The sequence below is a fragment of the Arcanobacterium pluranimalium genome (assembly GCF_016907845.1).
GTDB lineage: Bacteria > Actinomycetota > Actinomycetes > Actinomycetales > Actinomycetaceae > Arcanobacterium_A > Arcanobacterium_A pluranimalium.
In genome coordinates this window covers 346,029-403,699 of the sequence record NZ_JAFBCS010000001.1, presented here as the reverse complement: position 1 = coordinate 403,699, position 57,671 = coordinate 346,029, and the positions used below count along the sequence as shown (strand labels likewise).

Annotated in this window: 47 protein-coding genes (2 of these 47 cut by a window edge); 21 read left to right on the top strand and 26 right to left on the bottom strand. The window is 50.8% G+C overall.

What is annotated here, in order from left to right:
• Positions 1-373, top strand: the end of a protein-coding gene (gdhA, locus tag JOD55_RS01655; protein ID WP_204398080.1) for an NADP-specific glutamate dehydrogenase. The gene continues 965 nt to the left of window position 1, outside the view; the window shows 373 of its 1,338 coding nt (coding positions 966-1,338); its start codon lies off the left edge, out of view; the stop codon is at positions 371-373.
• Positions 374-471: 98 nt separating this feature from the next.
• On the opposite strand, the gene JOD55_RS01650 is transcribed toward gdhA, so the two are convergent.
• The 5 genes from JOD55_RS01650 to JOD55_RS01630 all read right to left on the bottom strand — a co-directional run bounded on the left by JOD55_RS01650 (position 472) and on the right by JOD55_RS01630 (position 5,277).
• The gene (locus JOD55_RS01650) at positions 472-1,632 is read right to left on the bottom strand and encodes an LL-diaminopimelate aminotransferase (protein WP_204398078.1); all 1,161 of its coding nucleotides are present in this window, start codon (positions 1,630-1,632) and stop codon (positions 472-474) included.
• A 9-nt stretch (positions 1,633-1,641) separates the two neighbouring features.
• A complete protein-coding gene (gene dapF, locus JOD55_RS01645) occupies positions 1,642-2,571 on the bottom strand; it encodes a diaminopimelate epimerase (protein WP_204398076.1) in 930 nt (309 codons plus the stop codon).
• Between the two features lie 90 nt (positions 2,572-2,661).
• Positions 2,662-3,810: a methyltransferase domain-containing protein gene (locus JOD55_RS01640; RefSeq protein ID WP_204398074.1), complete on the bottom strand. Its 1,149-nt coding sequence runs from the start codon at positions 3,808-3,810 to the stop codon at positions 2,662-2,664.
• Positions 3,811-3,823: 13 nt separating this feature from the next.
• A complete protein-coding gene (locus tag JOD55_RS01635; RefSeq protein ID WP_204398073.1) occupies positions 3,824-4,468 on the bottom strand; it encodes an HAD-IA family hydrolase in 645 nt (214 codons plus the stop codon).
• Positions 4,469-4,593: 125 nt separating this feature from the next.
• Positions 4,594-5,277 carry a TetR/AcrR family transcriptional regulator gene (locus tag JOD55_RS01630; RefSeq protein ID WP_204398072.1) on the bottom strand — a complete coding sequence of 228 codons (684 nt, stop codon included), beginning with the start codon at positions 5,275-5,277 and terminating at the stop codon, positions 4,594-4,596.
• Between the two features lie 261 nt (positions 5,278-5,538).
• Between JOD55_RS01630 and JOD55_RS01625 the strand changes: the two genes are divergently transcribed.
• On the top strand, positions 5,539-6,867 hold the full coding sequence (locus JOD55_RS01625) for a DUF1444 domain-containing protein (protein ID WP_204398071.1): 1,329 nt from the start codon (positions 5,539-5,541) through the stop codon (positions 6,865-6,867).
• On the opposite strand, the gene JOD55_RS01620 is transcribed toward JOD55_RS01625, so the two are convergent.
• From JOD55_RS01620 to JOD55_RS01600, 5 genes are all read right to left on the bottom strand, one after another.
• Positions 6,864-8,123 (bottom strand): dicarboxylate/amino acid:cation symporter, encoded by a 1,260-nt coding sequence (locus JOD55_RS01620; protein WP_204398070.1) that lies wholly within the window; start codon positions 8,121-8,123, stop codon positions 6,864-6,866. The genes JOD55_RS01625 and JOD55_RS01620 overlap by 4 nt on opposite strands.
• Before the next feature lie 193 nt (positions 8,124-8,316).
• On the bottom strand, positions 8,317-9,546 hold the full coding sequence (tgt, locus tag JOD55_RS01615; protein ID WP_204398069.1) for a tRNA guanosine(34) transglycosylase Tgt: 1,230 nt from the start codon (positions 9,544-9,546) through the stop codon (positions 8,317-8,319).
• 35 nt (positions 9,547-9,581) lie between these two features.
• On the bottom strand, positions 9,582-10,196 hold the full coding sequence (locus tag JOD55_RS01610; protein WP_204399670.1) for a queuosine precursor transporter: 615 nt from the start codon (positions 10,194-10,196) through the stop codon (positions 9,582-9,584).
• A 106-nt stretch (positions 10,197-10,302) separates the two neighbouring features.
• Entirely contained in the window at positions 10,303-10,449 is a 147-nt protein-coding gene (locus JOD55_RS01605; protein ID WP_204398068.1) for a hypothetical protein, read from the bottom strand.
• Positions 10,450-10,680: 231 nt separating this feature from the next.
• Complete coding sequence (locus JOD55_RS01600; protein WP_204398066.1) at positions 10,681-11,514, bottom strand: DUF4261 domain-containing protein; 834 nt, start codon at positions 11,512-11,514, stop codon at positions 10,681-10,683.
• Positions 11,515-11,587: 73 nt separating this feature from the next.
• Between JOD55_RS01600 and JOD55_RS01595 the strand changes: the two genes are divergently transcribed.
• The gene (locus tag JOD55_RS01595) at positions 11,588-12,487 is read left to right on the top strand and encodes a DUF4862 family protein (RefSeq protein ID WP_204398064.1); all 900 of its coding nucleotides are present in this window, start codon (positions 11,588-11,590) and stop codon (positions 12,485-12,487) included.
• Between the two features lie 98 nt (positions 12,488-12,585).
• Here the strand turns inward: JOD55_RS01595 and JOD55_RS01590 are convergent, their stop codons facing one another.
• Together JOD55_RS01590 and JOD55_RS01585 are read right to left on the bottom strand one after the other, a co-directional pair.
• A complete protein-coding gene (locus JOD55_RS01590) occupies positions 12,586-14,367 on the bottom strand; it encodes a BCCT family transporter (RefSeq protein ID WP_204398062.1) in 1,782 nt (593 codons plus the stop codon).
• Between the two features lie 600 nt (positions 14,368-14,967).
• Complete coding sequence (locus JOD55_RS01585) at positions 14,968-15,645, bottom strand: CYTH domain-containing protein (protein ID WP_204398060.1); 678 nt, start codon at positions 15,643-15,645, stop codon at positions 14,968-14,970.
• 34 nt (positions 15,646-15,679) lie between these two features.
• Here JOD55_RS01585 and ilvA point away from each other — a divergent pair, with 34 nt between their 5' ends.
• Genes ilvA through JOD55_RS01565 form a run of 4 tightly spaced genes read left to right on the top strand, consistent with a single transcriptional unit; the run spans position 15,680 to position 19,987 of the window.
• Positions 15,680-16,984 carry a threonine ammonia-lyase IlvA gene (gene ilvA / locus JOD55_RS01580; RefSeq protein ID WP_204398058.1) on the top strand — a complete coding sequence of 435 codons (1,305 nt, stop codon included), beginning with the start codon at positions 15,680-15,682 and terminating at the stop codon, positions 16,982-16,984.
• Positions 16,985-17,031: 47 nt separating this feature from the next.
• On the top strand, positions 17,032-17,940 hold the full coding sequence (locus JOD55_RS01575; protein WP_204398050.1) for a DsbA family protein: 909 nt from the start codon (positions 17,032-17,034) through the stop codon (positions 17,938-17,940).
• 4 nt (positions 17,941-17,944) lie between these two features.
• Positions 17,945-18,541 carry a 1-acyl-sn-glycerol-3-phosphate acyltransferase gene (locus JOD55_RS01570; protein WP_204398042.1) on the top strand — a complete coding sequence of 199 codons (597 nt, stop codon included), beginning with the start codon at positions 17,945-17,947 and terminating at the stop codon, positions 18,539-18,541.
• Between the two features lie 57 nt (positions 18,542-18,598).
• Positions 18,599-19,987, top strand: coding sequence for an alpha/beta fold hydrolase (locus JOD55_RS01565; protein ID WP_239538932.1), 1,389 nt, complete (start codon positions 18,599-18,601; stop codon positions 19,985-19,987).
• A 25-nt stretch (positions 19,988-20,012) separates the two neighbouring features.
• Here the strand turns inward: JOD55_RS01565 and JOD55_RS01560 are convergent, their stop codons facing one another.
• A complete protein-coding gene (locus tag JOD55_RS01560; RefSeq protein WP_204398035.1) occupies positions 20,013-20,711 on the bottom strand; it encodes a methylated-DNA--[protein]-cysteine S-methyltransferase in 699 nt (232 codons plus the stop codon).
• A gap of 39 nt (positions 20,712-20,750) precedes the next feature.
• On the opposite strand from JOD55_RS01560, the gene JOD55_RS01555 reads away from it, so the two are divergent.
• Genes JOD55_RS01555 through JOD55_RS01545 form a run of 3 tightly spaced genes read left to right on the top strand, consistent with a single transcriptional unit; the run spans position 20,751 to position 23,116 of the window.
• Positions 20,751-21,599, top strand: a complete 849-nt coding sequence (locus JOD55_RS01555) for an aldo/keto reductase (RefSeq protein ID WP_204398033.1) — start codon at positions 20,751-20,753, stop codon at positions 21,597-21,599.
• Positions 21,600-21,617: 18 nt separating this feature from the next.
• The gene (thiD, locus tag JOD55_RS01550) at positions 21,618-22,418 is read left to right on the top strand and encodes a bifunctional hydroxymethylpyrimidine kinase/phosphomethylpyrimidine kinase (RefSeq protein ID WP_204398031.1); all 801 of its coding nucleotides are present in this window, start codon (positions 21,618-21,620) and stop codon (positions 22,416-22,418) included.
• On the top strand, positions 22,418-23,116 hold the full coding sequence (locus JOD55_RS01545; RefSeq protein WP_204398028.1) for an HD domain-containing protein: 699 nt from the start codon (positions 22,418-22,420) through the stop codon (positions 23,114-23,116). The genes thiD and JOD55_RS01545 overlap by 1 nt, the downstream gene beginning before the upstream one ends.
• 254 nt (positions 23,117-23,370) lie before the next feature.
• On the opposite strand, the gene dnaB is transcribed toward JOD55_RS01545, so the two are convergent.
• Positions 23,371-24,720 (bottom strand): replicative DNA helicase, encoded by a 1,350-nt coding sequence (dnaB, locus tag JOD55_RS01540; RefSeq protein ID WP_204398027.1) that lies wholly within the window; start codon positions 24,718-24,720, stop codon positions 23,371-23,373.
• 693 nt (positions 24,721-25,413) lie between these two features.
• Here dnaB and JOD55_RS01535 point away from each other — a divergent pair.
• The 4 genes from JOD55_RS01535 to JOD55_RS01520 all read left to right on the top strand — a co-directional run bounded on the left by JOD55_RS01535 (position 25,414) and on the right by JOD55_RS01520 (position 30,715).
• Positions 25,414-25,899 carry a hypothetical protein gene (locus JOD55_RS01535; protein WP_204398026.1) on the top strand — a complete coding sequence of 162 codons (486 nt, stop codon included), beginning with the start codon at positions 25,414-25,416 and terminating at the stop codon, positions 25,897-25,899.
• Positions 25,900-25,953: 54 nt separating this feature from the next.
• Positions 25,954-27,276 (top strand): MATE family efflux transporter, encoded by a 1,323-nt coding sequence (locus JOD55_RS01530; RefSeq protein WP_204398025.1) that lies wholly within the window; start codon positions 25,954-25,956, stop codon positions 27,274-27,276.
• A gap of 145 nt (positions 27,277-27,421) precedes the next feature.
• Positions 27,422-28,897 carry a DHA2 family efflux MFS transporter permease subunit gene (locus JOD55_RS01525; RefSeq protein ID WP_204398024.1) on the top strand — a complete coding sequence of 492 codons (1,476 nt, stop codon included), beginning with the start codon at positions 27,422-27,424 and terminating at the stop codon, positions 28,895-28,897.
• A gap of 72 nt (positions 28,898-28,969) precedes the next feature.
• A complete protein-coding gene (locus tag JOD55_RS01520) occupies positions 28,970-30,715 on the top strand; it encodes an FAD-dependent oxidoreductase (protein ID WP_204398023.1) in 1,746 nt (581 codons plus the stop codon).
• A 138-nt stretch (positions 30,716-30,853) separates the two neighbouring features.
• On the opposite strand, the gene rplI is transcribed toward JOD55_RS01520, so the two are convergent.
• The 8 genes from rplI to JOD55_RS01480 form a co-directional block, all read right to left on the bottom strand.
• On the bottom strand, positions 30,854-31,300 hold the full coding sequence (gene rplI, locus JOD55_RS01515; RefSeq protein WP_204398022.1) for a 50S ribosomal protein L9: 447 nt from the start codon (positions 31,298-31,300) through the stop codon (positions 30,854-30,856).
• An 18-nt stretch (positions 31,301-31,318) separates the two neighbouring features.
• The gene (gene rpsR / locus JOD55_RS01510; protein WP_131281646.1) at positions 31,319-31,555 is read right to left on the bottom strand and encodes a 30S ribosomal protein S18; all 237 of its coding nucleotides are present in this window, start codon (positions 31,553-31,555) and stop codon (positions 31,319-31,321) included.
• 164 nt (positions 31,556-31,719) lie between these two features.
• The gene (locus JOD55_RS01505; protein ID WP_204398020.1) at positions 31,720-32,235 is read right to left on the bottom strand and encodes a single-stranded DNA-binding protein; all 516 of its coding nucleotides are present in this window, start codon (positions 32,233-32,235) and stop codon (positions 31,720-31,722) included.
• Between the two features lie 27 nt (positions 32,236-32,262).
• A complete protein-coding gene (gene rpsF, locus JOD55_RS01500) occupies positions 32,263-32,565 on the bottom strand; it encodes a 30S ribosomal protein S6 (RefSeq protein ID WP_131281865.1) in 303 nt (100 codons plus the stop codon).
• A 205-nt stretch (positions 32,566-32,770) separates the two neighbouring features.
• Positions 32,771-34,963 carry a transglycosylase domain-containing protein gene (locus tag JOD55_RS01495; RefSeq protein ID WP_204398019.1) on the bottom strand — a complete coding sequence of 731 codons (2,193 nt, stop codon included), beginning with the start codon at positions 34,961-34,963 and terminating at the stop codon, positions 32,771-32,773.
• Between the two features lie 15 nt (positions 34,964-34,978).
• Complete coding sequence (locus JOD55_RS01490) at positions 34,979-36,511, bottom strand: AI-2E family transporter (protein ID WP_204398018.1); 1,533 nt, start codon at positions 36,509-36,511, stop codon at positions 34,979-34,981.
• An 89-nt stretch (positions 36,512-36,600) separates the two neighbouring features.
• Complete coding sequence (locus tag JOD55_RS01485; RefSeq protein WP_204398017.1) at positions 36,601-37,956, bottom strand: MFS transporter; 1,356 nt, start codon at positions 37,954-37,956, stop codon at positions 36,601-36,603.
• A gap of 104 nt (positions 37,957-38,060) precedes the next feature.
• Positions 38,061-39,479 carry a CCA tRNA nucleotidyltransferase gene (locus JOD55_RS01480; RefSeq protein ID WP_204399668.1) on the bottom strand — a complete coding sequence of 473 codons (1,419 nt, stop codon included), beginning with the start codon at positions 39,477-39,479 and terminating at the stop codon, positions 38,061-38,063.
• Between the two features lie 193 nt (positions 39,480-39,672).
• Here JOD55_RS01480 and JOD55_RS01475 point away from each other — a divergent pair, with 193 nt between their 5' ends.
• The 4 genes from JOD55_RS01475 (at position 39,673) to trxB (ending at position 45,948) form a co-directional block, all read left to right on the top strand.
• Positions 39,673-40,167 (top strand): NUDIX hydrolase, encoded by a 495-nt coding sequence (locus tag JOD55_RS01475; RefSeq protein WP_204399667.1) that lies wholly within the window; start codon positions 39,673-39,675, stop codon positions 40,165-40,167.
• Complete coding sequence (locus JOD55_RS01470; RefSeq protein ID WP_204398016.1) at positions 40,164-42,491, top strand: DUF6049 family protein; 2,328 nt, start codon at positions 40,164-40,166, stop codon at positions 42,489-42,491. Before JOD55_RS01475 ends, JOD55_RS01470 begins: the two co-directional genes overlap by 4 nt.
• A 110-nt stretch (positions 42,492-42,601) precedes the next feature.
• Entirely contained in the window at positions 42,602-44,899 is a 2,298-nt protein-coding gene (locus JOD55_RS01465) for a protein kinase family protein (protein WP_204398015.1), read from the top strand.
• A 119-nt stretch (positions 44,900-45,018) separates the two neighbouring features.
• A complete protein-coding gene (gene trxB / locus JOD55_RS01460) occupies positions 45,019-45,948 on the top strand; it encodes a thioredoxin-disulfide reductase (RefSeq protein WP_204398014.1) in 930 nt (309 codons plus the stop codon).
• A 110-nt stretch (positions 45,949-46,058) separates the two neighbouring features.
• Here trxB and JOD55_RS01455 read toward each other — a convergent pair whose 3' ends face one another.
• From JOD55_RS01455 to JOD55_RS01440, 4 genes are all read right to left on the bottom strand, one after another.
• Positions 46,059-46,376 (bottom strand): hypothetical protein, encoded by a 318-nt coding sequence (locus JOD55_RS01455; protein WP_204398012.1) that lies wholly within the window; start codon positions 46,374-46,376, stop codon positions 46,059-46,061.
• Positions 46,377-46,573: 197 nt separating this feature from the next.
• Positions 46,574-47,086 (bottom strand): hypothetical protein, encoded by a 513-nt coding sequence (locus JOD55_RS01450; RefSeq protein WP_204398010.1) that lies wholly within the window; start codon positions 47,084-47,086, stop codon positions 46,574-46,576.
• A 19-nt stretch (positions 47,087-47,105) separates the two neighbouring features.
• On the bottom strand, positions 47,106-49,436 hold the full coding sequence (locus JOD55_RS01445) for an RHS repeat-associated core domain-containing protein (protein WP_204398008.1): 2,331 nt from the start codon (positions 49,434-49,436) through the stop codon (positions 47,106-47,108).
• The gene (locus JOD55_RS01440; protein ID WP_204398006.1) at positions 49,417-54,165 is read right to left on the bottom strand and encodes a PA14 domain-containing protein; all 4,749 of its coding nucleotides are present in this window, start codon (positions 54,163-54,165) and stop codon (positions 49,417-49,419) included. Before JOD55_RS01440 ends, JOD55_RS01445 begins: the two co-directional genes overlap by 20 nt.
• A gap of 404 nt (positions 54,166-54,569) precedes the next feature.
• Between JOD55_RS01440 and JOD55_RS01435 the strand changes: the two genes are divergently transcribed.
• The 3 genes from JOD55_RS01435 to JOD55_RS01425 all read left to right on the top strand — a co-directional run.
• A complete protein-coding gene (locus tag JOD55_RS01435) occupies positions 54,570-55,916 on the top strand; it encodes an aminotransferase-like domain-containing protein (protein ID WP_239538931.1) in 1,347 nt (448 codons plus the stop codon).
• Positions 55,917-55,982: 66 nt separating this feature from the next.
• On the top strand, positions 55,983-56,939 hold the full coding sequence (locus tag JOD55_RS01430) for a D-alanine--D-alanine ligase family protein (RefSeq protein ID WP_204398004.1): 957 nt from the start codon (positions 55,983-55,985) through the stop codon (positions 56,937-56,939).
• Between the two features lie 284 nt (positions 56,940-57,223).
• Positions 57,224-57,671 carry the beginning of an oxidoreductase gene (locus JOD55_RS01425; protein ID WP_204398002.1) on the top strand. Its footprint extends 1,826 nt past the window's final position, so 448 of the gene's 2,274 nt are visible here — the first part of the coding sequence; it begins with the start codon at positions 57,224-57,226; the stop codon falls past the right edge of the window.

Genomic DNA, 57,671 nt, shown 5'->3' with positions numbered 1-57,671 from the left:
TGAAGTGGAACTCGACGATTTCTCACAGATGCTCGACGGCGGTGTGGAGCTTATCGCCGAGGGTGCAAATATGCCACTCACTCATGATGCGATAGCGGCAGCAAAAGACTCCCATGTGCTCTATGCGCCTGGTAAAGCCGCAAACGCCGGAGGCGTCGCCACCTCAGCTCTTGAAATGCAACAAAATGCCGGAATGGCTCAATGGCCGTTTGAGGTCGTTGAAGAAAAACTTGAAGCAATCATGGCCGATATTCACAACACGTGTTTGGAAGCTGCTGAAGAAGTTGGCAAACCTGGCGACTACCAAGTTGGTGCAAATATTGCCGGCTTCAAGAAAGTTGCCCAGGCCATGCTCGATCAAGGAATTATGTGAGCGTGAGCGCAGATCAAACAAGCTCATAGAACAAGCACATAGTCTGTACTAATGCCTAAACTAGGGGGCGATTCTCGCTGAGAATCGCCCCCTAAAAACTAAGCCATTGCGCTGCGTATTCGCTCTACTGCTTCAAGGAGCCGATCATCAGGAGTAGTTAGAGAAATCCGGATATACCCCTCACCGTCCGGGCCATATCCGCTGCCCGGCGTCACGATCACATGCGCCTTCTCCAGCAACTTCGTGGCGAAGGATTCCGACGTCTCCCCTTGCGGCACCCGTGCCCACACGTAAATCGTCGCTTTCGGCGCTTCTACCTGCATACCTATCGCCCGCAAAGCCTCCACAACAAGATCGCGGCGGCGCTGGTAGATGGCATTCATCTGCGCTACAAACTCGTCAGATTCGAGCAATGCCACGCATCCAGCCTCTTGAATCGCGGTGAACTGCCCCGAATCAAGATTATTCTTCACCGTACCCAAGGCTTTCACGGCCTGCTCATTGCCACATGCGAAAGCAATGCGCCAACCAGTCATGTTGTACGGCTTCGACAAGCTGAAAAATTCGATACACACGTCTTTCGCTCCTGGCCGCTCCAAGATCGACGGCGCAATGTAACCGTCAAAGGAGAGGTCAGCATAGGCGTTATCGTGAGCTAATAAAATGTCATGCTCTTTACAGAACGCGATCGCTTTATCAAAATACTCCACCGGCGCAATAGCCCCCGTGGGATTATTGGGGTATCCCAAGAACATGATTTTCGCCTTGGCAAGCACCTCAGCAGGCACGTTATCGAAATCTGCCAAGAAGCCATTCTCTGCCTTCATCGGCATGAAGTAAGTGTTGGCATTTTGAAGCGTGGCACCAATCGAATACACCGGATAGCCGATCGAGGGCGCAAGCACGTACTCGTCTGGGTTGACGAATGCCGTGTGCAGGTGCGCGATTCCTTCTTTCGAGCCTATCAGCGCGAGCACTTCGGTTTTCGGATCCACGTCCACGCCGAAACGTTTTTTCATATACGTAGAAGCTGCCGTGCGGAACTCAATCGACCCAGCATAATCAGGGTACTGATGGTTTTGCGGCTTTTGAATCGCCTGAGCCATCGCATCAATCACATGCTGCGGCGTCGGAAGATCTGGATCGCCGATCCCCAAGGAAATAACGTCAATTCCCTGTGCCCGCAAAGCATCACGCTTTCGGTCAATTTCTGCAAACAGGTAGGGTTTAATCTGGTTCAGGCATTGAGCGGTCTGCACAACTTCTCCTTAAATTGTTCCTCTGAAAGACTCTGTGGCCGGCCCGGTCATATTCACCGCGCCGTCTATTTTCCATTCAATTTCTAACGTTCCACCTGGTAGAACCACGTCCACGCGACGTCCGGTGCGTCCGGTCAAATATCCGGCGACGCCGGTGGCGCAAGCTCCCGTGCCGCACGCGAGAGTCTCCCCAACTCCGCGTTCAAAGACGCGTGTGTGGAGTGCGCCGTCGTGCACACTAACGAATTCGATATTGGACTTCTCCGGGAAAATCGGATGCGCCTCAAGAAAAGCACCGATCTTATCAATATCCATCGTGGTCAAATTCTTGCCCGATTCATGGTTGCCACTATCAAAGAGCGTATCGGGCAGATCGTCGAAAGAGTCAATAAACCAGATGGCGTGTGGATTTCCCATGGATATACAGGTGAAAGTCACATCTCCCCACGGGGTTTGTACCTGAAGATTTCGCACAAATTCGACGCCGGTTTCCGAATTTTTCGCTAAGCTCTCGCGTGGCGCACGAACAGGTATTTGCGCAGGTTCAAAGATTGGCTGCCCCATATTCACCGTGGCTGTGGTCAATTTTCCGGATTCGGCCGTGAAACTCAGGGGCCGTGGCCCAGCGAGAGTATCAACGGTCAAGTTCTCGCAGGTAGCATCCACATAACCCTGATCTACAAGGAATTTCGCTGTGCAGCGCACACCGTTACCGCACATCTGGGCGAGTGAACCATCAGCGTTAATATAGTGCATATAACCAGCTGATCCAGTGTTTTTGGGCGGCTGCACCACGATCACGCCGTCTGCTCCCACGCCAAAATGCCGATCACACAGAAAACGAACCTGCTCAGCACTGAGATCGACCGCGCTTTTCATGCCGTCGATGACCACGAAATCATTTCCAAGTCCATGTAGTTTTATGAAGTCAATAGCCATCACAGTTCCTTTGAGTCCACTATGTATTAGTGCAATTCTTGCAGGAATTTCGTCAATAATCTTGCTGTGCCCAGTTCGTGGACTCACCGCTCATCTCTTGAGTAGCGCAATAGTTTCGCTGTGATCAGTGTGCGGGAACATGTCGAGCATCTGCGCTTGCTCCACCGAATAACTCGGCATTTTTTCAAGATCAGCAGCTAGACTACGCGCATTGCACGAAGAATAGATCACGGTAGGCACCTCAGATTGTTCTAACCACTGCGCTAATTCTGCACCGATTCCCCGTCGGGGTGGGTTCACAACGACCACCTGCGGCGTCGTCGTCTGTTCGCGCACCCAAGCTGTGGCGTCACCGGCAACGAATGAAACGACGTCGGGAAAATACTTTGCGGCCTGCTCGTTACCTGCGGCAACGGCGTCGGGAGAAACTTCCACACCTACCACATTTTTCACCCCAGCTTGGGCGAGTGCCAGCGCAAAACCTCCCACACCGCAGTAAAGATCCCAGGCGCTCTCTGCTCCTTGTGCCCAGTGAGCAGCACGTGCGTAGAGAGCTTCTGCCATTTCAGTGTTGGTTTGGAAAAAGGACTGCGGACGCAACTCCAGGTGCAGTCGCTGCACGCCAGCACTCATTTCCTGCGCAGGATCGGAGACGACGATCGGCATGGGAAGCGAACGCTGCTCACTGATGAGGATTTCTTCTTCCCCTTCGATGATCGCTTTGCGTTCGGGCTGCACATTAAGGGTACAGACGGCGAGCATTGGCACAAGCTCGCACAGACGCTCGTATTTCTTGAACAAAATCCCCTGCACACCTCGCCGCCGTGCCACGAATCGCACCATGAGCTGGCCAGTTGTTGACTCAGTAACAATCACGTACTTCAGCACGCCGCGATCGGTTGCCGGATTATAAGGCTGGATTGCACACTCGCGAATGAACTCAGCGAGCTGCGCAGTAGCGATCCTGATCCCTGTGGTCGGCAGCGGGCAATCGCGCAAATCCACATCAGTAATTCCGAGCTGTGGCCTGTCAATAGTTCCGCTGACCACGAGCTTTACTTTGTTTCGAAACGATTCTGGTTTAGAGGCGAGGCTTGGGAGCCAGGTCTTCGCATCAATCAGCGCACGCACGCCTTCAAATTTTGTAGCGAGCTGTTCGTCATAAGGCATATCTAGACGGGCGCACGAACGGCACAGATCCTTAGCGAAGTATTCACAATCAATGATTGGCTCAGCCATGAGTCACCTATCTTCACACTTTCATAAATTCAGCAACTGCGCTCTGAGCACCGCTAATATCTGTGAAATGGTGAGTGTTTAAACCGATTCTCCGGGCAGCATCGATATTTACTTTGGTGTCGTCAAGGAAAAGCACGCGCTCAGGTGTGGTTTCAAGAACTTTCACCGCGTAGGTAAATATTTTCTCTTGCGGCTTGGCAATTCCCAAACCACAGGAGAAAAATGCCGGGTCAAATTCGCGCAACCACGGTTTTTCTTCCCGAATTTTTGCCAGCAGAGCTGCGGGAATATTAGATAGGAGTGCGATTCGTAGATTGTGCTCACCCGTTTTCACTCCCTCTTTCAGGGCGTAGAGCCACTGAACCATAGCGTCGTCGTGAAAACTCCACGATTGGCAGTCAGCCTCAAAAATTGCTTCCCAGCTCGGAAAATCCACTCCTAGGCGTTCGCCGATGGCAGCCACGTACTGTGCAAAGTTCATCCGACCAGCGTCGAGTGGATCGCGTTGATCGCGGTATGCTTGCCAAAATTTTGCTGGTTCTACCGCCAATTGCTCGAGTTGAGCTGCGCGTTCAATGGCCTGTTTATCGGCCTCGCTCTGGGTGCGCATGAAGAGGCCATACAGGTCAAAGAGTAAAGTTTTCTGAGGAAGGGTCATAGGAGAAATTCTACGGATATCACTGTACGAGTGCGAACGAGACGTTAGAATGCGCCAAGGAAGACGCCGGGATCACATCTTGCGTCCAGCGCGGCGCTTGCATCGTGGCGGGGTGCCAGTATCGCTTATGACGTGGCGCTAGCGTCCTCATCTGGCACGGCATTTGGGTTGGTGCTCGCATCCGTATTTGATACGGCGGTAAATAATCCTGAAATGCCTGCTAAAACAGAACGTTTAACTTTTTCAAAGGACTCTCCTGCGTCCAGAGATTTCATTCCCACATCAATTAAGGCTCGGTTGATTCGCGAATGGAGAGACGCGGTCTGCGGATCAACTTTCGTCCACAATAAAGTGACCCGCCGCGCAAATTCGATGTGGAAATCCGCCACACTATCCGAGTGATATTCAGAGTGTTTTTCTGGGATATCCTGCTCATTCGCCGGGCGAGCTGAGCGAGCTGATTTCATTACCGAGATGAGCCACGAGTGCCCGGTGCTCTGTGCGAGCTCCAAGCTAACGACGGCGAGTGCGAGGATTTGCTGCTGGGGAGCGGCGTTGCGATCAATAGCGTTATCCACTGCTTTTTGCCACTGCGGCAAGTAGCGTTCGAGCACTAAAATGCGCAAGTCATCAACTGAAGAGACGTAACGATAAATTGAGTTTCGGGCAATTCCTGCTGCTTTAGCCACGGCTCCAGCAGTGAGTTCCTCCGGTCCACGCTTGCGCAAGATTTCTTCAGCCGCATCCACGAGCTTGTCGAACATAATTCGATGATGCTCTTTGACCGTGGGTGCAGAAATTGAGGGCATGTGCCTGTTCTCTCCTCTCAATCTCGCGATTTTGTGAACGCAATATAGCTCTTTTTATTCTACTTGAGATTTACCTAGAGAAATAACCGCTGGGTCAATCTCATACCTAACTCATACTTGATATTTCACGCGCAGCACATCATATTCAATAAATCATAAATTTGACCGTGGTACTACATGTTTTTGAAAAGATATTTTCACACATAAATTCTGCACATAAACCGACTCCCCATTCTTCGAAAAACCTGCAAAAATAAGATCATGGATTTTATGACGTGGGCTCTCCAAACAGCTATTGCACACCCAGAACTCAAGGACGCACTCGTCACCTCGGATGACGCTTCGCTCGATATCCTTTTGCCGGACGGCCGCGCTTTTCGTTTTCGCCCTGGTGCGTTGCTCAACGAGAACGCTCCAGAAGATCACCGCACCGAAATCCTCAACAAACTCATCTCTATCGGTATTGCGCAGGCCGAACACCCTACAGCGGAGAAAGACTTAGAGGCAGATTTAGCATCACAGCCACCGTCTGCACCAATCCAAAATTCAGAAATTCGCGATCTTGGTCTTGATCCTGCCCACGGCACTGAACTGCCCGATTTCACTACTGGAGACATTGACGCACCTATCGTGCCTATTGTGCGCGCCGCTGATTATTATTTACGCTCTCACCAAGAAGCGGATTCGATGGTGTACCTACCACTCACAGACTTTATTGCCGCAGGTATCGCCTACGATTTACCGCAAACTATCCAACCGGTTTACTACTCACAAATTGAAGACGACGCGCGCGAAGTTGGTGAAATTCTCGCCGAGTCAGTGTTCACTTTGCGTCGCATGACTGGATCGGTGCAGCACACCGTCGAAATCGGCATGCTTGATATCATGGGCGCTCGGGTTCTCACATTCTTGCAGCCAGCAAATTACGAACTCTCGTGGTTTTGCGATCTTGACATGATGCAGCAGGTAGCCGAGCAGGTTTCTGCTCAGTTTTCCGATGATATTCCTTTGTTTGTGCCAGCTTCGCGCACAAAATTATTCGTGGTGTTTTCTGAAGACCCTCATTTGGCGGATTTTTTCAAAGTTCTTCTTGCTCAACGCGATTCCAACGAAGCCGTCTATCCGCTCCCCCATACTGTAGCTGCCGACGGTTGGCGCGAGTGGGTGCCATTTCCTGGGTCAGAATTAGCCGAAGTGCTTGGCACACTACGGAACCAATTCCGCGAATCTATCTATGCGGCACAAGTAAAAGAGATGAGCACGTGGGGAGAGTTTGGCGCGCTGAAAGACTTTTCTTCTCGCCGTCTGCGCAATAACGAGCGCGTTTCCACCACTGAATGGTCTGACATCGACCGCTATGGTTCTATTCCTAACACTGATTACATCATTTTCAAGCGGGCACCCTCGCCGCACCCGTGGGAAACGGATCAGGGTGTAAATCTGCCGATCAGGGCGCATATCGCCCGCGAGGTATGGCCCGAGGGCTTTGAACGAGACGAAAACGCCTGGCCGCCACGCTGGTTCGTCAAAGGTTTCCCCTCAGCCGAACAGCTCGATAAATTGCGCGAATCTGCCGACCGTGAATTCTAAGCACGCCCAGCAGTGATTTCCTCTGCTGCGTCAAGTGCGCTCTCTTTTTCAGCGCCCAGCGTTCCAGTTGCGAGCTTATCGACGATAATCGCAATTGCGCCGTCTCCCGTCACATTCGTAGCCGTGCCGAAAGAATCAACAGCAACATACATCGCAACCATAATGGCATACATCGGATCAGTGAAAGCAAGCATACCTTGCAATACACCCTGAGCTGCTGTAATAGCACCTCCAGGCACGCCTGGTGCCGCCACCATAATCACGCCGAGCATCAAGATGAATCCCGCCATACTTGATGGATTGGGCGTCATGCCCATCATGTACTGCAAAGCCAGCGCAAACGCAGTGATTTTAATGGTGGACCCAGCCAAATGAATCGTGGCGCACAGTGGAATGACGAAGTCGGAAATTTCGTGGCTCACCCCATTTGCGCGGGTGCATCGCACCGTTACGGGAATAGTTGCAGCCGACGACGCCGTACCCAACGCCGTGAAGTAAGCGTCACGCATGCCCCACAAGGCTTTGAGCGGATTGCGTTTCGCAACAGCTCCAGCCACCGCGTACTGGAGTAGCATTATCACCACTGTGAGCACAAAAGCGAAAACGATAACTTTCGCCATAGCCACGATGACGTGCACGAATTGCCCTGATTTCGACATATTTAAGAAGATTCCAAAAATATGTAAAGGTAGCAGTGGAACGATGGCTTTCAAAATAAGGCGCATCATCAAGCTGCGGAATTCCACAAAAATCTCCATCATGCGATGAGCGCGAGTTGAGACCATGCCAATACCTAAAATAAAGGCGAGGATGAGCGCCGTCATCACACCAAAAACCGGAGGTAGTGTGAATGATGGATCCATTAGCGATTCGACGGCGTTCTTTGGCTCGGCGAGGTCTGGCACTGCTTGATTAGCGAGCAGGCTTGGGAAAATAAGCGCAGCGAGTCCCCACGTGCCAAATCCTGCGACCATCGTTGAACCATAGGCGATGCCTACCGTGACCAGCAGCCATTTCCCGCCTGATTTTCCCAGCTCGAAAATTGCTGGAGTCACGAGTCCTACGATGATCAGTGGAACAACGAAAGCGAGGAACTTTCCGAATAAATCGTTGAATGTTGCGAAAGGAACGATTGACCATGCAGGCAAAAATTGGCCGAGCAATGCGCCAACAACGATGGCTAAGACGACCCAAAAGAGCAGGGTCCTTATCATTCGCTTGAAAATGCTTGGTTCCGGTGAGGCAGCTGCATTCATAGGAGAACTCCTAATATCTATGTGTGGTGATGCATGAATACATACCTACCGTATGAGAGGAGTGACCAAACTGGTGGGGGCGTCCATTTTATGGACGCCCCCACCAGCAAAAGTAACCACCGCCACAACCAAGTATTAGGTGATAAGCATATCCTTTGGCCAGATATTTACTTGACTGTATAAATATCCACCACTAGGGCTTTGAGTAGAACCGACCAAGCGTCTGCTCCTTGAAATCCTCGTAATAGCCTTCGTTAATAGACTTGCGAATATCATCAACGAGCTTCACCGTGAAATATTCATTATGAATTGTGGCCAAAGTAGAAGAAATCATTTCTTTCGCCTTAAACGTATGGTGTAGATATGCTTTTGAATAATGAGTACACGTATAGCACTCACATCCCTCCACGACTGGCGAAAAATCACGCTTGAACTGCGCACGAGTGATATTAAAACGTCCATCAGGTGAGTAAATCGCCGCATTTCGAGCCACTCGCGAGGGATTCACGCAATCGAACGTATCCGCACCGTTTTCAATCGCACGGAAGAAATCATCTGGTTCAGAAATACCCAAAAGGTGGCGGGCACGATCCTCTGGCAGCTCCTCGCACACCCAACCGACAATCGTGCCGAGATTTTCTTTCTCCAAGGCGCCACCAATACCAAAACCATCAAAACGCTGCCCATCGACATCCATCGAACCAAGATCGCGCGCAGCTTTTCGGCGCAAATCCTCGTACTGTGCGCCTTGAATTACTCCAAAGAGCTGCTGATAAGGTTTTCCTTCTCGCTCCTGAGTGAGCTGCTTGTGGGCACGCAAACAGCGTTGTGCCCACAAACGCGTGCGCTCCAACGACTCTTCCTGGTAGTCACGCGAGTTCAACAAAGTCGTAAGCTCATCAAATGCAAAAATAATATCTGCACCCAATTCATGCTGAATACGCATCGAAATCTCGGGCGTAAATCGGTGCTTCGTGCCGTTCAGATGCGAACGAAACCATACGCCGTCGTCGTCCACATTAGCCAAACGCTCACGATTACCCGCCACAGCGTCGTCGGCAACCGTCTTACCTGAAAACTCCTGCGAAAGCACTTTCTTGAAACCAGAACCCAAGCTCATCACCTGGAAACCGCCCGAATCCGTATAGGTAGGCCCGCCCCAATTCATGAAAGCTGCGAGGCCACCCGCCTCATCGAGCACGTCAGATCCTGGCTGCAGATACAGATGATAGGCATTAGCGAGCACAGCTTGCGCACCCACCGCCTTTATCAAATCCGGCAAAACAGCCTTCACAGTAGCTTTCGTACCAACCGGAATAAATGCAGGAGTTTGGATGTCTCCATGCGGAGTGTGAATGACGCCGGTGCGGCCAAACGCTTTACCTGCGGAAGTCTCTAGACGCTGCTGAATCTCGAAGGTCATAAATCAATCTTTTCTTGTAAACGTGGCAGAAAATCTCAGTGGTACGTGACCTCGTGGCGCTTCACCCAACCAACCACCGTGTAAGTGACCGGTAGAAGCACCACTTCAACCCCAACCTTATAAATATAGCCAACGAACATCAGGTTCAAAATAACACCCCAGTTCATCACGTCAATCCAGGCAATCACGCAGAAAATCGCGGTATCGGCGAACTCACCCACCACCGTCGAACCAATCAGACGGAACCACAGATTATTTTCGCCCCAGCGCTCTTTAATCCTCACCAACACCCACGAGTTCAGCAACTGTCCAACCAAATAACCAGCCAAAGAAGCAATAACGAAGCGCGGCACCACGCCGAGCACCGTTTGGAAAGCCTGCTGATCTTGATAATCGGCAGCAGGTGGTGCCAAAATAATCAGCCAAAACACCACAGACGCCACAATCGAGAGCACAAAACCCATCACAATCGCGCGGCGCGCCAACCGGAAACCATAAACTTCCGAAAGCACATCGCCAATCACGTATGTGAGCGGGAACAGAATAGCACCGCCGTCGAAAATCAACGGTCCAGCTTCGATCAATTTAGTAGCGCCAATATTCGACAACAGCAAAAACGCAACAAAACAGACTGCAAAAATATCGAACATCGCGCGCTTTTTTACCACGCCATTACTTGCGTGTGAATCTGTATTTACCACAACAATCCCTCCGTGGAAGCTATGCCTAAGCAAGGTGAACAAAGACTTATCCACGTCACGAGCATGAACGAGCGGAACTCGGCAAGTAAGCAATCTGAGCGAGCTGAGCGAAATTATGGGAAAAGTCCACACGAATCTTCGCTTTAGCCAGCAAGCGCAGGCACGCGCCGCCACGCGGATATTCAACTGGTTCGCCTGGCACTGCCACCACCAAGGCGCAAAAGCACACTAACGCTACAACAAAGCTCCCGTGAGCACTCTCGCTACCAGGAACATCGCCGTCGTCTTGCGCTTTTGTGGAGCCAATCGCTCGAACTCCGAACGTAATCGTATCAAAACTTCAACAATATCTAACAAAAATTATTGATTTTGACTAGGGACGCACACATATTACGTGAATTAGCAGCGACGCTGCGCAACCTTAACTCTTATATCAGCTGTACATCACCCTGATAACCGGACTCTTATCAAAAGGAGAAAGATCTTGGGTGATTGCCAGCTTCTCCCCATCTGAGCTGCCCAAAGTCTGCCCAGGAAGCAAGTAAGTATCACCGGTAATGATGTAGTTAGCAATGCTGGCGAGCATCGAGTAGACGTCATCTTCCGCTTTCACCGACTCGCGAATCTCGAGGTCAAGGTGCCCAAAAAGCGGCAAACCCAACGTGCGCCCCACCGTCAAATCTGGCTTCACAGTACGAATATTAACCCACAACGGCAGCGGCGCCTCACCACGCGTGAGCTGCTCAGCCATCGTCACCACCATCTGCGGCGGCTGCACGATACCCAGCTCTGCGCGGAAAACTCCCACCGCGGCGTCTTCCCGCATCAAAGCATCCATCACCTGAGTGAGCAAAATATGCGCCGAGACCATACGTTTGCGGCGCTTGAGCTCAGGAGCCTCCAGAGAATTGGTGCGCTCACCTGCGAGAACTCCATGAGCGGCATCTTCTGCCGGAGCATACAGCGTAACCGGAACGTGGAACACATGCTGCGGAAGCGCCCCGCCGTCGAAATCCAATGGATAGTTCAACGGCGAGAGCATCACCTGAACCCCTTGGTCAGTGAAGTGCACGAGATCTCCTGGCACCAATTTTGGATTACTTGGATCAGCGTCAACATGCTGCCACTGCGGCTCAATCTCCATTGACCACAACTCTTTGAGCCGCGCCAGCGCAGCGTCGATGTCGATTGGCGCTGAAAAAAGCGCCACTGCAGATAGCACTTCTGGTGCCGGGGGGTGAATTGCTGATACTCCAAGATTCTCCATGAATGTAGCTTATCGCAGGTTACTGGGACTTTTCAGACAGGTTACCGAAAAATTTGGGTGTAGCCTTGGAAAAATGAACGTACCTTTTATTATCGGCGCTTACGCCTCTAAGCCGCAGGAACGCGCAGCGCAAGAAGATTTTTATCGGTTACTCAACGACGCCCCTTGGGTATCGGGTCTCGAAATCCCTTACATGGCAACCGGGTTACAGGACGATCCGCAATGGTTCGCCCAGCAGCTCGGCTCGTCGTTCACAACGAACGTCCTTACGCCCATTCCAGGCACGATGAGCTTTGTCAACGATTCGTCGTGGGGCATTTCTTCGATGGATGACGCCGGTAGAGCTGCGGCGCTTTCATTCCTCAAGAACGCTACAGATGCGATGAAAGACATCAACGATCGGCTTGGTCGGCAGTTCTTCACCCACCTTGCCCTACACACTGCGCCACGCGGTCGTGGTGATGTGCATAGCCTGATTCGATCCCTTGAAGAGCTGCTCGAATGGGATATAGACAGCGCAAAACTCACAATTGAGCATTGTGATTCTTTCTCCACTGATCGGGTGATTAGCAAGGGTTTCTTGGAATTGTGCGACGAAATCGCTGCAGCACGAAAGTTCGACGGTAAAGTCGGCGTTTCGATCAACTGGGGACGATCTGCGATTGAGGGTCAAGGAGCTGATCTTCCGCTTGAGCACGTCGATATGGCTGGACGAGCTGGGGTTTTGGAAGGTGTGATCTTCTCAGGCGCACACAATAGCGAAAATGCATGGGGGCCGGCTTGGGAAGATGCCCATGTTGGTTTGCAAGAATTCGTTCCACAGTCGCTGCTCACGCCGCAAATCGTGGCTGAAACAGCGCATAAGGCGATGGCAAGCAATGTGGCTTACCTCGGTGCGAAGATCACTATTCTTCCTGGTCCGAGCAATGAGGAGCGGTTGCATATGCTTGGGCGCATCTCAACATCAATCTGATGTATAGAGATTTTGGGGCGTTTTTGGCAACTAGTCGATATATATCGAGATGTTGCCAAAAACGCCCCAAAATTATTTAACGCAGGTCTTATTTATGCTTATTTATGTGAGCGTCCCTGCGTGCTTTTGCGAGACCGACGAGGTCGGGCATGGCGTTTGAGCTTTGCTAACTCTTCTTTCTCCCGGTGAATTCTGCGGGCAATAGCAAGATCCCTGCTAAATCGTTCCTGCTCACGTTGATCAAGATAGATAACGTCATTTCGCAAATCTTTGACGAGCGCAAACATCAGAGCAAACACAATAAAAAGGAATGGTGTAGCGGCAACAATAGTGACGCTCTGAATATTGTTCAATGCCGAGTCACCACCAGAGATAAGCAGAGTAAGACCAATAAGCGCCGTCACCAATCCCCATATTCCCGATAGCCACGGTGATGCGTTCACACGCCCACCTTGCGAAAGCGATCCCATCACGGTCGAAGCGGAATCAGCAGAGGTAATAAAGAACGTGCTGAGCAGCAACACTGCCACAATTCCGAAGAAAAAGCCTCCCGGGAGACTGTGCAGCAAATTGAAGAGCTGACCCTGTGCATTTCCATCACCATATATCGACTGACCTGTCTGCTCCATATAGATAGCACTGCCACCAAAAATTGCGAACCAAATCGTCGACAGCCCGGTTGGTACAAGCAATACACCCATGCAGAATTCACGAATCGTGCGTCCACGCGAAATGCGGGCAATAAACATTCCTACAAATGGCGACCATGAAATCCACCAAGCCCAGTAAAAGATAGTCCACGACGAAAGCCAGCCACCGGCGGTACCATCAGCGGCCGCAGCTGTTCTTCCAGCCATTTCGAAGAAGTTGGAAATATACGCTCCGATTGAGCCGGGAAGTAGATTGAGCTGCACAATCGTTGGACCGAGAATGAACACGAATATCGCGAGGATCGCAGCCAACACCATGTTGATGTTCGAAAGAATGCGAATACCAGCGCCAACGCCGGACATTGCCGAGAGAAGAAAAGCTAAGGTCAGCACGGCCACAATACTCACCACCAGCCCGGTACCAGCTTTTTCTACAAAGCCTGCTGCCTCTAATCCAGCTTTAATTTGCAGGGCACCTAGACCGAGCGAACATGCGGTACCGAAGACTGTTGCAAAAATAGCCAAAGCATCAATGGATTTTCCCAACACACCATCGGCGTTCTTCTCCCCGATGAGCGGAGTGAAAGCTGAGGAAATGAGCTGTTTACGGCCGAGGCGATACGTCGAATAGCCAATAGCTAAGCCAACAATCGCGTACATTGCCCACGGATGGAGCGTCCAATGGAACATAGCGGTGGCCATCGCCGTTCCTACCTCGTTCGGTTGGTGACCAGGCACGCCGTCGCGATAAAAAGCAAGCGGCTCGGACGCGCCGTAGAACATCAAGCCGATTCCCATGCCGGCGGCAAACATCATGGCTATCCACGATCCATTGGAGAATTCTGGCTGTTCATCGGCTGCGCCAAGACGAATCGTGCCAAATTTGCTTCCGGCGATTACCAAAACGAAGATGACGAATATGGTGGATGCGAGCACGAATGCCCACCCGAGATTTTCAAGCACCCAGCTAAATGCGCCCGATGCTACATTGCCGAAGCTCGTCGGGGCTCCGAGTCCCCAGGCTACGACCGCGAGCGCGAGGATGACGGCGGGAATCACTACTGACCATGTAATTCGCGCATCGTCGTTTTCAGAGGCAAGCTCGATTGGTTTTTCGGCAAGATCAGCTTCCCTAATTTCTCGTTCAACCGACATCAGCGCTTCCATTGCCGATGCTGATTCTTGAACTACCTTGGTATCTGTCTGTCTATCACTATCGATATTGTCCATAGTGCCATTCTTTTAAAAAGACGTTTCCTTAACAACTTCTTACTCAAAATTGAGGATTTATATCACAAATTTTGAGAGATAAGATGAAACATGGTAGGGCACAAGGCGTGAAACACCGCCCAGAATTGAGTGTTTTAGGGGTTCTTACATCGAAATACGACGAAAATTGGGGTGCTTTTGGCAACATCTCCACATATATCGAGATGTTGCCAAAAGCACCCCAAAACTCGGTGGGATCCAATAAGTCCAATAAGGCGCCCCACTCCTGAGCAAGCACTCGCCACGGAGCAAGCAAACACTCCACACAAGCCCCTGCCGCCACACAAACACCTATAAGCACACAAGCACACCGCCATCAAGGCAAAAGAAACTGGCTGGTGCAGAACACAGCAAAATTCTGCACCAGCCAGATAATAACGAAGGATTCTGCAGACCTCCCGCTCACCTCAGTTGGAAAGAGAATCTCCTTCGCCTGCGCTCACATCACTGCGGCGCAAAGCTTTCTATAGCACAACGCTATCATGAAAATTTCCCAAATGCCTAGATTTTCTTACATTTCGGAATTTCTCACGTTTTCAGGAGAAATACCTCAATTTGCACCTATTTTTCACTTCGCAGATTCAAGAAGTATGGCCCCCTCGCTGCAAGCTCCGTTCTATATATCGTATCCCACTGCGTCCACGGCTCTTTCGATAGCGAGTCATTCGTAAACCGCGGGTCGCCGGTCACCTCAGTGACGCAAAATTTTGGAATCTCCAGGTCAACAACCGGCGTAAGCCGCTCACATTCAGCCACGATCAGCCCTTGGTTTTGACCAGCGAAGCAATCAAATTCCCACCCATCTTCGCCATACCAGATGGAGTAGCGTCGTTTGAGGATCAGATTTGCCGAGTGCTGCAGGATTTGCACTGCCACGTCCAGCGCAATTTCCGTTTCGAGTTCATACCTCTCACCATTGACCGACGGCGACTTGACGCCCATCGTCGCCGCAGCGTGGGCTTCAATATCGTCTTGCTTCATCAGAGCAGCTAGTACCCGCCGCTCATAGGTGCCAACATGATCGGTACGATCGTCAAATTTCGGAAACTCAATCTCGACGCCACGGAACGTGATTCGCACTCGAATGGCATAGCCTGCCTCCGCAAACGCATAAGCTTGCACAATAATCTGCTCTGAACCGTGTTCCAGCGCGTCGACCGGAATCTCATCAACAAAAAACTTCCTCTCAAATTCAAAAGGGAAGTCACGGTCATCGGCCTGCGAAAATGGAATACTCATGCTCAAATAATAGATGAAAGCTAGCATTACATGTATGAGTAACCTGCCCACGTATCGCAACCCTGCCCCAAACGCGACAGATACGCCCCGACTTCCCACCGGCACCGACGTCGTCCTCGCAGCTCAAACGCTGGGAAACACCATCCGTCACACCCCGCTGGAAGTCTCGCCGCGCCTGAGCACGCTCGCCCAGCGCACGGTTTACCTCAAGCGCGAAGACATCCAAGTCGGGCGCTCGTATAAAGTGCGTGGCGCTTTCAATTTCATTTCCTCGCTAGATAAGGCCGACGCCGCACGCGGAGTTGTGTGCGCATCGGCAGGTAATCACGCGCAAGGCGTAGCGTTTGCCTGCAATACTCTCCATATCAAGGGCACAATTTTCATCCCCACCACCACCCCTCGCCAGAAGCGTCACCGGATTCGCGACATTGGCGGCGAGTGGATTGACCTCATCGAATACGGAACTACGTTTGATGAGTGTGCTCGCCACGCTACCGAATTCGCTGTTGAACACGGTGGCGTGTACGTTCATCCTTTCGACGACGTGCGCACAATCGCAGGTCAGGGCACGGTCGTGAAAGAAATCTTTGAGCAGGCATCGGAAACTCCCACGAGCGTCGTGGTACCAATCGGTGGCGGCGGCCTGCTTGCCGGCACGCTCGCCTGGGTCAAACAGTTTCATCCTGATGTGAAGGTAATTGGCGTGGAGCCAAGTGGCGCAGCGTCGATGAAAGCGGCTATCGAAGCAGGTGAGCCGGTCACTCTCACTGAGGTTGACTCCTTTGCGGACGGCACAGCGGTAGCTCGCGCCGGAAATATCACGTTTGAGATGGCGCGCCAGTTTTGCGACGCTGTTGTAACAGTTCCCGAAGGAGCTATCAGTTCCGAAATGCTTGATTTATACCAGGTTGAGGGAATTATTACCGAGCCGTCTGGGGCGCTCTCTGTAGCGGCACTGCGTGGCTACTTGGATTTGGAGCAGCTTCCACCTGGCCCAATCGCTTTCGTGATTTCCGGCGGGAATAACGACGTACTTCGCTACGACGATATCGTGGAACGCTCGATGATCCACGAGGGCTTACGCCACTACTTTTTGGTCACTTTCCCCCAACAGCCAGGAGCTTTGCGTCTCTTCCTCGACGAAGTTCTCTCCGACGGCGAAGACATCATCTTGTTTGAATACACCAAAAAGAACAATCGGGAAACAGGGCCGGCGCTCGTGGGAATCGAAATTGACGATCCAAATAACCTAGATTCCCTGCTAAAACGCATGGATGCTTCGGCAATTCACACCGAAAAACTCGAGCCGAACTCCCCAAGTTTCGGTTTCCTGCTTTAGGCTAGAGGTAGCTTTAGCCGCAGTTTCTGTTTCTCAATGAGGATGTTATGAGTAATCTTGACGATCTAAATAGGCCACACAACGCTGATTCAATCGGCTATGAACAGCCGAAAGAACTGGGCGTAACGCAAGTTCCACGCAAGCAGGGCGTTAATAAGGCGCTGGTGATCGCCGTCGTCGCACTCCTCGCCATGATCGGAGTGCTCGTGGCGCTGCTCGTCACCCGCCACACGTCCGACGACGCCGCGAAGAGTTCGTCTCAGACCAGCAAGTCCGCACAGGCACCGGATTCTACCCGCCCAGATCGGCAAGGTTCTGCGCAGTCTGAGCACGGAAGCGCTGGCAACGGCGAGGCAGCTAATGCAGCACCGAAAGAAGTGCCGGATAACATTCGCAAAATTATCGATTCTCAACACCGCCTGAACCCTGACGATCCACGCGCGAAAGGCAAGGTCAACGCACGGCTAGTAGTCGAGATTTACGCGGATTTCCGCTGCGGACACTGCGCAAACTTCTCGTTGAACGTGGAACCGAAGTTAAAGAAGATGATTGACGACGGCACAATTCGGTACGAATTTAACAGCCTCCCTGTTCTCGGCGAAGAATCTGTGTTAGCAGCTCAGGCAGCACAAGCAGCAGCAAACCAAGGAATGTTTTGGCAGTACCACGATGCTCTTTATGAAGGTCTTGCCACGAAATCCGTCACGTACACTGCCGATGGTCTTACTGACCTCGCAAAAACCGTGGGGATCAAAGACGTCGAGAAGTTCCGGGCTGATCTGACCTCGCCGCAAACAGTTGAAGCAGTGCGCAAAGAGCTAGAAAACGGCCGCCAACTGGGGATCAACGGCACTCCGGCCTTCCTCATTGGCTACCAATACGTGCCAGGCGGCATTCCTTTTGAAACCTTCAACCAAATTGTAAATTCAGAACTCAAACGTGAAAAGGCTGCGTAACCCCATGTCAGTTACTACATTCATCTCTCATACCTTCCAAAAATTCTCCCGTCTCAAGCTCGACTACCAGCCACTTCCGAAGAAAGCTATCGTAATCGGCGCCCCACACACTTCGTACTGGGACGGCATTCTCATGGCTGTGGCCTTTTGGGACGCCAAGCGCGCATTTAAGTTCCTCGTCAAAGATTCGGCAATGAAATCGCCATTTGGCCCTATCATTCGCAAAGTGGGCGGAATTTCAGTAGACCGCAGCTCCGCTCATGGCCTAGTGGAACAAATTGCACAGCAAGCGGTGGAGTCAGATGAATTTTTGCTGGTTATCGCACCAAAAGGCACGCGCTCACCGCGCGAATTTTGGAAGTCTGGTTTCTACCACATTGCCCGCCAAGCCAATATCCCTGTAGTGCTCGGCTATATCGACAAAACCACCAAAACCTACGGATGGGCACACGCATTAGATCTTACAGGTGATGTTCATGCAGATATGGAAGCGATCCGCGCATTTTATGCTGATAAAGAGGGAATTAACCCGCAGTGGAAGAGCACTCCGCGCCTGCGCATGGAAGATACGCCTGCCGAACCCGAAGCAGTGAACAACTGAGTCCAAAACAACAAGCAACCGAGTCCGAAACTACGAGCACCTGAACAGGAGCCTGCCTTGGTCACTACCGCGGTCAATATGCTCAACACTCGCGAAGTTTTTTATCCTGGATACCGCACGTTCGAACACCGTTTGCAGGTGCCACTCGACCACAGTGGCCACCTACTCACCGGTGTTGAACAGGAAAATCTTCCGAAAACGATTGAGATTTTCGCTCGAGAATTTGTGCGCGCTGGCGGCGAGGAGCTTCCACGACTCGTCTACTTCCAAGGTGGACCAGGCTTTGCCGCGCCGCGTCCTACCTCAGTGAATGGCTGGATGGAGAAGCTACTCAAGGATTACCGCATCGTACTCTTGGACGATCGTGGCAACGGGCTGTCTCATGCGCTTGACGCAACTCGCGTTACCGCCGTCGGTGATGCTTCACTGCAAGCAGCGTATCTTTCGTGCTTCCGAGCCGATTCGATCGTGGACGACGCCGAAGCCCTGCGTATCGCGTTGCAAGGCGAGGAGCCATGGAGTGCGCTGGGGCAATCATTTGGCGGATTTTGCGTCACAACGTATCTTTCGCGAGCACCGCACGGTTTGCGCGAAGCCATGATTACGGCTGGTTTGCCCTCGCTCTCACGGCCCGCAACCGATGTTTATGAGCGCACGTGGCAACGCACTGAGGAGCGCAATCGCGAGTTTTTCGAGCGTTATCCACAAGATGAAGAAATGTGTTGGCGAATCGTGCGGCACTTGGCCGATGTGGACGAGTACTTGCCCACAGGTGAGCGGCTAACCCCAGCACGGTTTAGGATGCTGGGAATTTCGCTTGGCGTATCAGATGGTCTTGAAACGATCCACTTCCTTCTCGAAGATCCTTTTGTGGAGATCGACGGCGTACAAAGGCTCAGTGAGCGCTTCTTGGCGGCAATGAGTTCCCAGCTCAGCTATACGGGTATGCCCTTGTACTGGGCTTTGCATGAGTCGATTTACGCGCAAGAAAGTTCAGGTGCTACAGCTTGGGCCGCCGATCGAGTACGCCAGACTCTTCCACAGTTCAGCATTCCTCAGCTCTCGGAAGGCTCACAAGGCGAGCGTGAACTGGAAGAACGCATGCGCGCTGCCGGTTTTGGCTTCCGTTTTTCAGGGGAACATGTGTTCGCGTGGCAAGGACGCGAAGATCCTGCATTACGAGCGCTCGCACCCGCCGTCGAACTCCTCGCCCAGCGCGAAGATTTCCCACCTCTGCACGATGCGGACGTGCTTGCCCGCAATACTGTTAAAGCTGCTGCGTGGATTTACCGCCCGGATATGTTTGTGCCTTTTGATATTTCTATGGAAACTGCGCAGGCAATCAAGGGGCTGATCCCGATCATCTCCGAGGAATTCCACCATGACGCTCTGCGTACGTCGTCCGATCAGATCGTTGAGGGATTGCTAGAAGCAATTCGCAGATAGTGGGCTTAATACCTGACTACCGGGCTTAATATAGGGCACCTTCGAATTCCAACAACGCGTATTTCAACTCCGCACCGATGGCGTAATTTCCCACGTCTAGACGGCTAGTATCTGTGCTAATGGCACTTTTTGCCCGCAGTTTCGCTCGTGCTTGCATAGCTTGGGCTGTGCGCTGCGGAATTACTCTGTGGCACGGCACGATAAGCGGAATCGGATTCTGTGCACACGCAGTCCCCACGGCACGGCTTGCGCGCGGATTACCTATCTCAGCAGCTAAATCACCGTATGTTGCCATTTTTCCAAACGGAATAGCGCACATTGCTTCCCGAGCGCGCGCCGCAAATGCGGTATGGGCAGGAGCGAGCTTGATGTGATCGAAAGCTGTTGCATCGCGTCGTCCCCAAGCAGCGATAGCAGTCTCAATGCGCTGCACAGCGTCGGCGACGACGGGCGCTTGCGCATCCCCCGCAGGAACGTTTAGTTGCGTTCCGGTTGCCGTCGTGTTGAGTTGCGCATTTGCCGCCGTAACCTGCACGTGTCCACCCGTCGTCGCAACCTGTGGCACGCGTTCGGCAGGAGCGATCCATGCGTGACTAATGGCTCCGGCGTCGTCAATAACGTATACGAAACAAAAGGAATCGAGGTATTCGTGCCCCGTGGTGAAAGGCACGCTCCGAACTGGACCTGGCAGGTCATAAATAGGGTTATTCCAATTTTCGTTCACGCCTAACACCTTAGTAGAAAAATTGGGCACAATAGTTTCATGACGCAAATTACAGCAACGAAGCTCAATACCGGAAAATTCATGCCACAGCTCGGCTTTGGCACTTATAAGCTCACCCCAGATATTGCCACTGAAGTGGTGCTTGAGGCGCTGAAAATCGGCTATCGCCATATCGACACTGCTCAGATGTACGGCAACGAGCGTGAAGTCGGTTTGGCGATCAAAGAATCAGGAATTCCGCGCGAGGAAATCTTCCTGACCACCAAGCTCAACAATGGAAATCATCTTCCCGACGACGCTCGGCGCACCTTTGATGAGTCGCTTGAGAAGCTCGGCACAGATTACGTAGATATGTTCCTCATGCACTGGCCATTGCCGAAGCTCTACGATGGCGATTTCGTCACAACATACAAGGTGATGGAAGAGTTCGCAATCGACAAGCGCGCTCGCGCTATTGGCGTATCCAATTTCGAGCCGCATCACTTGGTGCCGATCTTGCGTGAGGCGACGATCGTGCCTGCCACCAACCAGATTGAGCTGCATCCTTATCTTTTGAACAAGGCAACAGCAGAGTTTTGCCGCAACCAAGGAATTGCTATCACGGCGTGGTCTCCGCTTGGTCGCGGACGCCAATTCGAAGATCCTACAATCGCGGAGATCGCCACCCGCATCGGCGCCTCGCCTGCGCAGGTAATTCTCGCTTGGCACCTCCAACACGGTAATATAGCGATTCCGAAGGCAAGTTCAGTGGAACGCCAGCGCGAGAACTTCGAATCTGCGAACATTTCACTGAGCGAAGCCGATATGGAAGCTATCGACGCGTTAGATAAAGGTGAAGCTGGCCGAACGGGTAAACACCCCGACGAGATGAACCTGATTCCTAACTGAGAGAGGAGTGGCGGAATTATGGTCACGTTCGCATACACAATCGCGGGCTCTGAAGCTACCGGCGGTGCCGGTTTTCAGGTTGACCTCAAGACCTTCCACGAGCTCGGAACCTACGGAATGGGTGCTCTAACCTGCATCGTTTCCTTCGATCCGAAGAATAATTGGGCGCACCGTTTTGTGCCTGTCGATCCGCAGGTGATTCGTGATCAGATCGAAGCCGCTACTAAGGCACAGGATCTCGATACGGTAAAGATCGGCATGTTGGGGCATCCTGAGACGATCAAGGCTGTTGCCGAGAGTTTGCGCCAGCAAGAATGGCGTAATATTGTGCTCGATCCAGTGTTGATTTGCAAGGGTCAGGAACCGGGTCACGCACTGGACACCGACAACGCCCTGCGCGAGCTCATTCTTCCGCTTGCCACTGTGGCAACTCCTAACTATTTTGAGGCATGCACACTTGCCGGCATGGATTCTCTTAACACTGTTGAGGATCTTGAAGAAGCCGCACGTCGTATTTCCGCACTTGGCCCACGTTACGTTGTGGTTAAGGGCGGTATTGATTTCCCAGGCGACGACGCCGTTGACGTTCTGTGGGACGGTGAGCAAGCAACTGCTTACCGCACGCCAAAGATCGGCAATGAGCGAGTTTCTGGAGCGGGTTGCACACTCGCAGCTGCAATTACTGCTGAACTCGCCAAAGGCACAAATATTCACGATGCAGTTCGCATTGCAAAAGAAATGGTGACGAAAGGTATTGATGCACGTGTGAGCGCACATACTCCATTCGACACTGTATGGCAAGGAGCCTATTCCGCCTGATGGATACTTACGGAAAATTTGATACTTTCGCTGAGCTGCGTGCGTTTTTGCACGAAGCGCTAGTTTCGCATCTTCTTCAGGCAAAACTCCCTACTGAGCGAGCCAAAAGATACCGCATTGAGCACTGTGAACGCGTTGCGAAAATTGGACGTTTAGTTGCTGAAGTTGAGGGTATGGATGCTGAGCTTTTAGAGCTGGGCTGCCTTATTCACGACATTGGCAAGTGGGATGCTGAGGATCCGGTCGACCACGGTAGAGCCGGGGCTTTGCTTGCTTTTGATCTGCTTTGTGAGGCTGAGTTGCCGAGTGAGATTTGCGCGGATCTCGCCCAGGGTATTGCCATGCACACTGATAACTACTGGAATGCCCGCACTGACGCCGAAGGCACTGGCACGAACGCTGCTGGAAAGCCCTATCTCGTGTTTGCGCACGAGCCGAGTGTGCTCGCGCAGTCTATCGGGGATTGCGATAATATCGACCGCTATTCCACATATCGCATTTGCGATACGTTGCATTACGTCGATTTCTTGGGCATGGACAAGGATTCGCAGCGTGAGTGGATTATGAATTATGTAGACACGCTGCACACCTGCCGTGACCAAAAATGCGCTACGGAAATGGCTCAGAAAATGTGGATCGAGAACCTCAACTATCAGGCGATGTTCTTCAAGCGGCTTATGAAAGAAATTGGTGTTTAGGGATATCTGCACTGCCTGGCTTTCGAACTGGGTTCCAGAAGCGATATATCTTCTGCGTTAACACAAGAACTGAATTTGCCCAGTGTGCTGGAAGGAAAACAGCACACTGGGCAAATAAATCTACTCCCACAGGCTTAGGGAACCTGTAGTAAACGATTATTCGTTAGGCGTTATCGAATAAGTAGATACTTCTATTATGTATGGTGAACCTAAGTTCGGGCATCATACTCAGGTATGATTTTTTAGTTGATATTTTAATAATCTCCGCTGCCACCAAAGTTGGAGAACCGGGCGCGGTTACCTTGAAACATAAGTTCCACCGAGCCTGTAGGTCCAGCACGATGCTTGCCGATGATAATTTCCGACGGCGGCATGTCCGGTGAGCCGTCGTCGTCTTTCCTATGGATGAGCAGGATGACGTCGGCGTCCTGCTCAAGCGAACCAGACTCACGCAAGTCGGCCACTTGCGGTTTCTTATCGGCACGCTGCTCCGGGTTTCGGTTGAGCTGCGCAACCGCAATGATAGGAATATCGAGTTCCTTGGCGAGCAGCTTGATAGAGCGTGAAAACTCCGAAACTTCCTGTTGACGCGATTCAGGCGTACGCCCACCTGAGGTCAGCAGCTGAAGATAGTCGATAACGATCAGTTCGATCTGATTTTGTTGACGCAGACGGCGCGCTTTGGCTCGAATCTCCGTCATGGTCAGATTTGGCGAGTCGTCAACGATGAGTGGGGCTTTATCGAGCCGCTCACACGTTTCAAGAATCCGCTGCCACTGGTCTTGCTTGAGATCGCCTTTGATGAGGTTGTTGAGAAAAATATCTGATTCTGCCGCTAAAGCACGCATCACCAATTCGGTGCGGTTCATTTCCAACGAGAAGAAAGCGACTGGACGCCCATTCTTAATTGCGGCAGTACGGCAAAAATCCATCGCCAAGGTGGATTTACCCATACCTGGTCGGGCAGCCACAATAATCATCTGCCCAGGTCGCAAACCTGATAAAACATTGTCCAGATCAGTAAATCCAGTCTCAAGGCCAGCTAACTGACCATCGCGTGCCGCATTCTTTTCGATTTCTTCTAAAACCGAGGGCACAATTTCATGCAAATCGGCATAATCATTTTTGACGTGTGATTCCGTTATGGCAAACATTTCTGCCTGTGCCATATCGAGCAGACCCTGCACGTCTCCGCCGTCGGTATTGTAACCAAGCTGCACAATGCGCGTGCCCGCCTCTACCAACGCACGCAGTTTAGCTTGATCTTTGACTATATTGGCGTAGTAGGCAGCATTTGCGGCGGTTGGAACCGAAAGTACCAGCGTGTGCAGGAAAGAGAATCCGCCGATTCGGTCTAGATCACCGGAACGCTGCAGTTCATTTCCAACTGTAATTGCATCGGCTGGCTCACCACGCGCAAAAAGATCAAGAATTACCTCATAAATGCGGGCGTGCTGCGGCTTATAAAAATCTTGAACGTTGAGGATTTCCACGACGTCTGCGATCGCGTCCTTGCTGAGCAGCATGCCACCCAGCACAGATTCTTCAGCAGCAATATTTTGGGGTGGCACACGATCAAAACCATGCGTAGAAACGTTAGACATATATTCCTCCTCAACGTATCAAGTATGCCCTACTTATTGAGGAATCGCACCGTGCCTAGACCACACCATCGGCAATTTTCCATGTTCAGTAGCAGTTGAATAACACATAATGTAGACACGGTTTATTTACGGCAATTTTTGCGCAAAACCCCAACGTCACATCTCAACCTCATTGCATAATGACGCATATTTATCGATACAGCAGCTAGTGGAAAAGGTGGATTGAATCCACATTTGTCAAATCAACTTTTTATCCACCTGTGGATTCTTTAAGAAATTTTGTGGATACACGCCGTGGAAATCGTGGATAAACCGTGGAGGACACACCCCTTTTCTCCACAAGTTCTAATTTTCTTTTCACACTTGTGGATTGTTTATGGAAAACGGCTTGTTTTCGTCCCCAATTTTCTCCACAGCAGTGGATATCTTTTTGAAAATTTCTCTTCACATCAATTTTGAAACTGCAAGAAAACTTAAAGTAACTACTTCATAGCTGTGCCACAAAAGAACAGTGAACAACAAAATCTACAAATCATTTTCGTCACTTTTCTTCCCAAACTTTCCCGCCCAAAATTCACCAAAAAATCGTTTCCTATTGCACTTTCACCTATATAATATTGGCATCGGATTACGATTCTTTTCGTCATTCTTTGATAACGTACGAGGTAGAACTTCTCACCCAAGGAGCATTCCATGAGTCCAGCATTCTATTCTGACAACACATCAGGGTCAGCATGGTTGGGAACTCAACGTTACCGCAGCGCTGCGCGCCGCACCGAAGATCTCAGCTCTCCTTTTTTAGCTGGTGAATTGAACAAGCAAAAGAATAAGTATGCTCGCAAGTCGGCCAAATCTAATCCTCGTTCACATGGCCAAAGCTCTCATGCTCAAGACTCACGCTTTGCACAGCAAGAATCTCACACCACCCAGAGCGAATCCCAGAAAGTTTCGGTTGCCGATATCCGTGCCCAGCTCAGCAAAGGAAGCTATTTCTCCGGCGGCCTTATCGGTGCTATTCAAGACGCCGATGAGAAAAGGCAACAAAACGCCGGAAAGAATCCCAAGAAAAAGCCCGGCCAAAATTCAAAAAAAGGTAAAAAAGAGGAAGGCGGCGGCGGCTTTAGCGTCTTTTTCTGGATCATCGTTTGTATAGTTTTTGCTTACTACAAGTTCTTATAAGCCCGTTTATCCATACCTGCTTTGAACCCAAGCACACGTCTACTTAAGTTCTCAATGCCCAAACCTTACAAAAACATCGATTCGACCATCTTCAAGCTGGCTCTACCATCTCTTGCCACGCTACTTGCCGAGCCACTTTTGATCGCGGCCGATTCCACCATGGTTGGCAGACTTGGAACTAACCCACTAGCTGGTCTTTCACTTGCCTCTACGGTACTTACCGCGCTAGTTGGCCTGTGTGTTTTCCTCGCCTACGCCACTACTGCTGCAACCGCACGCATGGTGGGAGCCGATAAACCGGCAGAAGGTTTACGTTTGGGTATCGACAGTCTGTGGCTGGCCGCCGGTTTGGGATTTCTGCTTGGAGTACTGCTATTTTGTGGTGCGTCCTCAATCTTGGCACTTTTCCACCCGAGCGCAGACGTGCTCGGCGAAGCTGTCCGTTACACTCGCTTTAGCGCACTCGGCTTGCCGGGAATGTTGCTCGTTTTGGCAGCCACTGGCACATTACGCGGCTTTGCAGACGCAAAAACTCCCCTGTATGCCACTACAGTCGGTGCAATCCTAAACATTCCCTTAAATTACCTGTTCATCTACGTTTTCCAACTCGGTGTGGGAGGGGCTGGTCTTGGTACAGCCATCGCCCAATCTTTGATGGCCTTTTATCTGTGCTTCGTCTTGTATCGACGCACAATGGCGCTTCACGTCGGCCTTAAACCCACTGGCACCGGCGTCTTACGCTCCTTACGCGAAGCACTGCCATTAATCGTGCGAACGGCGTCTTTGCGTGGGGCGATACTGTTGCAAATCGCGGGTGCCACGACGCTCGGAACTGTGGCCTTGGCCTCGAACCAAATCGTCATGACGGTATGGAATTTTGCTGCTTACGGACTTGATTCTTTGGCTACTGCGGCCCAGATTTTGGTGGGTCAGAGTCTCGGTTCGAAAGATCGCGAGCGCGTCGACGCCGTGTTGCGTCGATGTTTGGTGTGGGGCGTGCGAGTTGGCGTAGGCCTTGGTATTGCCCTTGCAGTGGTTTCCTCGCTGATCGCCCAGGTTATTTCTCACGACGACGCCGTGCGCCAGCTTTCTACTCAAACCCTATGGTTGACTTCTGCGTCACTTCCAGTGGCGGCGCTAGCCTATATGCTCGACGGGGTGCTTATTGGTGCAGGTGATACCCGCAAACTGGCGAAGTATATGCTGATGGCTCTCGTCGCTTTCGCTCCGATTCCGCTGGTTATCGTGGTGTGGGGTGCACAGTGGGGCACTGTGGGCATGCTGATTCTCTGGAGTGGCTATGCGCTACTTTTCATGGCTGTGCGTGGATTGACGATGCTTTATCGCGTGCACAGTGACGCGTGGATGCGGTTCTAGCTGGGTTATTTTAGAAATTTAGGATTCTCAGCACATTTTAGAGACACTGTGTCTCTATCTTGACAAACCACTACTTGTGGCGCAGTATTTTCTTGTAAGCGACACGGTGTCGCAAAAAGATATATGAACTGTGAAAGTTACTTTTATGAACGAAAAGATTTCTACATCAGCCACCCGTAAAGACTGGTTTGGCCTGGCCATACTTGCCATTGGGCTCGGCATGATCGTCCTGGATGGAACGATCGTCGGCGTCGCCCTCCCCTCGATCATTAAAGACCTCCATCTCAACCTCACCGACGCGCAGTGGGTAAATTCCCTTTACTCCGTCGTATTCGCCGCTTTCCTCCTCGCCGTCGGAAGAATTGCCGACGCCGGTGGCCGCCAGCGAGTTTTTCTCCTCGGCACCGTCGTCTTCGCAGCTAGCTCCCTCATGGCGGCGTTAGCACAAGGCACTGGAACTCTTATTGCGGCTCGCGCACTTCAAGGTATCGGCGGCGCGATGGTGCTTCCTAGCTCGCTTTCCACCGTCAATGCGATTTTCCGGGGCAAAGATCGAGCCGCTGCATTTGGTATTTGGGGTGCAGTGATGTCTGGCGCGGCAGCTATCGGACCACTTCTTGGCGGATGGCTCACCACATCGTACTCATGGCGTTGGATCTTCATCGTCAATATTCCCATCAGCGTAGTGGTTGTCACGCTTGGTATGTTCACGATTCGCAATACTCGTGGGGAAGTGAATGACGGTTTCGATATAGTCGGTTTTGTCACCAGCGCATTGGGCTTTGGCCTTGTGATATTTGGCCTGATTGAAGGAAATTCCCTCGGTTGGTGGGGTATCAAGCAAGTGTTCAAAATTGGGTCATACACCTGGTCGTGGAGCATTTCACCGGCTCCACTGGCGCTCATAATTGGCACGCTGTTTATCGTCGTCTTCCTCTGGTGGGAAGCGCAACGCACTCGAAACTCACGCAGCGCCTTACTCAATATCTCGCTGTTTAGATTTACAAGTTTTAATGCTGGCAACACAGCCGCAGCGATGATTTCGATCGGGGAATTTGTGCTGGTTTTTGTGATTCCGCTGTTCTTGGTGTCGGTGCTACACCTTGACGCGCTCGAATCCGGGTGGGTGCTGGCAGCAATGGCTGGCGGTGCATTTTTGGCGGGTGCAATGGCACGCCAACTCGCCGCGAAAATCAGCGCGCTGAACGTCGTCATCTTAGGTTTGGTGCTCGAGCTGGTAGGGGTTGGTTTAACGGTGATGTTTTTGGAAAACTCGCCGTCTGCGAAGGGCATCGCGACCACTTTGGCAATTTATGGCCTGGGGCTTGGCCTGGCATCTGCGCAACTCACATCCACTGTGCTAGGTGACGTTCCGAGCGCACATTCTGGATCGGCGTCGGCAACTCAAAGCACAGTGCGCCAAATCGGAAGCGCCATCGGAAGCGCCTTGGCCGGCTCGATCCTGGCACATTCGATCGGTGTGGACTTCACTCGAGCCACTGCCACACTGTTCACAGACGGCACCGTGCACTCCCTCATAGCTTCACTGGTGTTTCTTGGACTAGGTCTTGCGGCCACAATTTTTCTAAGCTTCACAGCAAAACACCAGGTCAACGCGTGAGAAATAAATACATGATACTTTGATTATCAGCTTTTTGCCCAAGAGTGGTCTAAAACACGCTAGCATAGTGCTATGAACGCATATACCGCTCCAAGCAAAGATGCTTACGATGTTGTAGTGGTAGGTTCCGGCGCTGCCGGACTCACCACCGCGCTCACCGCCGCTCGCCGTGGCCTGAGCGTGCTCCTCGTGGAAAAATCCTCACAATGGGGAGGATCCACCTCTAAATCCGCAGGTATGGTGTGGGTGCCAGGAAATAATATTCTCGCTCAAGTAGGAAAGAACGATTCGATTGAGCTTGGCCGGCAATATTTGAAAGCCACAGTTGGCGATTGCACGTCCGACGAGATGATCGATACATTCCTCATCGAGGGGCAAAAAGCGATGGACTTCCTCTCCGCTTCCTGCCCTGAGCTGGAATGGCGCAATATGGAGGGCTACCCAGACTACTGGCTCAACGCGCCGGGCGCAGCTAAAACTGGCCGCGGTGTGGAAGCAGGTGCTTTTGATACTCGCCTGCTCGGCGAATGGGAAAGCACGCACGTTAAATCGTATTTCCGCACGCCAATCAATGTTGACCTCAGCTCATTCGATTCTGCAGATCTGCTCCTTTTTGCCACAAATCCTAAGCCACTGATTCGCGGGGCTAAACTCACTGCCCGCAATATTAAGCAAAAGCTGCGCGGAGAGAAGATAGTCACGATGGGTGCAGCTCTTACCGGCGCAATCATGTACAACGTGCTCAAATGTGGCGTGGAAGTCAAACTCGAGACAGCAATTATCGATCTCATGTTTGATGAAGATCGCGTTACGGGAGTCGTACTCGGCCAGCGCGGACGTGAGATCGAAGTCAAAGCTAAACACGGCGTCGTACTTGCCTGCGGCGGCTTTGAACGCAACGCGCAAATGCGCGAAAAGTATCAACGGCACCCAATTAATGGCGAATGGACCGTGGGCGTGGAAGGAAATACTGGCGATGGGATCGAGATTGGCGTTGAGCATGGCGCTGCGATCGACAATATGGCCGATGCGATTTGGTCGCCGGTGATTCAATTGCCAAAGGTGAAGTCTTTTGCTCCGATTGTGATCGACGACGTCGAGCGCTTCATCGTTCCCGACCGCTCGCTTCCACACACCCTGATTGTGAACGGGCAAGGCAAACGCTTCATGAACGAGGCACTTCCTTATTGCACTGCCGGCCAGGGACTTTACGGCGGAAAGTTTGGCAAAGGCGAGGGTGAAGCGGAAAATCTTCCGGCTTGGCTCATTTTCGATCAGCAATTCCGCAATAAATACATGTTCGCTTACGGATATATGCCGGTGATTGATCTTCCCAAGGAATTCTACGATTCAGGCGCGGTAGTGCGCCGAGACACACTCGAAGAACTCGCGCAGGCAATTGACGTGCCAGCTCAGGAGCTAACCGAAACTATTGAGCGATTCAATGGATTTGCTCGCACCGGTATCGATGAAGATTTCCATCGCGGCGAGGATGAACACGACCGCTTCTACGGCAACCGCTATCACAAGCCGAATCCATCGCTAGGCGAAGTGAAGAAAGGGCCTTTTTATGCGACTCGGGTCTATCCAGGCGATATTGGCACCTCAGGCGGTTTGGTGATCGATACCAAGGCACGGGTTACTCGTGAAGATGGATCGATCATTGAAGGCTTGTATGCCGCTGGAAACACGACGAAGTCGATTATTGGCCACACCTACACCGCTGGTGGCACCTCGATTGGAGCGGCTATTGTATTTGGCCATATTGCGGCTAATGCGATTGCTGATCAACTGCCGCCGCAGGTGGTTGCCCACTAATTAACCTAGCTTTACCGGTGGTTAATAAAACGGGGTGGTGGTGAGAATCTTTCGATTCTCGCCACCACCCCGCATAAGTAGGTACTTTCACAATAACTTTATTGCCATCATGAAGCCGTGCAGAGCTTGAGAATTAACTCAGGCTGCAACAACCTTTACCTTGATGTTTGCCACGATATCATCGTGAATCTTCACAACACCGGTGTAGTCTCCAACCGACTTGACAGTGGTGTGGAGGTTTACCGAGCGGCGATCTACCGACTTACCGGTGAGCTCAGATGCTGCCACAGCCACATCCGCAGTGGTTACTGCACCGAAGAGACGACCGTTTTCGCCAGCCTTCTTGGTGATAACAACGGTATCTGCCTCAAGAGCATCGCGCAGTGCGCGTGCTGCTTCGATGTCTTCCGTTGCGCGCTTGCGGCGCGATTCAGCGATCTGATCGATCTGCTTCTGTGCACCCTTGGTCCACACGGTAGCGTAACCACGTGGAACGAGGAAGTTACGAGCGTAACCATCTTTAACGGTTACAACATCGCCTGCTGATCCGAGACCCTTTACTTCATGAGTGAGGATGATCTTCATATCTATCTTCCTCTCTTATCAGCGAGCAGAGCTCGAGTAGGGCAGAAGAGCCATCTCACGTGCATTCTTAACTGCACGTGCAATCTGACGCTGTTCCTGCACAGAAACACCGGTTACGCGGCGAGCACGAATCTTGCCACGATCGGAAATGAACTTACGCAAAGTTGCGGTATCTTTGTAGTCGATCAACTCGACCTTGGCCGACTTTAATGGGTTGGCCTTCTTCTTTGGCTTGCGCAATACTGGCTTTGCCATTTTGAATCCTCTTTCAATCACGATCCGTGAAACACACTGCTAAAACATCTGTAAGCGTGAGATGCGCCCGAGTTTGCCAAATTGCGGTAGTCAAACTCTTTTATGCAACACAAACTTCCAGGTATTAGCGAAAATCTTTCACGTATCAAAAAGTCTGATGATGCTTAGAACGGTGGGGCGTCGTCAAACGACGATCCTTGCGGAGCTTTCATCCATGGATCGTACGCCGACCCACCAGCTGGAGCATCGTAGGAAGCGCGTGCCGGTTGGCCGCCTCCCTGGTTAAAGTCACTACGGGGAGCACCGCCACCCATGCCTTGAGCACGAGTGACTTTTGCCGTGGCATAACGAAGGGATGGACCAACTTCGTCAACTTGCATCTCAATAGAGGTGCCTTGTGAACCATCGTTACGCTGGTAATTGCGGACTTGAAGTTTGCCCGTCACAACCACACGCATTCCCTTAGAAAGAGATTCCGTTACGTTTTCCGCGTACTCTCGCCACACGGTGCAGCGAATAAACATCGCTTCGCCGTCTTCCCATTCGTTGGTCTGGCGATTCAAAGTACGTGGAGTCGATGCCACTGTAAACGAAGCCACTGGCGTCCCTGATCCAACATATTTCAAATCTGGATCAGCCGTAAGATTGCCAACTACGGTGATAATCGGTTCGCCTGCCATGAGTAATCTCCCTTGGTTACTTTATACTCAGTCTTCTACTGGAGCTGGCTCGTAACGGAGCAGCTTGGTGCGCAAAACGGCTTCATTGAGGCCGAGCTGGCGATCGAGTTCCTGAGCGGTTGCTGGCGTTGCAGTCATGTAGACAACAACGTAGATACCTTCGGACTTCTTCTTGATTTCATAGGCCAGACGACGCTTACCCATTACGTCAACCTGGTCAAGGATTCCACCTTCGGCCGGGACGACTGCGAGTAGCTTGTCTAGGTATGGCTGTAGATTACGCTCATCTACCTCTGGGTCGAGAATGATCATCATCTCATACTTACGCAATTTACCCACCTCCTTTGGTCTTTACGGTCACGGTCTTTCCGTGACAGGAGGGTCATGCATATGCGCTGTTTTCGCGAGGGTTCGCCAAAACTATACGCAACTATCAACTCTACATGAAAAACGATCAAAAATTCCTGCGGACTGCACCACATTTAACGGCGAAGTCCGATTTCTCACCAAGTATCATGCGAGCGAGTTGTTAGCATCACTTATTTCCATTGCCCTGACCAGGTTGCCCACCGTTACCCGTGCCAGCTCCATTTCCATTCGCACCGTTACCATTCCCGTTACCAGGCTGTACCGGCGCAGTAGGTGTGGGCGCTGGTGCTGGAGCGGGAGCAGGAGCATTATTCGGTTGCTGATTCGGATCCACTGTAGGCGCAGGCTGAGTCGGTTCAGTAGGAGCAGGGGTAGGATCTTTCTTCTTTACCTTAGGACGCTGAGCTTGCATGAGCTTCGTAGCGTCTGGGAAATCCTGAATCTCCATCCCATCTACTGCCACTTTCATATAGTCTTCCCAGATCTGAGCTGGAAAAGTTGAACCAAAGAGCGTTTTTACTTTCCCAAACGGCGTCAATACTTCTTCAGCACCATTGGCTCCCGATTGGAACATGTCGACGGCGGTCACCACCTGCGGCGTATAACCAACGAACCACGCAGATACCGGTCCGGTCGAAGTACCAGTCTTGCCTGCAATTGGCCGTTTTCCGAGGCTAACATCCTCAGCGGTTCCAGCCGGGGAGAACACAGATTGCAGCGCATAGGTGGCAAGGGTTGCCTGATCAGTGGTAATAACTTGCATTCCATCTGTGATGCCGCGATACAACACTTCACCGTTACGGTTCGTCACTTCGCGCACAACGTGAGGATCAACCAGTTTTCCACCGCTGGCAGATACTCCATAAGCACGTGCCATCTCTTTCGCCGTCACCGATGCCGAGCCGAGCACATTGGCAAAATTGGCATCAAGACCAGGTGTATCTTCGGCAAGACCAAGTTTGTGGGCCATCTTGAGCGTGTTCTCCGCACCCACTCGTTCATTGAGATTCACATAACCAGTGTTTGAAGAATACTTAGTCATTTCAATGATATCCAGATAGCCATAACCAACATTTCCCGAGTTCGTAATGTTGATTTGCAGCTTCGGAATCCACTGTTTAGCTGGCGCAGGGAAAGTTTCCGTGAGTGGAATCTTCTTTTCGATAGCGGCAAGCAAGCCAAAGTACTTAAACGTAGAGCCTGCTTGTGCGCGGTCTTGGGTAGCCGTATTGCGTTGACGTTTCAAGTAATCGGCTCCACCGTACATAGCAAGCACTTCGCCGTTGTTGGGATCCATTGAATACAAGCCAACGTAGTTATTTGCTGGCCTATCTTTCGGGAGTTTGCCGACGGCGTCCACCGCACCTTGCTGCATATCTTTGTTAATCGTCGTCACGATCTTATAGCCGTTAGTCTCGATTTCATCTTCCTTGAAACCGCCTTTAGCCACCAGTTCTTTACGCACTTCAGCAAGCAAATATCCATTCGTACCGTTGTAACTATTGCGAGTTGAGGGATCGAGAGTTGCTGGGAATGCCGCCGTCTTCGCCTCTTCGGGCGTGATCCATTCATCTTCGACCATCAGCTTGATAACGCGATCAAAGCGCTCTTTAGCGCGCTGCGGATTCTTGGCAGGATCCCAAGCGGATGGCGCAGGAATGATTCCAACCAGCATAGCCGACTGCGAAAGAGTCATCTGAGAAGCGGGGATACCAAAATATGCCTGCGAAGCTGCTTCAACGCCGTAGGCGCCTCGTCCGAAATAGATGGTATTGAGGTAATTTTCCAAAATCTGTTCTTTGGTCTGCGAACGATCGATCTTGATAGCCAAGATCGCTTCCTTCGCTTTTCCAAAGAGCGACGTCGTCGTGCCAGTGTAATAGCGCTCCACATACTGTTGCGTCAGCGTCGAGCCGCCCTGCGTAGCTCCCCCACGCAAGTTATTGATCAGCGCGCGCAAAATAGCCTTTGGTGACACCCCGTTATTCTCGTAGAACGTCCGATCCTCAGAAGCGACGACGGCGTTCTGCATCGTTTTCGGGATGTCTTTCATTTTCACTGTGGTGCGATTGACCTGCTCAAATCGCCCTAGTTGCGTCTGACCATCTGAGTAATACACCGTAGTTGACTGCGCGAGCGCAAAATCATCTGGATCTGGCACGGCTGTAGTGACGTAGAGTCCTACAAACAATCCCACGCCTACAGCCATTGCGGTGAGAAAACTTCCTACCACGAATCTCCAAGACGGAATCCAGCGTCGAACTGGGCCTTTGCCTGCACGTGGATAATTCCACCGACGTTTCTTTACGCCTTTTTTACCAGCCACTTTCTCCTCTTGCGGAGTGATGTGCTTGGTCATAAAGGTTCACCTCGATTACTTCGTGTCTCTTTCTGGACGTGTTTCACTTCCAGAATCAGAAGACGGTTGCGAAGCGCGAACTTCGCGTTTTAATTGACGCGATAAACTAGAAAGTTTAAGTTTTCCGGACGCTAGTGGAAGGATGCCGTGCTCAGCGAGCGGATTACGCAGCTCAGTCAATGGATCTTCTACTGTCTGATCCACGTCGTAGAGCCCAAAAGCATTTCGCTTTTTCGTATCCCCCTCTGAAATTAAGAAAACATCCAACCATTGCGTTCGTGGATCTGAATCTACCAGTATCGCCTTGAAAAACAATGTGAGTGGAACTGCAAGAATTGAACCGAGAACGCCCACGATCGACGTCCACAGGATCAGCGAGAAGAACGTGACTGTTGGTGAGAGTCCCACTAAATCACCGACGAACTTCGGCTGCAAGAACGTCTGAATCACCACGTTAATCACCGAATACGCCACCATCACGATCAGCATTGCTTCCCAGCCTTGATCGAGTGCAGCCATGAGCATAGGAGGCAAGACGCCGAGCACAAAACCAACGTTAGGGATGTAATTTGTGATAAATGCCCACATTCCCCACGTCCAAGCGAGCGGAATTCCCATGTATTCAAGGGCAAATACGTCAATTACTGCCACAATCAGGCCAAACACTGTGGAAATAATCCAGTAGTGGCGAACACGTTTTTCAAAACCTGAAAGTGCGTTGGCCAGATTCTTGTGAGATTTCCTGATGACGTGCGAACGTGCCGCCGTCGTCGTCGTATCTAACGTGATAAAGAACAGCGCAATGATTGCAATCGTGATCAAACCACTGATCGAACTCAAGGAATCAAGCAGGCTCAATACCCAGCTGATGAGTGAATTGAAATTCAAATCTTTGAGGTATTTGCTCAAATCGTTGGTTTGAATGTGGTAGCTCTCGAGAAATGCGGTGATCTGCTTCATCATATTCTCGAAATTACCTGTATAGCGCATAAGCGTTTCTGGAACTGGCCTGAGCGACCAGATCGTGACTGTAACTGTTCCAGTAAAAACCACGATCAAGGTAATAAACGTGGTGAGAATAGCAAACCAACTTGGCAATCCACGCTGAATAAGCGCGCGCCCGATAGGGCGGAATGCCAAAACTAATGTGAGGGCCAAAAATATTGGGGTGAATACTGAATTGATGTAATTCAGTCCAGCCATTGTGATCGTGAAAAGCGCACCTGCTCCGAGGATCATTAATCCCGTCACTGGTCGGCCGCTGATCTCATCAATATCAGCGTGGGGACGATCCAGATCAGAATCTTTCGAATCGCCTGTTAAATCGTTATTTTTGGCATCGGTTCCTGCCGCTTTGCGTCTATTTGCCGCAGTGCCACCGCCACCAGCCATGTCGCCGCTAGCCGCTGCGCTGCCGTCGTCTACCGCTTTTTCAGCACTTGCCGCCGCAGAACTTCCAAGTTTCTCCGAACCCTCGTTTTGGGTAGCATTAGCTGCCGATAGGTCAGTTTCAGTGAACTCACTATCAAAATTTTTTATATTACTCACAGGCTTACCCTTCTCGAGAAACTGCTTTACCAGCACGGTTGCTCTTTAAGCTCAGAATACAGTTCGTTCCCAGTCTATTAGGAGGTTGCTTAAAGTTGTGTCATACCACAGTTGTAAATTTCCCTGATTTTCCCCTGATACCACCAGATCATCACCACATTAGATACCGCCAATAGCCCAAATATCGTTGCCGACCAGCCAGAATCAGGAATCACAACTGCCGCAATTGCACCAGCCCCCACAAACGCCGAATTGAAAAGCATGTCATACAGCGAAAATACCCTGCCACGAACGGTATCAGTGGTATCACGCTGCACGATCGTATCCACCGAAATCTTCGCGCCCTGCACTCCAAAACCGAGCAATATCGCACTCACCGACACCCCGATCCGACCGGCTCCAAAAACCATTATCACCTGCGATAACGCCGAGGCATACAGGCAATAAATAATGAGTTTTGCCGGCGTGTTGCAGGAGTTGAATCGGGCTTTGAGTCGAGCAATGAATCGGGAGTTGAGCTGGGTATTAATCAGCGCATTGAGCTGGGAGTTAAGCGCCGGAATCACCACAATTGCTAACACGTTTCCCACAATCGACACTGAAGCGATCGCTGCAAACACGCCTAAGCCCGCAGCATAATCGTGCGGATCGGCCAGCGTATTGCGTGAAATCAGGATCAGGGCGATGAAATTCATTCCGTAAATAAATCTGTGTCCGGCCATAATCGCGAGCGCATGCGCTGGTGTGCGCTCGCGAAGCAGATACTTGCCCGCATCCACAAGATTCCTCACCACTGAGAAAATGTCATTTCCTAGTGGGTGTTTTGTGATCTCAGTGCGGTCTGATCCAGTGCTATCTACCCCAGTGCTATCTAGCCCAAGGCGGTCTGGCCCAAGTGCCTGGCGTGAAAAACGGCACGCAAGTATCGAGGCACCCACAAACAGAAACGACGCCGTTACCAGCGAAAGCGCGTTACGCAACTCGCCCTCCGGCGTCGTGATGGCGACGACGAAACCCGCCACGGCACCAAAGGCTGCGGCAAATCCTCCTAAAGTTGGAATAATTGAATTCGCCATGAGTAGAAGTTGCGCGGGCAAAGTGTGAGGTAGTGCGGCAGAAAGTGCTGAGAGAAGAAATCTGTTGATCCCCAACACGATCAGTGCTCCCACATAAACGCTCCACGATCCAGGAAAAACCACCACCAACAATGCTATGACCAGGGTTAAGACTGCTCTTAGCGCATTGGCCACTACCAGCACGGTGCGGCGATACCATCTGTCGATGAGCACGCCAGCAAAAGGCCCAACGAGAGTAAAGGGTAGCAAAAGCACCGCAAGTGCAATGGCAATATCGGCAGCTGTGGCGAGTTTTTGCGGGTTAAAGAAGAAAAGACTCGCGAGCCCAGCTTGGAATAGCCCATCACCGATTTGCGAAGTAAGGCGCACAACTAGAAGTTTGCGTAATTCTCTGTACTTGAAACAGGCACAGAAATCCTTTGCTAGCTTCATTTCCGCTTTCACCACACGTTTCGCCTCGTTACGTCGTTTCGTTACGGGCGCGTATTCCACCATTCAAGCAGACGACGCCGCGCTTCGTCCTCGCCAAGTGGTCCTTCTTCCATGCGCAGCTCGAGCAAGAAATTGCGAGCCATACCCACTTCGCGGCCAGGCTTGAGATTCAGCAGCTCCATAATCTGCTGGCCATCCAGATCAGGACGGATCGCGTCGATTTCTTCTTGTTCTTTGAGCTGCTGGATACGATTTTCAAGGTCATCCATACCCGCTTGCAGCCAGCGCGCTTTGCGACGATTGCGGGTGGTGCAGTCAGCACGAGTAAGACGATTGAGCCGGGAAAGCAGATGCCCCGCATCGGTGACGTAGCGGCGCACAGCCGAATCAGACCACGCCTGCTCGCCGTAGCCATGAAAACGCAGATGCAGCTCAACGAGTCGCGCCACATCTTTCGTGGTCTGTTTATCAAACCGAAGCTGTTTCATTCGTTTGGTGGTCATTCGCGCACCAATCACGTCATGAGCGTGGAATGAAACGCTGCCATCTGCCTCAAATCTGCGGGTAGCGGGCTTGCCGACGTCGTGCATCAAGGCCGCCATTCGCAAGACGAAGTCTGGGCTTGGCACCGCGCCGTCTGCCTCAGTTTCAAGTTCCATCGCTTGTTCTAACACCGTGAGTGTGTGCTCGTAGACGTCCTTATGACGGCCATGCTCATCGACGGTCTCGCGCAGATTTGCCAGTTCGGGAAGCACTCGCTGTGCCACATCGGTGTGTACCATCAGTTCGATACCGCGGCGAGGATATGGGGAAATAATGAGGCGCGTCAGTTCGGATTGGATGCGTTCAACCGACACAATATCGAGCCGCGGCGCGAGTTCGATCATCGCTTTCATCACGTCTTCGGCGACGTCGAATCCAAGCTGAGCTGAAAAACGTGCGGCTCGCATGATACGCAAGGGATCGTCGTCGAAAGATTGAGTTGCGGGAGCCGGAGTGCGTAAAACACCTGCTACGAGGTCTTCGAGACCGCCACACGGATCGACGAGTTCCAGGTTCGGCAAACGCACAGCCATTGCATTGACGGTAAAATCGCGGCGGGTGAGATCACCTTCAAGCGAATCTCCATATTGCACTTCTGGTTTGCGAGAAGCGGAGTCATACTCCTCAGTTCGATAGGTTGTGACTTCTACCACTAATCCATCTTTTGCGGCGCCAATAGTTCCAAATTCACGACCAATCTCCCAAGTACTTCCGCCCCATTCAGTAAGCAAGCACAAGGTTTCCTCAGGCTTTGCAGACGTAGTGAAATCGAAGTCATGAATAGGCATGCCCAAAAACGCATCGCGAACCGGCCCACCTACAAGTGCCAATTCCATGCCATTACGTGAGAAAATATATCCTAGTTCAAGAATCGCCATCGGAAGCGAACTCAGGGTTTGGTGACCTTGAGTAAGCATCCGGGCGCGCTGGTTAACGCCGGTGTTTACGTCCGTCTCTGAAATAAATGAATCTGGATTATGTTTCGTCACTCTTCAAGAGTGCCACGAATTGTACCTCTGGGTCATATATTGAGGAACTTAACTTATTACAGTAGAAGGTATGTCGAATAATCCGCAGGCTACACCTAACCCAACAGGTGGACCACGCCGTATGAAGCGTATTGCTGCCGCTTCATACTCTTCGACGCGCCGAAATACCCTGCCAATCGTGCACGAAACTTCCGCAGGTGGGATCATCGTTTCGGTTCAAAATCACACTGCCTACGTGGCAGTTATCGCGCGGCGCAATCGAGGTGGTCGGTTAGAGTGGTGCCTTCCCAAAGGCCATCTCGAAGGAACGGAAACGGCCGAGCAGGCCGCTGTGCGCGAAATATATGAAGAGACCGGAATTTATGGCCGCGTTTTGCGCCACCTCGCGTCCATTGATTACTGGTTCTCAGGCACGGATCGGCGAGTCCATAAGGTGGTGCATCACTTCTTGCTCGAAGCCCTTTCAGGAACACTCACCACCGAGAATGACCCTGATCATGAGGCAGAAAAAGTAGAATGGGTGCAGATAGATAAGGTCGCGTCGCGCTTGGCCTACCCGAACGAGCGCCGAATTGTTGCCGCGGCGCGTGAATTACTTGAAGGAGGACGCCGGTGAGCAAGCGTTCTCGTATTGCAAAAGTCGCGTCTTTTCTCCTATCTAGTGCCGTTTTCGTTTCGTTTGCGGGTTCGTCCCCCTCTTTTGCCGACGACGCTTTCGCCGATCACGCAACAGACTCACCTACGATCGGCAACAGCCTGAACAAAGACGGCCTGAGTAAAGCAAGTCTCCTAGCGGATTCGCTGACATCCACTCCTGGAAGTGCCGTGAGCAAGAGTAAATCTGCAGCTAAACAAGATGGAACTGTGGGCATGCACATACTTGATATTGCCGACCCAGTCTTGATCGCAGGTAAAGACTTGCGCGTGACCGCCGTCGTCACAAACACCACGCAAAACGACGCAACTATCACTGGAATTGAACTTAATGCTCAAACACGAAACAGCTCCCAGTCTGCGCAAATATACGGATGGCTCAACGGCGAATCATCCAAAACGAAAGCGGTGGCAAGCACTAGTGACGCCACTGTGCCAGCCGGCTCTGAACGACGTCTGTCTTTTAACGTTCCCGCAGCTAACCTGCCTTGGAGCAGCCAAGATACCTGGGGTGTGCACGGAATTGAAGTTCATGCAGTTGCCACGCTCAATAATCGCGAGGTGAATATTTCTGACCGCTCTTTGGTGGTCACATCGAATGGGCGTTTAGCTTCACCGATGCCGGTCAATGTGGTGGTACCGGTAACCGCGTCGTTGAAAGCGCTTGCTCAGACGCCAAATCTGTACGATGAACTCACATTACAGCCGGGCGACGCGAGTGCTGATAAGACCGATCAAGGCATCAACAATGCTCCTGGTAAAGAGGCAAAAGACCAGCCAAACTCCGGATCGGGCACAAACCTAAACTCAGAATTGAACGATGTGGATCGTGACCAGTCGCCACTCGTTCAAACCATTCAGAAATACGATGCAGACGGCGTGCACATGCTCGTCGATCCGAGCGCTTTGGAATCTCCCCAAATTCGCACAGCTCTTGCCACTAAACAGCACGCCACGGCTGATCTATTGCCAATGTTTGACGCTGACTATGCTGCGCTCGCGCATGTGCAACAGTACGAAATCGCCCGCAAAATAGTTGCTGCCAGCATCAACGCTGGTCAGAACGCTATTAACCAGCCACGAATCGGTTTTGCATACTTGGAGGGGAATGTTGATCAAAATATTCTCAACCTCATTCAAGTTTCAGGAGTTCCAGGTGCGATTGTGCCTAGCGATGCGCTGAGCCAACGCAAGAACTCCTATTACACACCCTCGCCGCATACGAAACTTCCTACGTTGGAATCTGAGCTGGACGTGCTCGTGACTGATTCGGCTATCAACGCAGCTATTTCTGGAAAACTCATCTCCGCCGACGACGAAAAAACTCTCGATCTCGACCCTGTTGATTCGCGCCAAGCTGCCCTTGCCCTCACCGCTATTCACACATTTCAAGCACCCAATTTTCCACGTCCAATCCTCATTTCGGTGCCGAGAAATGCAGTGGAATCGGCTCAAACATTGGCCAATGTGCAGGCTGTGCTGAAATCTCCTTGGTTAACGCCAGTTCCTTTTTCGGCCTTGCAGCATTCAGACCTCAATAAAGTTCGCTATCGCGCGCTTGCAGAAAATTTGCCGAACTCGGGAGAATTTTCCAAACAGGATCTCTCCCATCTCGATGAGTTTAAGGATCAACTCGAGCAGTTATCTTCCGTTCTTATTGATAAAAAGCCATTTAACGACCTCGTCGATAAACATTCAACGCGTCTATTTGCCGTGAATTTCCGTTCCAACCCGGCATTGCGTTCGCAATATCTCGCAGCGATGTCCGAAAACTCGGGTATCTTCCAAGAAATTCATTTTCAACCGCTATCGACGATCAATATGATCTCCGAATCGGCTGCGATTCCTGCACGTATCACGAATCCTTTTTCGTCTCCGATTCAAGTAACTGTGCATCTCAAAGCCCCTGATTCGCGTATTTTTGCTCCGCAACCTGTTAAGGTTGTGATTCCAGCAAAATCTACGACGAATGTTTCGGTGCCAGTTGAAGCGCGTGGTTCCGGTAATTTGAAAGTCGCTTTGTCTATCACGAACGATGCCGGTACCAGCGTCGGAATGCCGCTGGAAGTCAATATGCGTGTGCGTGCGACGTGGGAGTCCACCGGCACGCTGATTATGGCAGCGCTCGTGGCCAGTGTTTTGGTGTTCGGATTAGTCAAAGCAATTCGAAAGGGACGCCGTTCAGCTCCAGTCGATCCTGAAGAGTTCACGTCGAAACTCGAAGCCGTGGAGCATGCTGAGGAAGAGTCGTTGAAAGCTGTCGACGATCTTCCCAAATTAGGCTAATTATTCTAAAATGTGCACAATTTCTGTTTCGCAAGCGTGCGAATATCTAAAAGCCACGCAACGGAGTAAACTTGTGTCAGATATATACACATTTGCGTTTGGGGGATCAATTGTCTGAGGAACTTGCTTTCGCTGGGAAAAGAATAGCGGATCGGTTCGAACTTACGGCGCCCACACCATATTCTTTCGGTGCGGAGCATACCGCCACCTGGTTCGCAAATGACACAGTGCTTTCACGCCAGGTGCGAGCAATCGCCGTCGACATTCACCACCCTCATCGAGAAGCTGTCATTGACGCGGCGCGTCGTTCCTCGCTCATTGACGATACGCACACGATCGCCGTCGTCTCAGTAGTAGACAACGCCACCGACGCCGTGATCCTCACCGAATTGCCACTCGGAACTCCACTGAGCGCTTATCTCAACGGCGATCCGCTCGATCCCCAGCTCGTCTCGTCGATCATGGGTCAGCTCGCTTCGACTATTCATAATGCCAGCCAGCGAGGGGTGCGCCATCTACAGTTGGCAGCGAATAAGATTTATCTCACCGATTCAGGCGATATTCTCATTGATGGACTCGGTGTTAGCGCCGCTCTTGCCGGTGTTGATACGAATCGGCTCAGCGCAGAGTTAGATCGCGACGAAGCGCGTGGTCTCGTTGTGATGTTAGCTGCCCTTTTGCACGGTCAAGATTTTCCTAGTGATCCGAGCACTCACGATTCTCTGATCGCTTCGGCACGCGATATTCCTGAGCTGCCACAAGAATTGGCTGATCTGTTTGCAAAAGAAAATTCTGACAAACCGATCCGGGCTGCGGGCGATTTTATGCGCATGATTATGCCTTGGGAAGAGATTGATTTTTCCAAACTTCCCACGCCGCGCAGTTCAGACGATCCGGCATTGCCGCAGCTGGCCGATGATTCTGAGCTTTCGGATAATGAACTCACCGACACCTCGATTTTCGCTGCTCAATTTGCTGAGGATAACGATTTAGTCGAACAACCACAGTTGAGTTCCCAGCCTGTGTGGCCAACGCTTGCGCGCCCTGTACAGGCACCTACGCCTGAACAACCGCCTGTATCTGATCCGGTAGATGCAGCTTGGCCTGTGGAAAGCACAGACGCGGAAAGCACAGATACTGCAGCTACCGCAACAGATATTGAGCCGGTTAAGGACTCACTCGTCTCCGAATCTACAGCTGAGGAGCCTGCCACTGCGATGTTAGCCGCTGGGGAATCTACCAGTGTGGAGCCTACTAGTGCGGAACAAGAGGGCGTAGAACCACCCGCCGAATCTCAGTCCGCGGAGCAGAAGCTCTCTGAACAGAAGTCCGCAGAATCTTCCTCCGAAAAGCCAGAGTTCATCAAGGCGCTTTCACAAAAGACGAGCGCTCTGCCTAAGCTTGCATGGCCTAAGCTGCCAGAAACGACTGAGTCACAAGCTAGTGCTTTATTCGAAAACAGCACTCCAGTAGAGGTTCCAGAACGCACAAGCATACTTGAATCTCTGCGCGAAACGATGGCACCGTCGTCTTACGCCTACGAGCAGCGCAAATCTGACCGTAACGCAGCATCGCGGACCACGCTCGACGCAGATGCTAAAGCGAGCGCAGGAGTAGCCGCCGCCTCCAGCTCACTTGGTAGCTCACCAAATAGCTCAACAAAGGGTTCAGCGGCCAGTTCATCCAGCGCGCCGACGACTTCTGAAAAACGTGACGGCGCAGGAGTAGTGCTTGATAAGAAATTCAACGCGCCAAAAGCCGTGTTTATCATTTTTGGAATTTTGGCCGCAATCGGTTTGATCTTTGCATTCTCCCAGCTCTTTAAGCCACTGGATCCTGTTTCGGTAACGAAACCAGATTCAGAAAAGCAAACTTCACAAAAGGATTCGAGTAAGGACGGCAACTCCGGTGATTCTTCTGAAAAGGATTCTGCCAACAAAGACGCCGAAGCCACCGCCGTCGCCCCGAAAATCGTCAAAGTGACCACAGTGGCACAGAACCCAAGTTTCCTCGCAGATCAAGACGATTCCACGAAACGCCTGGTAAGCACCACAAATCTCGCATTTGATGGAAATCCGGCAACTGCTTGGCAATCCTGGTGGTTCAAGAATGCAGCCACCTACAACAAAAATAAACTCGGCTTGCATATTGAGCTTGAAAAAGAAACCGCAGTGAGCGAGATTAACCTCAATATCGCAGGTGAGGGCGGCGACGTGCGGTGGATCAAGGCCACAGCCGCGAACCCTACCCAAGGCGACGCTGTTGCTAACAGCGCGATGAACGCCCAAACTACACTCAAAGCAAGCGCTCCAGTGACCACCAAAGAGCTCGTCATTTGGTTCGATGCGCTGCCGGTCGATAAAGAAGGTAAGCTGCGCGTAGTAGTCAACGAAATTTCAATTAAATAGGCTTTTGATATTGTTGAATATACATCGGAGCATGATTTAGCTGCTGCTACGAGCATGGTTGTGTGCATCAGCGAGTCGCCCAAATAGCTCAGGTGTTGATCCGTTCAGGAAGGTTAAGAATGTCTACACAGTACGACGTCATCATCGTTGGTTCCGGACCTGCAGGTTGGACTGCAGCTATCTACACTGCGCGAGCGGGATTGAACCCGCTGGTGCTCGCCGGCACACTCGATGCGGGCGGCGCGTTAATGACCACCACGGAAGTGGAGAACTTCCCTGGCTGGCCAGAAGGCATTCTCGGCCCTGAACTCATGGAAAAGATGCAGGCACAGGCTGAGCGATTCGGTGCGCAGGTTGAATACGAAGATGCAATCGAATTTGATTTGGCCGGTGATACCAAGATTATCAAGACCGATTCAGAAACTTACGAGGCCAAAGCGGTAATTTTGGCACTTGGATCGGCATACAAAAAGCTTGGATTGGACGCCGAAGCGGCATTTTCTGGAAAAGGTGTTTCCTACTGCGCTACCTGCGATGGTTTCTTCTTCAAAGGCCGGGAAATCGCCGTGGTTGGCGGGGGAGATTCCGCAGTCACTGAGGCATTGTTCCTTTCGCGCTTTGCGTCCAAAGTGCACGTGATTCATCGCCGCGATGAGCTGCGCGCTTCCAAAGTTATGGCTGATCGCCTACTTGCCGACGAAAACGTGCAAATGCACTGGAATTCCCGCGTAACCGACATCCAGGGCGAGAATAAGCTCGAGGCTCTGACCTTGGAAGATACAATTACCGGTGAGAAGTCGGAGCTTCCTGTTGGCGGCCTATTCGTGGCGATCGGTCACGAACCACGTTCCGCTGCTGTTTCGGAGCAGGTCACGGTGGACGACGGTGGTTACATCGTTGTTGATAGCCCTTCGTCGCGCACCAATATCCCAGGTGTTTTTGCTTGTGGTGACGTTGTGGATCATGAATACCGCCAGGCAATTACTGCAGCTGGCAGTGGTTGTGTTGCCGCACTTGATGCACAGAATTACCTGTCTAAATTCGAGTAAAGCTGAAGCAGGTTTTTGCTTGGGGGCTCATGCGTAACGCATTGTACGCATGAGCCCCTGCTTATTGATTGAGTAGCTAGATAGCTCGTTTTGGTGCAACTAACTGGAGATCATTCTTCGGTAAATTCACTCATCCAGCGTTCGATGGAATCGTCTATTCCTGTACGATCGTAATGCCAAGTAGAAGGCGGATAAGTTAGTCGAAGTATTGCCAGATACGACAGTTCACCGGTGTGCATACGTTCGTAGAAGTCATGGGCTCGATACGAACGCACATACGCAGGCTTACCAGATATTTTTTCTGCAGAAAAATAATAGAACTGACTCACCCACGCCGAGCAGTCGTCATCAACAATTTCGAACCATTTTGCAGGAAAACGGTATGGTGCAGCGTTAGGATCGGTTGGATCACCACGTAGATCATCCATAATTTCGTAGTACCGACGTGGCTTACAAAGGAACCGAAGCCAACCGCAGTGATATTCGCGCACTTCTGCAAGCACCAAATAGTCCCGACCTGGAGTTAAATAGCCACTATAATCCTTACCCCACCTGACCAGCGAGGCTCCAGTCTTCATCTTCACCCGCATGATTTACCTATCTCTATTCCGCCACCGCAAAAGTTTCATCGAACGTATGGTTTGAAAACCGACGCCGATTCTCTCAGGTACGTTTCTATCCAAGTTTTGATTGAATCGTCAATATCTTCACAATCGCTATGCCAAGTAGAAGGCGGATAAATCATCCGGAGCAATGCCAGATCGGGTAATTCACCGTCAACCATACGCTCAAGAAATCCCCAGTTTTCATTCGCTTTCACATAGCGTGCGTCACCTGAATACGTCCACGGTTCGCCAGTGCCATAGTCAAAAGTTTTAGTTACCCAATTAGGTCTGGAATCGTCCACAATCTCAAAGAGGTTCGGAGATACTGCCGTAGGAAATGCAAACGTATCGTTAGGGTCGCCATCAACGTCGTCCATGATTTCGTAGTGATGATACCTAGTATCCGACTCCCACAGAGCTTCGTCGGTGCCAAGAAATACCTCTGCCAATACTAGATAGCTTTTACCTGGGGTGAAGCTCGCACCAGTTTTAAATTCCTCGTCAAAAATCGGAATATTTTCTTTGATTTTCACTCTCATAAAATCTGACTCGTTATCGCGTGTACTTAAATTGTCGATATATTGGAAGATTATTATGTTTCAGATAATGAACCTGTTTATATCCTCTCTTATATCCTCTCGTTTTAGGTCCCAAGTTGTAAGCATATTTTCCCCACACGTCCGCATTCAGTCGGCCGTCGCCAAGCCTTTTATTTTTCATAATTCTTATTCCGTTTTTTCTTGCTTTGCGAAAATTAACCAATTTCCTCGGTGTTGGAAAGTCCTCATACCTACGGATTCGTGTTCCAAAATATTTGTATGACGGTTCATGAAAATAAACTGCACTATACCCCATCACGCTACCAAATCCACCTAATACAGCTCCTTGCCATGTCGCTCTCCAAGCACCAGACCAGGTCATACTGCCATAGTTTCCTATTGCATACTCAGCGAAACCGACTCCTGCACCAACGCCGAGACCCAAAGCTACAGCACATCCTAAACCTGCTGTCGCCGCACAAAACGCTCCCGCACCAACACCGGCTACAAACGCTGCCCAGCTCCATTGTCCGTTGAGGTCGAAGTCGTTGATGGGGTCGTTGACGTAGGCGTAGTTGTTGTCTGTTCCGCCTTGGACGGGGTCGACTTGGAGGAAGCGTCCTAGTGCGGGGATGTAGAGCCTGGCTCCCATGTGGATGATGCCCCCTGGTATGGGGGTGGTTGTTTCGGTGATTTTCTGGTGTTGTCCAACATACCCGAACGTGGTTCCTACTACCGTGTTGGCTGGTAGTGGCGTGGGCGTGTTGGTTGGTGTTGGCAGGGTTTCACCGAATGGTCCGGTCATGAAAGTGCCATTGAGTATTCCTTGAGTGTTTGTGGTTGCGAAGATATCCCCGTGCATGTTGGACAGACTGTATGTGGTTGTGTCAGGCTTGTCAGGACGCATCGTGAGAAGGACATTTCCTGGTAGTGCAAGGTATTTATCAATAATATTGCCGTTAGCGTCGGTGGTGTAGTCTGCAGCGTCTCCGGCACCATTGTAGTGATAGTTCACGATACTGCTGGTTTGTCCTGCTTCTTTGACATGTCGTTGGGTTAAACGTCCGAGCGTGTCTTTCGTGAACAGGGTTTCTTTGTTCCCTGCCGTTATTTTGGTGGCACGGTCTTTCACATCGTATTCGATACGTGTTTGATGGTCGTTATCGCCAAGGCTGATCGTGTTTCCATGCTCGTCATAGGCAGCATTGGTCAGGGTGGGGTCTGATGATGCTATCAGCTGGTCAGCCATGTTGTAACAGTAAGTGGTGGTGACACCGTTAATGCTCATACTGGTACGGTTGCCATCTTTTCCAGCGTCATATCCCGGGGTAGGGTTACAGGATGGATCTTGCGGGCCGAAACCGTAGTCGAATGTGTTGTTTCCGATCACGGCTTTAATAAGACGCCCCACACGATCATAGGTGTATTGTTTATTGACACCATTTTCGATCCCGGATTTAATATCTCCACTGGTGAAGCGTTCGATACTATCGGTGATTGTTTGCCCGTTAGCTAACGTGTAGGTCAGGGAGTTTTCTCGCCCCAGAGTATCACGGGTAATTTTTGATAGGTGGATACCGTTAGCATAGTCGACGTGATCAATACGCGAATATTCGTCATAGAATACTGCGGCTAACACGGTTCCGTCAAGCTTGTAAGTAGTCAGGCGATCATATTGATCGTAGGTGTTTTCTTCTTGTCCGAGTTTGGATTGGCGTTTAAGGAGTTTTCCGTAATCATCATAGGTTGATGTTGTTACTTCACCACTAGCATCGGTGTATTTGATTGTCCGGCCTAGTAGATCGTTTTCGATAGTGATCGTGCCAGTATCATCAGTTATCGAGGTGATGAGCGGGTTTCCGTTAACCGCGTAGTTATTTGTTACTCGGTATCCTTGTTTGCCATCAATTGATGGAACAACGGTCTCGGTAATACGTCCGCGTTTATCGTATGTTGAACATGTCCACGGGTCATCGTTGTATCGGGTAGCGATAACGTCACCACTGGTGTTGTAGACAGTTTCGGTTCTCCGTCCCTGGAGGGGTCCGTCTCCGTCCGGGTCTGGTTCTGTTTTACCTTTCGGGCGTCCTCCTTGATTGTAGGTTGTTGTATCACCACTAGCACACGGGTTGGTGCGTTTTTCGTTTGCACCGTAATGTTGGTAGGTGGTTGTTGCCCCGCCTGGCAGGCTGGTGCTGAGCGTACGAAGGAACCCTTGACCTGGTGCTTCGGTGGTTGTTTTTCCTTCGAAATTCATTCCACCCGGATCAAGCACGGTATGATCTATCTGCCCATAGGCGGGGTCTTTGTAGAATGTTTTGGTTTCAAGGTTGCCTTTGTTCACTGTCGTGTGCTTTTGTTGATGTTGTCAGTGAATAGCCTGGTTTGAGGTATTGGCGCACATCTGCTGTTTCTACCCCGCTGGGGTTAGTGAGGTAGAGGGTGAAAGATGCGTTTCCTTGTGCTGCTAGGTGATAGTAGTCAATCGATATCCGGTGTGGCATGTTGGCTTGAGTGTTATTAATCGATGCGATCGGGTGGCTTCTATTCGTGCCGTCAACCCAATCATCAATCACGTTCACATCGTCAACGCTGACTCGGGTACCAGAGTCTGATACGATACGTAGTTTCCAGGTTCCTACCGTGGGTAGATAGAGTTTTCCACTCAACCGTAGTCCCCAGGTCATTGCTTTATCTGGTAGAGGGGACCCAGTCCAGGTATGGGATTCTTGAGCCGCATTAGTACCAATGTTTGTGGTGTTGACTTTTGGCTGTCCGATAAGTGACGTGTTCGCACCATTTGCTGTGAAACGAGCGGTGTTGGTGTGCCAGAATGCTCCTGCTTGGGATCGGATCACTAGGTTACCGTCATTTTGAATTTCAAGGCGTACGTCTCCACCATAGGGGTTAACTGATCCCGTCATCCAAGCAACAGAGGTTCCGTTAAATAGCGCCATGTTGCCATCACTTTGCAACAAGAGGCGGTTTGATGGGCGTCCTGCTGTGTTACTAGCCCACATGGCACCATTAGGACCATAAACTCCTAAATTACCATCTGTTTGATACACGAAACGGAATCGACCATCGGTGGAGGTGATACTGTCTCCTGGATGGAGTTCTTGCCATGGGGAAAGCACGCTCATTGGCCTGTCTTTAACCGTGTAATACGAGGCGGCTAGTCCATCAATTCCTTCATCATAACGAGTCGATGTATGTGGGGTAAGGTTTGTTTTGTCAGGCAACGGAACGCGGCTAGTGGTAAACCATTCTTTCGGTGCCGGGCCGTATGCTTCAATCTTCCGATCATCAAGGTCATAGATCGTGGTTGATTTCAGTCCCGTTGGGTCAGTCGTGGAAAGAATAAGGTCTTTGACCGGATCCCATTCCTGCTCACTAGTTTTACCTGTTAGATCAGTTTCTTTAACTGTACGTAACAGTGAGTCATAGTCTATCTTCTTAGAAAACCCTTGCGGCTCTGAAGTACCATCAATGTGCATCAGTGTTGAGCCTGGAACATATTCGAGGCGATGAACAATCTGTTTAGCCTCTTGAGTAGGTGCTGGTCCAGTCACTGTTGATGCTCGCCCAATCACGTCATACGTGATCGATACTTTCGTTGAATCATCATCAGGACGTATACCGGCTGCTATCACATCATTTTCAAGCGTTCCACGAACCGAGGTCAGACGCCCCAGCGTGTCATAACCGTAATCGGTAAAGTCATTACCTGGTTTTTCGATCCTGGCGAGTTGACCATTCTTATAATGGAACGTCGTCTTGTCTCCATCGCTGGTGACTAGGGAACACAGCATGCCGACAGGTACAGGGTCAAAACCAGAACCCGCAACACACTGGTCGGCACTTTGTGTAGTGTCGTTATACGTCAATGTTGCTTTTCGTTCGTTACTTGCCCCATCCGTAATGGATACGAGTTTCGATGGGCTACCGGCATATTCGTATTTTAATGCTGCCGGTTGGCGATCATCGGTCGGTTGCGTAACAGACGCAAGCACTCCTTCAGCGTTAAAAATATAGGTACGACCATCGCCATCAATCAGCGTATAAGTGTTATCAGTGTTTTTAAACAGTTGACCATCTTCATTAACCGGTGGCTTATATCCCTGCCCAGTGCCTGTATATAGATGTGTTCCGCGTGTTGAATCTTCCAAAATAACATTGTTACCGCTTACACGGAGTCGTTCATAAGCCACATCACCATCAGCATCAACATTCATCGTCCATTGCTCAGGCAACACAAAAGCATCAGGAGTGAGCCACGATGAAGGAATAGTTTGGAATGGCATCGTCGCGCTCTTGATTAACAGATTCAACGCCGCATAGCCAGAACGCTCATACCAGTCAACTGTGATTGGTATCGGCTTACCTGCCTCAAGACGAACCGTGTTAGACCAAAACTCACCAGCCTGATCACGCCACGAATCAACTAATGTGACAGGCTCGCTATTAGGATTAAGCCCAAGCTTGATACGAATACCATCATCAGCATAAGCACCAAGTGTGTATTCCCCACTAGTGGGAACCGTTAAATAGCCTGTCCAACGCGCCATAAAATTATCAACCGGCATGCCCTGAGCTATACCACCAGTGCCAAAATTCAAATACATCGCCGGATCACGCCGAACCATTAATAAACGCGAGGGATCTTTCGCAGCCGCATCAATATCAGCCACACCCGGATTCGTATAATAATGCCCCGTCAAACCATGCTTTTGCTCTTCTTTAACAACCTCAGTAAACAACCATTCACGTGGAACTACCTGTTCAGAAACCGCTCCTTTAACAAGGAGTTTCGCATAGGCACGTCCCGTGTATTCGAAATAGTCAACCGAGATAGGTACAACCTCACCTGCTTTGAGAGTGACTTTTTGTGAACCAGTGAAATCATTAAGATTACAACATCCTTTTGAGTAGACAACGTTATTGTTCACACGAACAGTCATCCGGTCATCAAGAACAGATCCGAAATAGTAATCCCCACTATTAGGCGCAACAAAATAGCCATTCCACTGAACAAAAACACCATCGCTATTAACACCAGGATTCGGGCTTCCCATTCCCCAATCCATATCAATCATCGATTCACGTTTAGTTAAAACAGGATTCGTTGTTGGCACACCACGGGAGAAATCATAATCGTTTCCAACGTTCCAATATTTCGCGATAAGCCCATGCCGAGGCGTCGAAGGGGAAAGGTAATGCAAACCAATACCAAGATTTCCGCCAAGTGATTCCATAGAATGTGAATCAACAGACGTATCAACAATACCGGTTGCTAAACTAACACCAACAGGGCCAAGCGTGTCATACGTTTGAGTACTATCTTTACCTAGCCTGTAGTCCACCTTAAAACTACGAACCCAATTAGGACTCGTGACCTGGCCACCTTTTGTATAAACATGCCAGTAATAAACACTGCCGTCTTGTAACACACCATCCGGAACAGTAAAACTCGTGGAGTCAATCCACCCCGAATTAACAATTGCTCCTGTTTCCGCATCAGGATTCGTTGAGAGACGGAAATAATATTGAACCGCCTCACCATCACCATCAGTAACCGGAGTTACACGTAATACTGGCTGTGAATCAACAACAACTTGATTATGTGCAGGTATTTCAGGAGAAGCTACCGGAGTAGAGGAATCATACGTCACCGAAACCCCAAAAATCGAGTAAGGTTTATACGACTTGTATGCGCCTTCTTCTCCCCATACACTCCACCACGCACCAAAATCATTACGATCAACAGCAGCTTGCAAACCAGCAGTGAAATCAAAATTAAAATCGGTACTTACTTGACCATTCGTCAAAAACTGGCCCGTACAGGCATACCCCAAACAATTGGCATGACCGAAAGCAATCCACCGAAGATCCGTCACACCGTTATAGTTCGGAACAAACGCGCCATGAACCGTCGCATTCAAAACCTTTTTACCAGCCAGTTCGTTATATGGGAAATTGAAATACGACCGCCACGACTTCCAACCAGAACCATCATTCAACGTTCCAACATGAGCCGTACAGTTCGAAGAATTACACGAATATCCATCCGACTTATACATATAGATACTCGATGCTCCACGGCCAAAACTTGGATCAATAATTATCGGGAAAGCATCACTAGGTAGGCCATTAACCCAAGCCTCATCAAGCCACACACGAATACCACTACCATCACCATCAACACGCTGACCAACACGAGGTTCAGACTGAACACCACGATCATGAACATCTAACGTCAAGACACCAAAGCTAAAAGCAGGATCAATCCCCTCAATTGTCAACTCCCCGCTCTTAGTAGGGTGATTTACAACCTTTCCACCATCAACATCGAATACAAAAGACTTAGCAGCCTTCTTATTCTTTACAACGATAGTCTCTTTAACCGCTTCACCACGGAGTTCATACTTCACATCAACAAAAGGCCACGCATCACGATAAACAACCGCATTATCACCATCACGCTCAGGTAGAACATCACGCCCACCAACTGGCTTGACACTAAAACGCTTACCATCAACGTTAAAAGAAACACCATCACTAAATGGTTTAAGATCCACACTAATCAAACCCGCATCCCCTTGGAAAGCCTGGGGATCATTAGAAGTAAACCAAGATGAAAACCATCCTAAAACGCCCTGATCTTCTTCAACTGGATCAAGTGAATTATCAATCTTTTTCCACTTCGAACCATCACGATAATTCACTTGATCAGGAGAAAACTCCATCGTTTTCGAACCATCAGCATTCACAAACGTCGACGTGTTCTCAGTACGTTTCGAAACATCTTCACGGACACGCTCACGGTCCGGAGAATTACCAACCGAGTAATCCGTGGCACCCGAAGCATCATTAAACAACACAGGATCAGCGACTTTCACACTATCCAACGGTTTAACCCGCCCATAATCAACATCACGAGAAGCATCAACCTTAGACTCCTGAGCAACCACAGGAACAGGCATCAAACAATCAACAACAAGCAACAAACCAAGAACAAACGAAACCATAAAAACAAAAGATTTCGCCCATGAAAAACGCCCCAAAGTCCACACTGACTCACGTATAAGAAAACTCCGTAGTGCCGAAAAAAATAATCAGATAATTCAAAATACAACACAGCACACACCAAAAGCACCAAAACAACAAAAAATACCCAACCAAAACAAAACGACAAAAAATATATAGAAAAACACGTTTTCCTCAGAATCAAGCCAAAAGCAGAATAGCAGCAACCTAATTCATCTCATTTTGCTCAGGACTATTTTCCTAATTTTCGAGATATTTCCATCCCTTCCAGAGACAAACTACCCGAATACTGGTCCCAACCCACCCCGTCTTATCAACTGCAACGGTTTTCTACCCAGCACAAATAAGGAGTAATCTAAGGGGCGGTAGCAAAACACCTAACCACCCAAACGCGCTAGTCAAATATAAAGCACGTCAGAAAGGAGCCATTATGAATGATCACACCGAAGGTAGGATTTCACAGGCCTTTTCTGCCGCCAAAGGAACTCGCCTTGATCCGTGGTTCGATCATTATGCCGACCGCGCACTTGGAATGAAGCAGTCAGAAACTCGCTCATTATTCGCCGTCGCCAACCGCCCAGAAGTGGTTTCACTAGCTGGTGGCATGCCTTTTATTCAAGGCCTCCCACTCGATTTCCTTGCAGACATGACCGCCAAGCTCATCCGCGAGCGCGGAGCTGCCGTCCTACAGTACGGCGGTGGACAGGGCGAAGAAGAGCTGCGTGAGATGATCGTCGAGGTCATGAAGCCTGAAGGTATCAACGCCCATCCGGACGACATCATGATCACCACCGGTTCCCAGCAGGCGCTCGATAACATCTGCAAGATCTTTATCAACCCCGGCGACGTCATCGTTGCGGAGGCTCCTTCGTACGTGGGCGCACTCGGCGTCTTCCGCTCCTACCAGGCAAACGTTGTTCATGTACCGATCGATGAAAACGGTCTGATCCCTGAGAGTCTCGAAGAAACTCTGAACCAGCTTGAGGCGGAGGGCCGCCCAGTTAAGTTCCTCTACACCGTCCCGAATTTTCATAACCCTGGTGGTGTGTGTATGTCTGACGAGCGCCGCCCGCAGGTGGTAGAAATCTGCCGGCGCCACCACGTTCTTGTGCTCGAAGATAACCCTTATGGAATGCTCGGCTTTGACGGTGAAACCATGACGTGTCTCCAGAGCCTTGATCCTGAAACTGTGCTCTACCTGGGATCTTTCTCGAAAACTTTCGCACCTGGTTACCGGGTAGGATGGACGCTCGCGCCTCACGCCGTCATCCAGCGCCTCACTCTTGCTAACGAAGCTGCGGTGCTTTCCCCTACAAAGATGGGTCAGCTTTCGATCTCCGAATATCTGCGCACCTATGACTGGATGGCGCAGATCGGCGAGTATCGATCAATGTATCGTGAGCGTCGCGATGCCATGCTCGCTGCTCTGGATACCTATATGCCTCAGTGCTCATGGAACGTGCCTAATGGCGGCTTCTACACCTGGGTTAAGCTTCCTGACGGGCTCGATGCCAAGGCAATGCTTCCACGTGCAACCAGAAACTTGGTTGCATATGTGTCAGGTACGGCATTCTATGCTGATAACCAGGGCGAAGACCATATGCGACTGTCGTTTTGTTACCCCACACCTGAGAACATCACCGAAGGAATTCGGCGTCTTTCTGAGGTTGTCAAGGCCGAAGCTGAACTTGTGGATATGTTTGGAGTACAAAATCGATTCCACGCCACTCAAGGTGGCGTTCATTCCGACGCCGCTCCCAACGTCACATCCCTTTAATCTTTTGTTTTCAATAAAGTCGCTGTTCACTGGATTCGTTTTCAACGGAAAAGAAAGTAGGTAGCCATGGATCGTCCGCTAACTGTAGCCATCCTTGCTGGAGGACTCACTCATGAGCGCGATATTTCTATGCATTCAGGACGTCGCGTTGCCGGCGCTCTAAGGAACCGCGGAGTTCAGGTCAAGGTTCTGGACGTCGATGCGCAGCTACTACAGCGTTTGGACGCGCTTGATCCCGATGTCGTCTGGCCACTCGTTCATGGATCCACAGGTGAAGACGGCGCTTTACAAGATCTTTTGCAGCTCGCTGGTTACCCTTATGTTGGCACTGAGCCTGCTGGTTGCCGGCTCGCATCCGACAAAGCCGTGGTGTCGTCCGTGCTTGAACGTGCAGGTGTTGCCGTTCCCACCGCCACGGCGCTCCCTCAACCACTTTTCCGTGAAGTTGGCGTAACCCCTGTTCTTGACCTCATCGAGTCCCAATATGGCTTCCCTGTGGTAATAAAGCCAGCTAAGGGCGGTTCATCGCTTGGATTAACGATTGTGGAAAACAAGGCACAGCTTCCCGGCGCAATGGTGGATTGTTTCGCGTACGACGACGTCGCCTTGGTGCAGTCTTTTGTGCGCGGACGTGAGTTTGGGGTTGCGGTTATTGATTTGGGCGACGGCGATGGCCCGCGTGTGCTTCCACCGGTAGAAGTACAGGCTAGCGGTCCGTATGACTTTGACGCCCGCTACTACCCAGGCAGAGTTGAGTATTTCGTGCCGGCACGGGTAAACGAGGCAGAATTACAGGCGATTACCGATCTTGCATTGACTGTGCACAAGGTACTTGACCTGCGGCACTACTCTCGCACCGACGTCATCTTGGACGAAGTTGGCAAGGCGTGGTTTATCGATGTGAATACCACCCCAGGAATGACGGAAACGTCGATATTCCCGCAGGCAGCAGCAGCGTATGCGCAAACGACTGACCGTAGCGTTGACGACGTTTACGTCGATATTTTGCGCGCTGCGCTGTGATGGGCAGCTATTTATAGATACCTGTTATTACCACGGTAAAATTGCCGGCGATCTTTGAGATTTAGGCACTTGGTCCGTGGTGGCGCGAGCATTGCCGCAGTTTCATTATGCTCGCGCCACCACAACTCAAAAATATTCATTTTTAGCCAGACTTTGCATAATATTCCCGATACTCTAAGTATCAACGAAACTATCAGAAACCTCGTTTTCCGAAATTTCGGCGAAGCTGTAGCAGGTTTGTTCAATAAACAGCACAAAATACATATTTCACAAGGGAGTGAGCCATGGCTAGAGAACGCACCATCACAAACCTCATTGAACATTACGATGCTTGGGCTGGTGAAACGCCAGAATCGAGCGAGAATTGGTATGGCCGCGAGGCGAGCATGACCAACGATCTCCACCCTTATACTGAGTTGTTTTCACCGATCAAGATCAACAAGCTCACGATCAAAAACCGTATCGTGATGGCTCCGATGGGCAATATCAATATGGCCGAAGAGAACGGCCGCCCTGCCCCCATGATGCTTGAATATTTCTTTGAGCGAGCACGTGGCGGTGCTGGACTCATCACTACCGGCCTTGTGCCGGTGAGCCACGGACTCGATGCTTCTGTTACTGAACTTGGTAAGTTGAGCTACTTCCCTCGCATTGATCGAAGCCGCACTGTATTGGCTGGTTGGCGCGACCTCGCCAAAGGTATTCACGCTCATGGATCGCGGGTATTTATCC

What these genes read in the sequence shown, in the direction of transcription:
- ilvA (WP_204398058.1), top strand. Translation starts at nt 15,680, where the DNA reads ATGAGTAACCTGCCCACGTATCGCAACCCTGCCCCAAACGCGACAGAT.
- JOD55_RS01495 (WP_204398019.1), bottom strand. Translation starts at nt 34,963, where the DNA reads ATGACCAAGCACATCACTCCGCAAGAGGAGAAAGTGGCTGGTAAAAAA.
- JOD55_RS01480 (WP_204399668.1), bottom strand. Translation starts at nt 39,479, where the DNA reads ATGCTTACTCAAGGTCACCAAACCCTGAGTTCGCTTCCGATGGCGATT.
- JOD55_RS01505 (WP_204398020.1), bottom strand. Translation starts at nt 32,235, where the DNA reads ATGGCAGGCGAACCGATTATCACCGTAGTTGGCAATCTTACGGCTGAT.
- JOD55_RS01455 (WP_204398012.1), bottom strand. Translation starts at nt 46,376, where the DNA reads ATGGATGATCTACGTGGTGATCCAACCGATCCTAACGCTGCACCATAC.
- JOD55_RS01640 (WP_204398074.1), bottom strand. Translation starts at nt 3,810, where the DNA reads ATGGCTGAGCCAATCATTGATTGTGAATACTTCGCTAAGGATCTGTGC.
- JOD55_RS01625 (WP_204398071.1), top strand. Translation starts at nt 5,539, where the DNA reads ATGGATTTTATGACGTGGGCTCTCCAAACAGCTATTGCACACCCAGAA.
- JOD55_RS01630 (WP_204398072.1), bottom strand. Translation starts at nt 5,277, where the DNA reads ATGCCCTCAATTTCTGCACCCACGGTCAAAGAGCATCATCGAATTATG.
- dnaB (WP_204398027.1), bottom strand. Translation starts at nt 24,720, where the DNA reads ATGTCTAACGTTTCTACGCATGGTTTTGATCGTGTGCCACCCCAAAAT.
- JOD55_RS01520 (WP_204398023.1), top strand. Translation starts at nt 28,970, where the DNA reads ATGAACGCATATACCGCTCCAAGCAAAGATGCTTACGATGTTGTAGTG.
- tgt (WP_204398069.1), bottom strand. Translation starts at nt 9,546, where the DNA reads ATGACCTTCGAGATTCAGCAGCGTCTAGAGACTTCCGCAGGTAAAGCG.
- JOD55_RS01545 (WP_204398028.1), top strand. Translation starts at nt 22,418, where the DNA reads ATGGATACTTACGGAAAATTTGATACTTTCGCTGAGCTGCGTGCGTTT.
- JOD55_RS01430 (WP_204398004.1), top strand. Translation starts at nt 55,983, where the DNA reads ATGGATCGTCCGCTAACTGTAGCCATCCTTGCTGGAGGACTCACTCAT.
- rpsR (WP_131281646.1), bottom strand. Translation starts at nt 31,555, where the DNA reads ATGGCAAAGCCAGTATTGCGCAAGCCAAAGAAGAAGGCCAACCCATTA.
- JOD55_RS01475 (WP_204399667.1), top strand. Translation starts at nt 39,673, where the DNA reads ATGAAGCGTATTGCTGCCGCTTCATACTCTTCGACGCGCCGAAATACC.
- JOD55_RS01590 (WP_204398062.1), bottom strand. Translation starts at nt 14,367, where the DNA reads ATGGACAATATCGATAGTGATAGACAGACAGATACCAAGGTAGTTCAA.
- JOD55_RS01585 (WP_204398060.1), bottom strand. Translation starts at nt 15,645, where the DNA reads ATGAGTATTCCATTTTCGCAGGCCGATGACCGTGACTTCCCTTTTGAA.
- thiD (WP_204398031.1), top strand. Translation starts at nt 21,618, where the DNA reads ATGGTCACGTTCGCATACACAATCGCGGGCTCTGAAGCTACCGGCGGT.
- JOD55_RS01600 (WP_204398066.1), bottom strand. Translation starts at nt 11,514, where the DNA reads ATGGAGAATCTTGGAGTATCAGCAATTCACCCCCCGGCACCAGAAGTG.
- JOD55_RS01595 (WP_204398064.1), top strand. Translation starts at nt 11,588, where the DNA reads ATGAACGTACCTTTTATTATCGGCGCTTACGCCTCTAAGCCGCAGGAA.
- JOD55_RS01575 (WP_204398050.1), top strand. Translation starts at nt 17,032, where the DNA reads ATGAGTAATCTTGACGATCTAAATAGGCCACACAACGCTGATTCAATC.
- JOD55_RS01610 (WP_204399670.1), bottom strand. Translation starts at nt 10,196, where the DNA reads ATGTTCGATATTTTTGCAGTCTGTTTTGTTGCGTTTTTGCTGTTGTCG.
- JOD55_RS01555 (WP_204398033.1), top strand. Translation starts at nt 20,751, where the DNA reads ATGACGCAAATTACAGCAACGAAGCTCAATACCGGAAAATTCATGCCA.
- dapF (WP_204398076.1), bottom strand. Translation starts at nt 2,571, where the DNA reads ATGGCTATTGACTTCATAAAACTACATGGACTTGGAAATGATTTCGTG.
- JOD55_RS01620 (WP_204398070.1), bottom strand. Translation starts at nt 8,123, where the DNA reads ATGAATGCAGCTGCCTCACCGGAACCAAGCATTTTCAAGCGAATGATA.
- trxB (WP_204398014.1), top strand. Translation starts at nt 45,019, where the DNA reads ATGTCTACACAGTACGACGTCATCATCGTTGGTTCCGGACCTGCAGGT.
- JOD55_RS01635 (WP_204398073.1), bottom strand. Translation starts at nt 4,468, where the DNA reads ATGACCCTTCCTCAGAAAACTTTACTCTTTGACCTGTATGGCCTCTTC.
- JOD55_RS01435 (WP_239538931.1), top strand. Translation starts at nt 54,570, where the DNA reads ATGAATGATCACACCGAAGGTAGGATTTCACAGGCCTTTTCTGCCGCC.
- JOD55_RS01570 (WP_204398042.1), top strand. Translation starts at nt 17,945, where the DNA reads ATGTCAGTTACTACATTCATCTCTCATACCTTCCAAAAATTCTCCCGT.
- JOD55_RS01525 (WP_204398024.1), top strand. Translation starts at nt 27,422, where the DNA reads ATGAACGAAAAGATTTCTACATCAGCCACCCGTAAAGACTGGTTTGGC.
- JOD55_RS01535 (WP_204398026.1), top strand. Translation starts at nt 25,414, where the DNA reads ATGAGTCCAGCATTCTATTCTGACAACACATCAGGGTCAGCATGGTTG.
- rplI (WP_204398022.1), bottom strand. Translation starts at nt 31,300, where the DNA reads ATGAAGATCATCCTCACTCATGAAGTAAAGGGTCTCGGATCAGCAGGC.
- JOD55_RS01530 (WP_204398025.1), top strand. Translation starts at nt 25,954, where the DNA reads ATGCCCAAACCTTACAAAAACATCGATTCGACCATCTTCAAGCTGGCT.